The sequence below is a fragment of the Streptomyces sp. NPDC023481 genome (assembly GCF_055560195.1).
Map to the genome: position 1 here is coordinate 1 of NZ_JBVHJE010000006.1, position 56,920 is coordinate 56,920.

The 56,920-nt window shown below is 73.5% G+C and carries 46 protein-coding genes; 31 read left to right on the forward strand and 15 right to left on the reverse strand.

Features of this window, described 5'->3' with window-relative positions:
• Positions 1 to 260: 260 nt before the first annotated feature.
• Positions 261 to 839, reverse strand: coding sequence for a biotin transporter BioY (locus tag ACZ3ZD_RS14235; RefSeq protein WP_467396523.1), 579 nt, complete (start codon positions 837 to 839; stop codon positions 261 to 263).
• Positions 840 to 1,263: 424 nt separating this feature from the next.
• On the opposite strand from ACZ3ZD_RS14235, the gene ACZ3ZD_RS14240 reads away from it, so the two are divergent.
• The 7 genes from ACZ3ZD_RS14240 to ACZ3ZD_RS14270 all read left to right on the forward strand — a co-directional run bounded on the left by ACZ3ZD_RS14240 (position 1,264) and on the right by ACZ3ZD_RS14270 (position 9,090).
• Entirely contained in the window at positions 1,264 to 2,478 is a 1,215-nt protein-coding gene (locus ACZ3ZD_RS14240) for an ROK family protein (protein WP_467396525.1), read from the forward strand.
• Positions 2,479 to 2,697: 219 nt separating this feature from the next.
• On the forward strand, positions 2,698 to 3,738 hold the full coding sequence (locus ACZ3ZD_RS14245) for an ABC transporter substrate-binding protein (protein WP_467396527.1): 1,041 nt from the start codon (positions 2,698 to 2,700) through the stop codon (positions 3,736 to 3,738).
• Positions 3,735 to 4,589: an ABC transporter permease gene (locus ACZ3ZD_RS14250; RefSeq protein ID WP_467396529.1), complete on the forward strand. Its 855-nt coding sequence runs from the start codon at positions 3,735 to 3,737 to the stop codon at positions 4,587 to 4,589. The genes ACZ3ZD_RS14245 and ACZ3ZD_RS14250 overlap by 4 nt, the downstream gene beginning before the upstream one ends.
• Entirely contained in the window at positions 4,565 to 5,299 is a 735-nt protein-coding gene (locus ACZ3ZD_RS14255) for an ABC transporter ATP-binding protein (protein WP_467396531.1), read from the forward strand. The genes ACZ3ZD_RS14250 and ACZ3ZD_RS14255 overlap by 25 nt, the downstream gene beginning before the upstream one ends.
• Positions 5,296 to 6,681: an LLM class flavin-dependent oxidoreductase gene (locus ACZ3ZD_RS14260; protein WP_467396533.1), complete on the forward strand. Its 1,386-nt coding sequence runs from the start codon at positions 5,296 to 5,298 to the stop codon at positions 6,679 to 6,681. Before ACZ3ZD_RS14255 ends, ACZ3ZD_RS14260 begins: the two co-directional genes overlap by 4 nt.
• An 11-nt stretch (positions 6,682 to 6,692) precedes the next feature.
• Complete coding sequence (locus ACZ3ZD_RS14265; protein ID WP_467396535.1) at positions 6,693 to 7,583, forward strand: TauD/TfdA dioxygenase family protein; 891 nt, start codon at positions 6,693 to 6,695, stop codon at positions 7,581 to 7,583.
• Positions 7,584 to 7,704: 121 nt separating this feature from the next.
• Positions 7,705 to 9,090, forward strand: coding sequence for an amino acid permease (locus ACZ3ZD_RS14270; RefSeq protein WP_467396537.1), 1,386 nt, complete (start codon positions 7,705 to 7,707; stop codon positions 9,088 to 9,090).
• Positions 9,091 to 9,236: 146 nt separating this feature from the next.
• On the opposite strand, the gene ACZ3ZD_RS14275 is transcribed toward ACZ3ZD_RS14270, so the two are convergent.
• Positions 9,237 to 9,851, reverse strand: coding sequence for a histidine phosphatase family protein (locus ACZ3ZD_RS14275; protein WP_467396538.1), 615 nt, complete (start codon positions 9,849 to 9,851; stop codon positions 9,237 to 9,239).
• A gap of 28 nt (positions 9,852 to 9,879) precedes the next feature.
• The gene (locus ACZ3ZD_RS14280) at positions 9,880 to 11,301 is read right to left on the reverse strand and encodes an FGGY-family carbohydrate kinase (protein WP_467396540.1); all 1,422 of its coding nucleotides are present in this window, start codon (positions 11,299 to 11,301) and stop codon (positions 9,880 to 9,882) included.
• Positions 11,302 to 11,422: 121 nt separating this feature from the next.
• Here ACZ3ZD_RS14280 and ACZ3ZD_RS14285 point away from each other — a divergent pair, with 121 nt between their 5' ends.
• Genes ACZ3ZD_RS14285 through ACZ3ZD_RS14295 form a run of 3 tightly spaced genes read left to right on the forward strand, consistent with a single transcriptional unit; the run spans position 11,423 to position 14,778 of the window.
• Positions 11,423 to 12,238 carry a DeoR/GlpR family DNA-binding transcription regulator gene (locus ACZ3ZD_RS14285; RefSeq protein ID WP_467396542.1) on the forward strand — a complete coding sequence of 272 codons (816 nt, stop codon included), beginning with the start codon at positions 11,423 to 11,425 and terminating at the stop codon, positions 12,236 to 12,238.
• Positions 12,235 to 13,260: a 2-hydroxyacid dehydrogenase gene (locus tag ACZ3ZD_RS14290; RefSeq protein ID WP_467396544.1), complete on the forward strand. Its 1,026-nt coding sequence runs from the start codon at positions 12,235 to 12,237 to the stop codon at positions 13,258 to 13,260. The genes ACZ3ZD_RS14285 and ACZ3ZD_RS14290 overlap by 4 nt, the downstream gene beginning before the upstream one ends.
• 18 nt (positions 13,261 to 13,278) lie before the next feature.
• Complete coding sequence (locus ACZ3ZD_RS14295) at positions 13,279 to 14,778, forward strand: FGGY family carbohydrate kinase (RefSeq protein WP_467396546.1); 1,500 nt, start codon at positions 13,279 to 13,281, stop codon at positions 14,776 to 14,778.
• On the opposite strand, the gene ACZ3ZD_RS14300 is transcribed toward ACZ3ZD_RS14295, so the two are convergent.
• Positions 14,727 to 15,365 carry a mycothiol-dependent nitroreductase Rv2466c family protein gene (locus ACZ3ZD_RS14300; protein ID WP_467396548.1) on the reverse strand — a complete coding sequence of 213 codons (639 nt, stop codon included), beginning with the start codon at positions 15,363 to 15,365 and terminating at the stop codon, positions 14,727 to 14,729. The genes ACZ3ZD_RS14295 and ACZ3ZD_RS14300 overlap by 52 nt on opposite strands.
• Positions 15,366 to 15,502: 137 nt before the next feature.
• On the opposite strand from ACZ3ZD_RS14300, the gene pepN (ACZ3ZD_RS14305) reads away from it, so the two are divergent.
• From pepN (ACZ3ZD_RS14305) to ACZ3ZD_RS14315, 3 genes are all read left to right on the forward strand, one after another.
• Complete coding sequence (gene pepN, locus ACZ3ZD_RS14305; protein ID WP_467396550.1) at positions 15,503 to 18,085, forward strand: aminopeptidase N; 2,583 nt, start codon at positions 15,503 to 15,505, stop codon at positions 18,083 to 18,085.
• A 207-nt stretch (positions 18,086 to 18,292) separates the two neighbouring features.
• The gene (locus tag ACZ3ZD_RS14310) at positions 18,293 to 19,342 is read left to right on the forward strand and encodes a hypothetical protein (protein WP_467396552.1); all 1,050 of its coding nucleotides are present in this window, start codon (positions 18,293 to 18,295) and stop codon (positions 19,340 to 19,342) included.
• Positions 19,343 to 19,472: 130 nt separating this feature from the next.
• Complete coding sequence (locus ACZ3ZD_RS14315) at positions 19,473 to 20,285, forward strand: SGNH/GDSL hydrolase family protein (protein ID WP_467396554.1); 813 nt, start codon at positions 19,473 to 19,475, stop codon at positions 20,283 to 20,285.
• 43 nt (positions 20,286 to 20,328) lie between these two features.
• On the opposite strand, the gene ACZ3ZD_RS14320 is transcribed toward ACZ3ZD_RS14315, so the two are convergent.
• The 3 genes from ACZ3ZD_RS14320 to ACZ3ZD_RS14330 form a co-directional block, all read right to left on the reverse strand.
• Positions 20,329 to 21,483 carry a serine hydrolase domain-containing protein gene (locus ACZ3ZD_RS14320; protein ID WP_467396556.1) on the reverse strand — a complete coding sequence of 385 codons (1,155 nt, stop codon included), beginning with the start codon at positions 21,481 to 21,483 and terminating at the stop codon, positions 20,329 to 20,331.
• Between the two features lie 93 nt (positions 21,484 to 21,576).
• Positions 21,577 to 23,328, reverse strand: coding sequence for a TIGR03767 family metallophosphoesterase (locus tag ACZ3ZD_RS14325; RefSeq protein WP_467396558.1), 1,752 nt, complete (start codon positions 23,326 to 23,328; stop codon positions 21,577 to 21,579).
• 200 nt (positions 23,329 to 23,528) lie between these two features.
• Entirely contained in the window at positions 23,529 to 24,011 is a 483-nt protein-coding gene (locus tag ACZ3ZD_RS14330; RefSeq protein WP_467396560.1) for an NUDIX hydrolase, read from the reverse strand.
• Between the two features lie 507 nt (positions 24,012 to 24,518).
• On the opposite strand from ACZ3ZD_RS14330, the gene ACZ3ZD_RS14335 reads away from it, so the two are divergent.
• Positions 24,519 to 25,538 (forward strand): aspartate-semialdehyde dehydrogenase, encoded by a 1,020-nt coding sequence (locus tag ACZ3ZD_RS14335; RefSeq protein WP_467396562.1) that lies wholly within the window; start codon positions 24,519 to 24,521, stop codon positions 25,536 to 25,538.
• 66 nt (positions 25,539 to 25,604) lie between these two features.
• Here the strand turns inward: ACZ3ZD_RS14335 and pepN (ACZ3ZD_RS14340) are convergent, their stop codons facing one another.
• The 3 genes from pepN (ACZ3ZD_RS14340) to ACZ3ZD_RS14350 form a co-directional block, all read right to left on the reverse strand.
• Complete coding sequence (pepN, locus tag ACZ3ZD_RS14340; protein WP_467396564.1) at positions 25,605 to 28,169, reverse strand: aminopeptidase N; 2,565 nt, start codon at positions 28,167 to 28,169, stop codon at positions 25,605 to 25,607.
• A gap of 243 nt (positions 28,170 to 28,412) precedes the next feature.
• A complete protein-coding gene (locus tag ACZ3ZD_RS14345) occupies positions 28,413 to 28,652 on the reverse strand; it encodes a hypothetical protein (protein WP_467396566.1) in 240 nt (79 codons plus the stop codon).
• A gap of 221 nt (positions 28,653 to 28,873) precedes the next feature.
• Positions 28,874 to 29,830, reverse strand: a complete 957-nt coding sequence (locus ACZ3ZD_RS14350; protein ID WP_467396568.1) for an EamA family transporter — start codon at positions 29,828 to 29,830, stop codon at positions 28,874 to 28,876.
• Between the two features lie 137 nt (positions 29,831 to 29,967).
• Between ACZ3ZD_RS14350 and ACZ3ZD_RS14355 the strand changes: the two genes are divergently transcribed.
• Positions 29,968 to 30,471, forward strand: a complete 504-nt coding sequence (locus ACZ3ZD_RS14355; protein ID WP_467396570.1) for a MarR family winged helix-turn-helix transcriptional regulator — start codon at positions 29,968 to 29,970, stop codon at positions 30,469 to 30,471.
• 149 nt (positions 30,472 to 30,620) lie between these two features.
• Here ACZ3ZD_RS14355 and ACZ3ZD_RS14360 read toward each other — a convergent pair whose 3' ends face one another.
• The 4 genes from ACZ3ZD_RS14360 to ACZ3ZD_RS14375 form a co-directional block, all read right to left on the reverse strand.
• Positions 30,621 to 30,902, reverse strand: coding sequence for a hypothetical protein (locus tag ACZ3ZD_RS14360; protein ID WP_467396571.1), 282 nt, complete (start codon positions 30,900 to 30,902; stop codon positions 30,621 to 30,623).
• Positions 30,903 to 30,964: 62 nt separating this feature from the next.
• Positions 30,965 to 33,079 carry a 4-alpha-glucanotransferase gene (gene malQ / locus ACZ3ZD_RS14365; RefSeq protein WP_467396572.1) on the reverse strand — a complete coding sequence of 705 codons (2,115 nt, stop codon included), beginning with the start codon at positions 33,077 to 33,079 and terminating at the stop codon, positions 30,965 to 30,967.
• On the reverse strand, positions 33,080 to 33,304 hold the full coding sequence (locus ACZ3ZD_RS14370; protein ID WP_467397178.1) for a hypothetical protein: 225 nt from the start codon (positions 33,302 to 33,304) through the stop codon (positions 33,080 to 33,082).
• Positions 33,305 to 34,016: 712 nt separating this feature from the next.
• Entirely contained in the window at positions 34,017 to 34,553 is a 537-nt protein-coding gene (locus tag ACZ3ZD_RS14375; protein WP_467396574.1) for an HNH endonuclease, read from the reverse strand.
• A 317-nt stretch (positions 34,554 to 34,870) separates the two neighbouring features.
• Here ACZ3ZD_RS14375 and ACZ3ZD_RS14380 point away from each other — a divergent pair, with 317 nt between their 5' ends.
• From ACZ3ZD_RS14380 to ACZ3ZD_RS14450, 15 genes are all read left to right on the forward strand, one after another.
• The gene (locus ACZ3ZD_RS14380) at positions 34,871 to 35,983 is read left to right on the forward strand and encodes a mechanosensitive ion channel family protein (RefSeq protein ID WP_467396576.1); all 1,113 of its coding nucleotides are present in this window, start codon (positions 34,871 to 34,873) and stop codon (positions 35,981 to 35,983) included.
• A gap of 293 nt (positions 35,984 to 36,276) precedes the next feature.
• The gene (locus tag ACZ3ZD_RS14385) at positions 36,277 to 37,488 is read left to right on the forward strand and encodes an ROK family transcriptional regulator (RefSeq protein ID WP_467396578.1); all 1,212 of its coding nucleotides are present in this window, start codon (positions 36,277 to 36,279) and stop codon (positions 37,486 to 37,488) included.
• A 42-nt stretch (positions 37,489 to 37,530) separates the two neighbouring features.
• Positions 37,531 to 38,874 carry an ABC transporter substrate-binding protein gene (locus tag ACZ3ZD_RS14390; protein WP_467396580.1) on the forward strand — a complete coding sequence of 448 codons (1,344 nt, stop codon included), beginning with the start codon at positions 37,531 to 37,533 and terminating at the stop codon, positions 38,872 to 38,874.
• A complete protein-coding gene (locus ACZ3ZD_RS14395) occupies positions 38,874 to 39,815 on the forward strand; it encodes a carbohydrate ABC transporter permease (RefSeq protein WP_467396582.1) in 942 nt (313 codons plus the stop codon). The genes ACZ3ZD_RS14390 and ACZ3ZD_RS14395 overlap by 1 nt, the downstream gene beginning before the upstream one ends.
• 3 nt (positions 39,816 to 39,818) lie before the next feature.
• Entirely contained in the window at positions 39,819 to 40,652 is an 834-nt protein-coding gene (locus tag ACZ3ZD_RS14400; protein ID WP_467396584.1) for a carbohydrate ABC transporter permease, read from the forward strand.
• Between the two features lie 6 nt (positions 40,653 to 40,658).
• Entirely contained in the window at positions 40,659 to 41,924 is a 1,266-nt protein-coding gene (locus ACZ3ZD_RS14405) for a family 4 glycosyl hydrolase (RefSeq protein ID WP_467396586.1), read from the forward strand.
• Positions 41,915 to 42,901 (forward strand): N-acetylglucosamine kinase, encoded by a 987-nt coding sequence (locus tag ACZ3ZD_RS14410; protein ID WP_467396588.1) that lies wholly within the window; start codon positions 41,915 to 41,917, stop codon positions 42,899 to 42,901. The genes ACZ3ZD_RS14405 and ACZ3ZD_RS14410 overlap by 10 nt, the downstream gene beginning before the upstream one ends.
• Positions 42,902 to 42,973: 72 nt before the next feature.
• Positions 42,974 to 44,428 (forward strand): purine-cytosine permease family protein, encoded by a 1,455-nt coding sequence (locus ACZ3ZD_RS14415; RefSeq protein ID WP_467396589.1) that lies wholly within the window; start codon positions 42,974 to 42,976, stop codon positions 44,426 to 44,428.
• 182 nt (positions 44,429 to 44,610) lie between these two features.
• Positions 44,611 to 46,113 carry a hypothetical protein gene (locus ACZ3ZD_RS14420; RefSeq protein WP_467396591.1) on the forward strand — a complete coding sequence of 501 codons (1,503 nt, stop codon included), beginning with the start codon at positions 44,611 to 44,613 and terminating at the stop codon, positions 46,111 to 46,113.
• A 14-nt stretch (positions 46,114 to 46,127) separates the two neighbouring features.
• Entirely contained in the window at positions 46,128 to 47,159 is a 1,032-nt protein-coding gene (locus ACZ3ZD_RS14425) for a glutamate ABC transporter substrate-binding protein (protein ID WP_467396593.1), read from the forward strand.
• 41 nt (positions 47,160 to 47,200) lie between these two features.
• Positions 47,201 to 48,493: a coiled-coil domain-containing protein gene (locus tag ACZ3ZD_RS14430; RefSeq protein WP_467396595.1), complete on the forward strand. Its 1,293-nt coding sequence runs from the start codon at positions 47,201 to 47,203 to the stop codon at positions 48,491 to 48,493.
• Positions 48,490 to 50,967, forward strand: coding sequence for a serine/threonine-protein kinase (locus ACZ3ZD_RS14435; protein ID WP_467396597.1), 2,478 nt, complete (start codon positions 48,490 to 48,492; stop codon positions 50,965 to 50,967). The genes ACZ3ZD_RS14430 and ACZ3ZD_RS14435 overlap by 4 nt, the downstream gene beginning before the upstream one ends.
• 3 nt (positions 50,968 to 50,970) lie before the next feature.
• The gene (locus tag ACZ3ZD_RS14440; protein ID WP_467396599.1) at positions 50,971 to 52,188 is read left to right on the forward strand and encodes a PP2C family serine/threonine-protein phosphatase; all 1,218 of its coding nucleotides are present in this window, start codon (positions 50,971 to 50,973) and stop codon (positions 52,186 to 52,188) included.
• Between the two features lie 124 nt (positions 52,189 to 52,312).
• A complete protein-coding gene (locus tag ACZ3ZD_RS14445) occupies positions 52,313 to 53,674 on the forward strand; it encodes a vWA domain-containing protein (RefSeq protein ID WP_467396601.1) in 1,362 nt (453 codons plus the stop codon).
• A gap of 34 nt (positions 53,675 to 53,708) precedes the next feature.
• Positions 53,709 to 55,343, forward strand: coding sequence for an FHA domain-containing protein (locus ACZ3ZD_RS14450; protein ID WP_467396603.1), 1,635 nt, complete (start codon positions 53,709 to 53,711; stop codon positions 55,341 to 55,343).
• 7 nt (positions 55,344 to 55,350) lie between these two features.
• Here ACZ3ZD_RS14450 and ACZ3ZD_RS14455 read toward each other — a convergent pair whose 3' ends face one another.
• Complete coding sequence (locus ACZ3ZD_RS14455) at positions 55,351 to 56,328, reverse strand: methyltransferase domain-containing protein (RefSeq protein ID WP_467396605.1); 978 nt, start codon at positions 56,326 to 56,328, stop codon at positions 55,351 to 55,353.
• A 126-nt stretch (positions 56,329 to 56,454) separates the two neighbouring features.
• On the opposite strand from ACZ3ZD_RS14455, the gene ACZ3ZD_RS14460 reads away from it, so the two are divergent.
• The gene (locus ACZ3ZD_RS14460; protein WP_467396607.1) at positions 56,455 to 56,859 is read left to right on the forward strand and encodes a globin; all 405 of its coding nucleotides are present in this window, start codon (positions 56,455 to 56,457) and stop codon (positions 56,857 to 56,859) included.
• The last annotated feature ends 61 nt before the right edge of the window (positions 56,860 to 56,920 follow it).

The window sequence follows — 56,920 nt, forward strand, 5'->3', positions numbered from 1 at the left end:
ACCCAACCCCCCCCCCCCCCCCCCCCCCCCCCCCCCCCCCGGCCGGGGCCCCCCCCCCCCCCCCCCCCCCCCCCCCCACGGCCCTGCCGCGTTGTGGCGGGGGCTCACCGGGGCGCCGGTGTCGCGCGGCCGTGACCGTGCTGCTGCGCCGTCGGCGCACCGGCTACGACAGGCACACCCCCGAACGCCGAAGAGGCCCGCCCGGGTCAGGTCGGTGGGACCTTGGGCCGGGCGGGCCTCTTCGGGGAAGGGCGCGGGGATCAGTGCTTGTCGGCCAGCTTCCATGCCGTGGGCAGGAGGCCCATGGCCAGGGCCGCCTTCAGCGCGTCGCCGATCAGGAACGGGGTGAGGCCGGCGGCGAGGGCCTGGGAGGCGGAGAGGCCGGCGGCGTAGGCGAGGTACGGCACACCGACGGCGTAGATGATCGCCTCGCCGAGCAGCATCGTGCCGGCCATGCGCACCACGGAGCGGTCCGCGCCGCGGCGGGCCAGCGCGCCCACGACGGTGGACGCCAGCAGCATGCCGAGGATGTAGCCGAAGGAGACCGAGACACCGGAGGTGCCGTGGGCGAACCAGGGCACACCGGCGAGCCCGGCGAGCGCGTACACGACGAGCGCGGCGAGGCTCCGGCTCGCGCCCAGCGCGGTGCCGACCAGCAGCGCGGCGAAGGTCTGGCCGGTCACCGGCACCGGGGAGCCCGGGACCGGGACGGCGATCTGGGCGGCCAGACCGGTGAGCGCGGCGCCGCCGAGCACGAGCGCCGCGTCGCGGACGCGGGACGCGGGAAGCAGGTCGGCGAGTACCTCGCGGGGGCGGGCGGTGGCGGCAGCGGTGCTCATGGGTACTCCGCGGGTGACGGGGACATGCTGGGACACGGTGACGCTATCCCAGCCCCCTCGGGCCGATCACCGTCAGCGCTCGACAAAGGGCGGAGCGCGAGCTTGGTGGGCTCCGCACAAAGGGTGCCGGTTACACCGGTACGGCCGTGACCCTGATCACAGAGGCAGGGACGTTCAGGTCACCCCGCCGGACATCGACGGCACTGTGGGATCCCACCAAACGCGTCCGGGTCGTCTGGCCGGATTCGCCGTTCCTGGCCTACCCTTCCAGCCATGGTTGCCCAGGCCCGGAATCTCACGTCGCGTCGCTATGTCGACCTGCGACGCCAGGGCACGGCCACCTGTCGCCGCCCCGGGTAGGGGTGGGCCCCGGCGCGCCTCTGTCCTCCGAGACGTGTCGGCCCCGTTCCCGAGGACGGTCCTCATGCCCCGCACCGCGGCTCCCACCCTGCCCTCCCCCGTTCCCCCGTCCCCCGTTCCGCGCGCCGCCGACAGCGACCGGCGGCGCACCAGCGCCAGTGTCGTGCTGCGCTCCGTGCTGGAGCACGGGCCGGTCGCGCGCAGCACCATCGCCCGGCTGACCGGGCTGTCGCCCGCGTCGGTGACCGAGCACTGCGCCCGGCTCGCCGAGCGGGGCCTGATACGGGAGTCGGCCACGCCCCGCCGGTCGAACGGGGTCGGCCGCCCGCACGTGCCCGTCGACCTGGACGGCACCCGCTTCCTGGTCGCCGGGGTGCACGTGGCCGTGCCGTACACGACGGTGGCGCTGCTGGACCTGCGGGGCCGGGTGGTGGCGCGGCGGGAGCTGGCGCACGAGCGGACCGAGCCCGGCTGGGTGCTGGCGCGGGCGGCCGAGGGGCTCGCGGGGCTGCTGGCCGGGATGCCGGGCCGGCGCCCGCTGGGGGTCGGGGTGGCGGTGGGCGGCTGGGTGGACCGGGAGACGGGCACCGTGGTCGAGCACGAGCTGCTGGGCTGGCGGGAGGTGCCGGTGCGGGAGCTGCTCGGCGCCCGCACCGGCCTCCCGGTCGAGGTGGACGGGCACGCGCGGGCGCTGGTGCACGGGGAGCGGCTGTTCGGGCGGGCCCGGGGCAGCCGGAGCGTGCTGCACCTGTTCGTGGGCAATGTGGTGGACGCCGCCTTCTCCGCCCATGCCGAGGTGCACTACGGGCCCCGGTCCGCGGCCGGCGCGATCGCCCATCTGCCGGTGCCGGGCGGCACCGAGCCGTGCGCGTGCGGCCGTACCGGCTGCCTCCAAGTGGAGCTGAGCGAGCGGACGTTGTGCCGACGGGCGCGGGCGGCGGGGGTGATCGGCTCGGCCAACCCGATGCACGTGGTGGCCGCGGCGGCGGACGGGGACGCGGTGGCCCGGCGGCTGCTGGCGGACCGGGCCCGGATGACCGGGCGGGCGGCGGGGCTGCTGCTGGATGTGCTGAACCCGGAGACGGTCGTGGTCACCGAGGTCGGGGTCATCCACTTCGAGGACTGCCTGGAGGCGCTGCGGGAGGCGGTCGGACCGGAGCGTTCCGCCGCCGTGGTGCCGACGAGTTTCCCGGATTCCGTGCTGGCGGTGGCGGGCGGCTCCGTCGTCCTCGACGCGTTGTTCCGAGACCCGCTGGGCGCGTCACCTGAGGCTATTTAATTCAGAAACTCGGAATGTTGACAGGGGTCACCCATGGCCGGGAACATCCCGGTCATGAGCCCTCTCACCAGCTGTCGCACCCTCTGTTGCTGACATATTGCCGCGCGTGAAGCGCGTGTTTCCCCGCTGTGTGAGCTTCTCTCCTCCCGGCCTGTCCGCACGGAATTCCTCCTGCGTTCCGCCGCCTTTTCCCGCTCTTTTTCCCCTGGGAGTCCTCCCATGCACCGTCGTGCCTTTCTCGCCTCCGCTTTCGGCGCGTCCGCCGCCGTCGCCGGCCTGTCCGGCTGCGCGCAGGGCAACGCCGCCGCCGACACCGGCGCCGCCACCAAGCCGCTCGCCGCCAAGGTCCCGGCCGGCACCGGCCTGAGGATCGCCTCGTACCTCGGCCAGCAGCAGCTGCAGTTCAGGCTGGCGAAGCTGCCCGGGCTGCCGTTCAGAGTCTCCGACTGGGTGAACATCGGGGCGGGCCCGGACGTGATCAACGCGTTCCGCGCCAAGTCCCTCGACCTCGCCAACAACGCGGGCATCCCGCCGATCCAGGCCCACTACCAGGGCTACGACGCGAAGATCGTGGCGATCGACATCACGCGCAGGCCGAACTACCTCTTCGCCACCAGGCCCGGCAGCGACATCCGCGCGGTCGCCGACTTCAAGGGCAGAAAGCTCGCGTTCTCCCAGGGCCAGGCGCAGGGTGTGGTGCTGCTGCGGGCGCTGAAGAAGGCGAACCTGGCCTACGACGAGGTGAAGCTGGTCCCGCTGACCAGCAACCAGTTCTTCACCGCCCTGCAGTCCGGGCAGGTGGACGTGGCCCCGCTCGCCATCAGCCAGGCGCCCGCCTACTTGAAGCAGTACGAATCCAAGGGGGCCCGCGCCGTCCCCACCGACGTCGTGGACCTGCTCAACCTGCTGTGGGCCCCGCAGTCCGTGCTGAACGACCCGGCGAAGGCCGCCGCGATCGCCGCCTACATCCCGCAGTGGGCCAAGGGCCAGGTGTGGCAGTACGAGCACCCGGACGTGTGGAACGAGGAGTTCTACGTCAAGACGCAGAACCTCACCCCCGCACAGGCCCGGGGCATCACCGAGCTGGCCAACAAGCCGCTGTTCCCGCCCCGTTGGGACGAGGCGATCCGGTGGGAGCAGGAGACCGCCGACCTGCTCGCCGAGGGCGGCTTCGTGAAGAGCTTCGACGTCTCCTCGCTCTTCGACCACCGCTTCGAGTCCCTCGCCGCCAAGGCCGTACCCGAGGAGTACCGGAGGTGACCGCCGTGACCACGACCACGACGGCGACGGCCGTGGCGGCGCCGGCCGCCGGGGAACTCCCCCAGGTCCGCAGGCGCCGCCGGCTGTCCCCCGGCCGCCGGCTGCCCGCCGCCCGGCTGGCCGGCCCGCTGACGCTGCTCGCCGCGTGGGCCGCCGCCTCGGCCGCCGGAGCGCTCGACCCGGGCGCGATCCCGGCGCCCTGGACGGTGCTGAGGACGGCCGGCCGGCTGTGGACGGACGGCACGCTGCCCACCGATGCGCTGACCTCGCTCCAGCGGGCCGGGTACGGCTTCGCGATCGGCCTGAGCGCCGGTGTGCTGCTCGCACTCGTCTCCGGTCTGAGCCGGGCCGGGGAGGCGCTGATCGACGGAACCGTGCAGCTCAACCGGGCGATCCCCACACTCGGTCTGATCCCGCTGTTCATCCTCTGGCTGGGCATCGGCGAGACCTTCAAGATCGCCATCATCGCGATCGTCGTCTACATCCCGGTCTACCTGAACACGCACGCGGCGCTGTCCGGCATCGACAGCCGCTTCGTGGAACTCGCCGAGGTGCAGGGCCTGTCGCGGCTCGACTTCGTCCGCCGGATCGTGATCCCCGGCGCGCTGCCCGGATTCTTCGTGGGACTCCGGCTGGGTGTGACCGGATCCTGGGTGGGCCTGGTGGTCCTGGAGCAGATCAACGCCACCAGCGGTCTCGGCTACCTGATGTTCCAGGCGCAGAACTACGGCCAGAGCGACGTCATCCTGGTCGGCCTGCTGATCTACGGCGTCTTCGGCCTGGTCTCCGACAGCGTGGTCCGTCTCATCGAACGGAGGGTGCTGTCATGGCGCCGCACACTCGGCAACTGACCCCGCCCGCCGTACGGTTGCACGGCCTGACCCGGTCGTTCGGGGACCGTACGGTCCTCGACGGCATCGATCTCGAACTGCCCGCCGGACAGTTCACGGCCCTGCTCGGGCACAGCGGCTCCGGCAAGTCGACCCTGCTGCGGGCGGTCGCCGGCCTGGACCACGGGGTGGCCGGCGGTGGGCGGCTGACGGCGCCCGAGCGGGTGTCGGTCGTCTTCCAGGACGCGCGGCTGCTGCCCTGGCGGCGGGTGCTGGACAACGTCCTGCTCGGCCTGGACGGCGAGGACGCCGAGGAACGCGGCCGGGCGGCGCTGCGCGAGGTCGGCCTCGGCGGCCGGGAGCGGGCCTGGCCGGGCGAGCTGTCCGGCGGCGAGGCCCAGCGGGCGGCGCTGGCCCGCTCCCTGGTGCGCGAGCCGGAACTGCTGCTGGCCGACGAGCCGTTCGGCGCACTGGACGCGCTGACCCGGATCCGGATGCACACCCTGCTGCGCGAGCTGTGGCAGCGGCACCGGCCGTCGGTGCTGCTCGTCACCCACGACGTGGACGAGGCGATCGTGCTCGCCGACCGGGTCCTCGTCCTGGACTCCGGCCGTGTCGGCCTCGACCTGACCATCGACCACCCCCACCCGCGCTCCTACCGGGAGCCGGTGCTGGGCGAGTACCGCGAGCGGCTGCTGGCCGCCCTCGGAGTCACGGAGGACCACCGGTGACCGCGAGAAAGCTCCATCTGAACGCGTTCCTGATGAACACCGGCCACCACGAGGCGTCCTGGCGGCTCCCGGAGAGCGACCCGTACGCCCACGTGGAGCTGAGCCACTACGTCCGGCTCGCCCGGATCGCCGAGCGCGGCACCTTCGACTCCCTGTTCCTCGCCGACGGCCCCCAGCTGTGGGGCAATCTCGCGCAGCGGCCGGCCGGCGCGCTGGAGCCGCTCACCCTGCTGACCGCGCTGGCGACGGCCACCGAGCACATCGGTCTGATCGCCACCGCCTCCACCTCCTACAACTCCCCCTACAACCTGGCCCGCAGGTTCGCCTCGCTGGACATCGTCAGCGGCGGCCGGGCCGGCTGGAACATCGTCACCACCGCCGGCGCGGAGGCCGCCCGCAACTTCGGGCTCGCCGGGGAGCCCGCGCACGCGGAGCGGTACGCGCGCGCCGCCGAGTTCCTGGAGGTGTCCCTCAAGCTGTGGGACAGCTGGGAGGACGACGCGATCGTCGCCGACAAGGCGGCCGGCGTGTGGGGCGACGACCGCAAGATCCACCCGCCCCGGCACCAGGGGACGTACTTCCGTGTCGAGGGCGCCCTCAACGTGCCCCGCAGCCCGCAGGGTTACCCGCTGCTGGTGCAGGCCGGCTCCTCGGAGGACGGCAGGGCGTTCGCCGCCCGGTACGCGGAGGCGGTGTTCACCGCCCAGCAGACCCTCGCCGACGCGCAGGGCTTCTACGCCGACCTGAAGTCCCGCACCCGGGCCGCGGGCCGGGACCCCGGGCACCTGAAGGTGCTGCCCGGGATCGTCCCCGTCCTCGGGTCCACGCAGGCCGAGGCGCGGGCCGCCGAGCGGCTGCTGGAGGACCACATCGTGTACGAGCACGGGGTGGGCCGGCTGGAGAGCCTGCTCCAGCTGCCGCCCGGGACCCTGGAGCTGGACGGAAAGCTCCCCGCCGACCTGCCGCCCGAGTCCGCCGTCGAGGGCGCCAAGAGCCGGTACACGCTGGTCGTGGAGCTGGCCCGGCGCGAGCGGCTCACCGTGCGGCAGCTGATCGGCCGGCTCGGCGGCGGGCGCGGGCACCTCACCGTCGCCGGGACGCCCGAGCAGGTCGCCGGCCTGATGGAGACCTGGTTCACGCAGGGCGCCGCCGACGGCTTCAACGTCATGCCGGCCGTGCTGCCCTCCGGTCTGGAGGCGTTCGTCGAACACGTCGTACCGCTGCTGCGGGCCCGCGGTCTGCTGCGCACCGGGTACGGGCCGCGGACGACCCTGCGCGAGCGCTACGGCCTGCCCCGTCCCGCCAACCGGTACCTGACCCCCGGCCCCGCTCCCGCCCATGCCCCCGGCCTCAACCCCGGCTCCACCCCCGCCCTCGTCTGAGAGGAATCCCCATGTCCATCGAGATCACCAAGGTCACCGCACGCATCGGCGCCCGGGTGTCCGGCGTCGACATCTCCCGGCCGCTCGCGGCGGAGGAGGTCACCGCGATCCGGGAGGCGCTGAACGTCCACAAGGCGCTCGTCTTCGACGACGTCCGCCTGGACGACGCCGGCCAGCAGGCCTTCGCCCGCCACCTCGGCGACCTGACCACGGCCCACCCGACGGTCGGCGCGGTCGACGGCGCCCCGAACGTGCTGCCGGTCGACAGCGAGCGGGGCCGCGCCAACCACTGGCACACCGACGTCACCTTCGTCCTCAATCCGCCGCAGGCCAGCACCCTGCGTTCGCTGACCGTCCCGCCGTACGGCGGCGAGACGCTGATCGCCAACGCGGCGGCCGCCTACCGCGACCTGCCCGAGCCGCTGCGCCGCCTGGCCGACACCCTGTGGGCCGAGCACACCAACGACTACGACTACGCCGTACCGGACGAGGAGATCGACGAGGAGAAGGCCGCCCAGCGCGCCCGGTTCACCTCGATCACGTACCGCACCGCGCACCCGGTGGTCCGGGTGCACCCGCTGACCGGGGAGCGCGGGCTGTTCGTCGGCGGGTTCGCGCAGCGGATCACCGGCCTGTCGGTCGGCGAGTCCCGCAAGATCCTCGACCTGCTCCAGGCGTACGTGACCCGGCCGGAGAACGTGCTGCGCCACCGCTGGTCGGAGAACCAGCTGGTGCTCTTCGACAACCGCATCACCCAGCACTACGCCATCGACAACTACGACGGTCTGCCGCGCCGCCTGCACCGGGTGACCGTCGCCGGTGACATCCCGGTCGGCGTCGAGGGCAAGGAGAGCTACTCCATCGAAGGTGACGCCTCCCACTACACACCGGTGGCCGCGTAGCCGTATATTCACCGTCCGTACGTTCGGTGTCCGGATAGTGGGCGTCCCCTTCGCGTGAGCGGACGGGCCGCCCACACTGGCGGGGTTTTTTCCCGCCCATCGCCCTGGGAGAGCCGCGCCCATGCCCAGCAGCACGACCAAGGAGACGCCTCCGCAGCAGCACGCGGACGGATCCCTCTCCCACGGCCTCAAGCAGCGCCACCTGTCCATGATCGCCCTCGGCGGTGTGATCGGCGCGGGCCTGTTCGTCGGCTCCGGTGCCGGCATCGCCGCCGCGGGCCCGTCCATCGTGATCGCCTACGCGGTCTCCGGCGTCCTGGTGATGCTGGTGATGCGGATGCTCGGCGAGATGTCGGCCGCGTACCCGTCGTCGGGTTCCTTCTCGGCGCACGCCGAGCGGGCGATGGGCCCCTGGGCGGGCTTCACCGCCGGCTGGTCGTTCTGGGTGCTGCTGTGCACGGCCGTCGGTCTCGAGGGCATCGGCGCCGCGAACATCGTCCAGAGCTGGCTGCCCGGCACCCCGCAGTGGATGTGGGTGGCCCTGTTCATGGTGGTGTTCCTCGGGGCGAACCTGGCCGCCGTGAAGAACTTCGGCGAGTTCGAGTTCTGGTTCGCGGCCCTGAAGGTCGGCGCGATCGGCCTGTTCCTGATCCTGGGCGTCCTGGCGATCGCCGGGGTGCTGCCGGGCACGGACGCGCCCGGCACCTCCCACCTCTCCGACTTCCTCCCGCACGGCAGCGAGGGCCTGCTCATCGGCCTGCTGGCGTCCGTCTTCGCGTACGGCGGACTGGAGACGGTCACGATCGCGGCGGCCGAGTCGGAGGACCCGGTGCGGGGCGTGGCGAGCGCCGTGCGCACGGCGATGTGGCGGATCGCCCTGTTCTACATCGGCTCCATGGCGGTCGTCGTCACCCTGATCCCGTGGGACTCCAAGGAGGTCGTCGAGAAGGGCCCGTACGTCGCCACGCTCGACCACCTCGGCATCCCCGGCGCCGGCCAGCTGATGAACGTCGTCGTGCTGGTCGCCCTGCTCTCGGCGATGAACGCCAACATCTACGGCTCCTCGCGCATCGCCTACTCGCTGGTCGAGCGCGGGCAGGGCCCGAAGGTGCTGTCGCGGCTGTTCGGCGGGGTCCCGCGGATCGCGGTGCTCGTCTCCTGCGTCCTCGGGTTCGTGTGCGTCCTGCTCAGCTACTGGAGCCCGAACGGCGCCTTCAAGTGGCTGCTGAACATGATCGGCGCGGTCATCCTGGTCGTCTGGATCTTCATCGCGGTCTCCCAGCTGCTGCTGCGCCGCCGCATCGAGCGCGAGACCCCGGACAAGCTGGTCGTGCGCATGTGGGGGTTCCCGTGGCTGACCTGGATCGCGCTGGCCGGCATGGTCGCCATCTTCGTCCTGATGGCCCGCGAGCCGGACACCCGGGTGCAGCTGTACTCGACGGGCGGGATGACGCTGGCCCTGGCGGCCGTCGGATACACCTGGCAGCGGATGCGCGCCCGGCGCTGACCGTCGCCGGCCGGCGCAGTACGGCGAAGGCCCCCACGTGTGACACGTGGGGGCCTTCGTGGTGCTCCGGCCTCCCGCCGCCGTGAAGGGTGAGAAGACGATCACGAGGGACAGGCCGCTTATTGCGACTGAGTCGCAATTGCAGCTTAACAGCAGGAAGGTGTGTTGAGGGAGAGCAGCGCGGCCTGCTCGCCGTCGAGGCGCAGCTCGGTCAGCGCCGCGTTGCGCAGCCGCGGCAGGACCCGGCGGTACTCGGACAGCGGGATGTGCAGCAGGGAGCACAGCACCAGGCGGAGCAGGGTGTTGTGGGCGACGACCAGGACCCGCTCGCCGGGGTGGGCGGCGGCGATCCGGCGCAGGGCCGCGGTGCCGCGCGCCGCCGCCGCGCGGGGGTCCTCGGCGCCGGGGAACGGGTGCGCCACCGGGTCGGCGCGGAACGCCTCCGCCGCGGCCGGCTCCCGCGCCGCGAACTCCGCGAGGGTACGGCCCTCCAGCACCCCGAAGTCGCACTCCCGCAGGCCGGGCTCCCGGCGCGGCTCCAGTCCGAGAAACCGGCAGGCCGGCTCGGCGGTGGCGACCGCCCGGGACAGGGGCGAGGTCCACACCGCGTCCACCGGATGCCCGGCGACCCACCGCCCGAGCGCCTCGGCCTGCTCACGACCGGTGTCCGTCAGGGCCACATCGCTCACACCGGCGTACCGGTTCCCGGCATGCCACACACTCTGCCCGTGCCGGGCGAGAAGGAGGGTGGTGGAAGTCATGGAGAGCAGTATCCCGGGCGCCCCCGTCTCACAGCCGCGCCCGCGCGTGTGCCGCCACCGGGTGCGGTAGCCAGCCCCGGGTTTCGAGTTCCTCCAGCAGGCGGGCGTAGGGCTCGGTGAAGCGGGGGGTGCGGGCGGGGCGGGGGTCGATCGTGGTGCCGGGGCGCAGCATGGTGTCGGTCACCGCGGTGAGCGTGGGTGCCGCGCCGGTGCCGTACGCGGCCAGGGCCGCCATGCCCAGTGCCGGTTCGGTGCGGGCCGGGACGTGCAGGGGGCGGCCCAGGATGTCGGCGCGCAGCCGGGTCCAGTACGCGCTGCGGGCGCCGCCGCCGGTGACGGTGAGGGTGCCGTCGAGGGGGGCGCCCAGGTGGTGGAGGTAGTCCAGGCAGAGGCGTTCGGTGAAGGCCACGCCCTGGAGGAGGGCAGCCCACAGGTCGGCGTCCGACTCGGGGTCGCCGAGCAGCAGGGAGGTGGCGCGCGGGGCGAGGAAGGGGAAGCGTTCGCCGGGCGAGACGAGCGGATAGGCGATGGCGTTGGAGGGTTCGTAGGCGGCGGCGCGGGCGTCCAGCACGGCCGGGTCGGCGCCGGGGAAGCGCGCCGTGAGCACGCCGGCGCCCACGCTGGAGGCGCCGCCCGGCAGCCAGGTGCCGTCGGGCGCGCGGTGGTGGTAGACCACGCCGGCCGGGTCGGACACCGGCTCGGCCGCCGCCCCCTTGAGGACCAGGGTCGTCCCCAGCACCGAGTTCCAGGCGCCCTCGCGCAGCGCGCCGGCGGCGATCTGGGCGGCGCAGCCGTCGGTCATGCCCGCGATGACGGGCGTGCCGGCCGGGATCCCGGTGGCGTCGGCGGCGGCCGGGCAGACCTCGCCGAGCCGGGTGCCGGGCCGTACCACCTCGGGCAGGGCGCCCGCGGGCAGCCCGGTGAGGTCGGGCCAGGCCTCGCGGCGCAGGTCGTAGGCCGTCTTCAGGGCGTGGCTGGAGTCGCTGGGCACCGGGTGGCCGACCAGCCGGGCGGTGATCACGTCCGGCTGGTGGGCGATCCGGCCCGGGCCGTGCGCGTCGACCAGCCAGCGCGCCTTGGGCAGCGCCCAGGTGTCCTGCACCGCGAGTCCGGCGGCGCGCAGCCGGCCCGCCTCGGCGGCGGCCCGCCCGTCGTCGTACATCAGGGCGGGGCTCACCGGACGGCCCGCGTCGTCGGTGAGCAGGACGGTCCCGGACGTGCCGCACACCGCGGCCCCGGCCACCCGGACCCGCGCCCCGGCGAGCGCCGCCCGGCAGGCCGCGCCCACCGCCGCCCACCACTCCCCCGGGTCCTGCTCGTGCCGCACCCCCTCCCGGCGGCCCCGGGTGAGCGGCGCCGCACCGCTGCCGGGCACCCCGCCGTCTGCCGTCACCAGCAGCGCCCGCACCCCCTGGGTGCCGAGGTCGATCCCGAGCCATGCCTCATCCATCCGAACCTCCGCTCGTCGCGACCGGTCCTGTGAACTTCCCACTCCTCTTTGAGATTTCCCGCTGATTTCCCCGTGCACAAGGGATTGACGGCGTTTCACCGCCGTAACACCCTCGGTGGTGATGAGCGGCACCGGTGCACAGCAGGGGCCCGCGGCCCGGCAGGCCGCCCTGGCCGAACTCGTCCTGTCCGAGGGCTCGGTGAGCGCGGCGGAGCTGGCCGGACGGTTCGGGGTGAGCCTGATGACCATCCACCGGGACCTGGACGAACTCGAACGGCAGGGCGTCGTACGGAAGTTCCGCGGCGGGGTGACCGCGCAGCCGTCCGGGGTGTTCGAGTCGAACGTGCGGTACCGGCTGAGGACCATGCGCCCGCAGAAGGCCGCGCTCGCCCAGCGGGCGGTGCGGTGGATCGAGCCCGGCATGGCCGTCCTGCTGGACGACTCCACCTCCGCCCTGGAGATCGCCCGGCTGCTGCGGCTCGGCGGGATCACCCCGCTCACCGTCGTCACCAACTTCCTGGAGGCGATCAACCTCCTCGCCGGCCGGCAGGGCATCCGTCTGGTGGCGCTCGGCGGCGACTACGACCCGCTGCACTCCTCCTTCCTCGGGGTGTCCTGCGTGGAGGCCGTCGGCCAACTCCGCGTCGACATCGGCTTCCTGTCCACGTCGGGCGTGCACGCCGGCCACGCCTACCACCAGGAGCAGCACATCGTGTCGGTGAAGCGGGCGATGCTCGACATCGCCGCCCGCAACGTCCTGCTCGCCGACCACACCAAGCTGGGCCGGGTCGCCCTGCACCGGGTGGCCCCGCTGTCCCGCTTCGAGCTGCTGCTGGTGGACGACGGGGCCCCGCCGCGGGCGCTGCGCGACCTGGACGAGCACGAGGTGCGCTACGAGGTGTGCGCCACCGACCCCGAGACGGGAGACCCCGGATGACGTCCAGTGCTGTGCGTGTGGTGGCCGCCGGCGACCACTTCGTGCTGCCGTCCCTGATCACGGCCGCGCTCGCGGAGGAGACCGACTGCGCGGTGCGGGAGCTGACCCTGGGCTGGCCGCTGGAGCCGTTCGGGCCGGTGGGCGAGGTGAGCGAGGCCAGTGACGCCGAGGACGAGCTGATCGCGGCCCTCGACGGTGCGCAGGTGCTGGTCACCCAGATGGGACCGGTCACCGAACGCGTCCTCGCCGCCCGCCCCGGGCTGCGGCTGGTCGTCGTCTGCCGGGGCGGCCCGGTCAACGTCAACCTGGAGGCGGCGAGGCGGCACGGCGTGCGGGTGTGCTTCGCGCCGGGCCGGAACGCCGCCGCCACCGCCGAGTTCACCGTCGGCCTCATGCTCGCCGCCCTGCGGCGCGTCCCCCAGGCCCACGACCTCCTCGCCCGGCAGGGCAGCTGGGCCGGCGCCGCGTACTACACCTACGGCGACAGTGGCCTGGAGCTGGAGGACCTGCCCGTCGGGCTCGTCGGTTACGGCGCGGTCGGCAGCCGGGTCGCCCGGGTGCTGTGCGCGTTCGGGGCGCGGGTGATGGTGTACGACCCGTACGTGCGCGGCGAGGTGCACGGGCTGCGCCTCGCCGCGCTGGACGACCTGCTGCGCCGCTCCGCCGTCATCACCCTGCACGCCCGGCTCACCGCGGAGACCCGGGGGCTGCTCGGCGCCCGGGAGCTGGCGCTGCTGCCGCCGGGCGCGGTGGTGGTCAACGCGGCCCGGGGTCCTCTGCTGGACGAGGACGCGCTGTGCGACGCGCTGGCCGAGGGACGGCTGTCGGCGGCGGCGCTGGACACCTTCGCCCGGGAACCGCTGCCGCCGGAGTCCCGGCTGCGCGCGCTGTCCGACCGGGTGGTGCTCACCCCGCACCTGGGCGGGGCCAGCCGCGCGGTGGCGGAGAAGGCCGCCCGGATCGCCGCCGCCGAGGTGGGCCGCTGGATGCGCGGGGAGCCGCTCGCGCACTGTCTGACCTGATGCCCCGGGAGGCTTGGCATGTTCGTCGGGATCGATGTGGGGACGTCCGTGGTGAAGGCCGCGGCCTTCGACCGGGACGGGCGCGAACTGGCCGTCGAGGCCCGGCCGGTGGGCCTGGAGCTGCGCGGCGGGGCCGTCGAGCAGGACATGGAGGAGGTCTACGGCGCCCTCGTCGCCGTGCTCGGCGCGCTCACCGCGCGGGTGCCGGCGCCGGTGGAGCTGGCCGGGCTGACCGGGCAGGGCGACGGGGTGTGGCTGGTGGACGCGGCCGGACGGCCGGTGCGGCCGGCGCTGTCCTGGATGGACGGCCGGGCGCACGAGCTGGTGGACCGCTGGCTGGCGGACGGCACCTTCGAGGCCGTCTTCCGGCGCACCGGCAGCGCGATGTTCCCGGGCTGTCCGGGGCCGCTGCTGGCGTGGCTGGACCGGTACGAGCCGGCCGCCCTGGACGCCGCCGCGGCGGCCGTCTACTGCAAGGACATGGTGTTCCAGCGGCTGACCGGCGCGGCCCGGGCGGTGACGGACGTGTCGGACGCGTCGATGCCGTTCCTGGACCCGCGCTCACGGTCCTACGACGACGAGGTGGTGGACCTCCTCGGGCTCACCCACCGGCGCGGGCTGCTCCCGGAGATCGGCGATCCGGTCGCGACCGGCGAGGCGGCCGGTGAGGGGCTGCCCGCCGGGACCCCGCTGGCGAACGGCCCGTACGACCTGCCCGCCTGCGCGCTCGGCGCCGGGGTCACCGCGCCCGGCGACGGACTGCTGATCGTCGGCACGTGCCTGGCGAGCCTGGTCGCCACCACGGAGGCGGACCTGGGCGGTGAGCCGGCGGGGCTGTACATCTCCACCGACCGGCCGGGCCACTGGCTGCGCGCGATGCCCGCGATGGTCGGCACGGCGGCGCTGGACTGGGTGCTGCGCACGACGGGCGCCCGGTACGAGGACCTGGAGGACTTACTGCTCGCGTCCCCGCCGGGGGCGTCGGGGACGCGGGTGCTGCCGTACTTCGCGCCGTCCGGTGAGCGGGCGCCCTTCGTGGAGCCCGGGCTGCGGGCCGAGCTGGTCGGGGTCAGCCTGGAGACGCGCCCCGCCGACCTGGTCCGGGCCACCTGCGAGGGCATCGGCTACGCGGCCCGGCACTGTCTGGAGGCGGCGGGCCTGACCGGTTCGCTCGCGGTGTGCGGCGGCGGCACCCGCAGCGCCGCCTGGACGGGGCTGCTCGCCGATGTGCTGGGCCGGCCGCTGCGGCTGGCGGAGGGCGAGGTCGGCGCGCGGGGCGCGGTGCTCGCGGCCGCCGCCCGGCACGGCGTCGCCCTGGACACCGCCGCCTGGACGCAGCCGACCCGGGTGATCGAGCCGGATCCGGACCGGGCGGCGTCCTACGCGAACGGCTACGAGGAGCACCTGGAGCTGCTGGCCGCGGCACGGGAACGGACCCGGCGCCGAACCGGGCCCGTCGGCGGGACCTACAGGTTGCTGAAGTCGGGGCCCTTGGTGCGGGACCGCTTGATCTCGTAGAAGCCCGGCACCGAGGCCACGGCGAGGGTGCCGTCCCACAGGCGGGCCGCCTCCTCGCCCTTCGGGGCGGGGGTGACGACGGGGCCGAAGAAGGCGATCTCCTCGCCGTCGGGGCCGGGCACCGCGATGACGGGGGTGCCGACGTCCTGGCCGACCTTCTCGATGCCGTCCTTGTGGGAGGCGCGCAGCTCCGCCTCGTACGGCGTGGAGTCCCAGTGGTCCATGAGGGACTCGGGCAGGCCCACGTCGGCCAGCGCGGCGGCCACGGCCGCCTTCTCCGGACCCTCGCCCTGGTTGTGGATACGGGTGCCGAGCGCCGTGTAGAGGTCGCCGAGCACCGCTTCGCCGTGCTCCTGCCGGGCCGCGATGACGACGCGGACCGGGCCCCAGGCCTTGGTCGCGAGCATCTCGCGGTACTCCTCGGGCAGCTCGTCGAGCTTGTTCTCGTTGAGCACGGCGAGGCTCATCACATGCCAGCGGACCTCGATGTCGCGGACCTTCTCCACCTCCAGCACCCAGCGGGAGGTCATCCAGGCCCAGGGGCACAGCGGGTCGAACCAGAAGTCGACCGGGGTCTTGTCCGACATGTCTCTCCTCGTCAAGGACTCTTTCCCGTCGAAACGCCGCCGCCGGCCCCGGCATTCCCCGTCCGCCCCGTCAGGCGCGCATGACAGGATCGGTCCTGTTCAGCCGCCATCCGCGCGATCACGAGGGAGTACCGTCCGTGCCCGGTGAGAATCTGTCCCGCGACGAGGCCCGGGAGCGGGCCGCCCTGCTGTCCGTCGACGGCTACGAGGTGTCCCTGGACCTGCGGTCCGCCGTCGGTGACCCGGGCGGTGAGCCGCGCACGTTCCGCTCGGTGACCACCGTCCGCTTCCGCTGCAACGAGCCGGGCGCGTCCAGCTTCGCCGATCTGGTCGCGCCGGCGGTGACGTCCGTCTCGCTCAACGGCCGGGACCTGGACCCGGGCGAGGTGTTCGACGGCTCCCGGATCGCGCTGGAGGACCTGGCCGCGGAGAACGAGCTGGTGGTGGACGCCCGGTGCGCGTACTCGCGCACGGGTGAGGGCCTGCACCGCTTCGTCGACCCGGAGGACGGCGAGGTGTACCTGTACACGCAGTACGAGCCGGCCGACGCCCGCCGGGTCTTCGCGAACTTCGAGCAGCCGGACCTGAAGGCGCCGTACCGCTTCGAGGTGCGGGCGCCCGAGGGGTGGACGGTGTGGAGCAACGGCGCCGGTGAACGGGCCGACGGGGTCTGGCGGTTCGCGGAGACCAAGCCGATCTCGACGTACATCACGTGCGTGGTGGCGGGGCCGTACCACTATGTGACGGACAGCTACGAGCGGGTCTTCGAGGACGGCACGAAGCTGGAGATCCCGCTCGGCGCGATGTGCCGCAAGGGCCTCGCGCCGCACTTCGACGCCGACGACGTGTTCCTGGTGACCAAGCAGGGCCTGGACTTCTTCCACGACCACTTCGACCACCCGTACCCGTTCGGCAAGTACGACCAGGCGTTCGTGCCGGAGTACAACCTGGGCGCGATGGAGAACCCGGGCCTGGTGACCTTCCGCGAGGAGTACGTCTTCCGCGGGAAGGTGACGCAGGCGTCGTACGAGGCACGGGCCAACGTCATCCTGCACGAGATGGCGCACATGTGGTTCGGCGACCTGGTCACCATGGAGTGGTGGGACGACCTGTGGCTGAAGGAGTCCTTCGCGGACTTCATGGGCACGTTCGCCAACGTCGGCGCGACCCGTTTCAAGGACGCGTGGACCACCTTCGCCAACCGCCGCAAGGCCTGGGCGTACCGCGCGGACCAGCTGCCGTCCACGCATCCGATCACGGCGGACATCCGTGACCTGGAGGACGCCAAGCTGAACTTCGACGGCATCACCTACGCCAAGGGCGCCTCGGTGCTCAAGCAGCTGGTGGCGTACGTCGGCCAGGACGCCTTCCTGGAGGGCGCCCGGCGTTACTTCAAGCGCCACGCGTACGGCAACACGCGCCTGGGCGACCTGCTGTCGGTGCTGGCCGAGACCAGCGGCCGGGACATGACGGCGTGGTCGCGGTCCTGGCTGCAGACGGCCGGGGTGAACACGCTGACCCCGCAGGTGCTGCTGGACACCACGGGCGGCCGGATCGCGGAGCTGGCGATCCTCCAGGAGGCCCCCGAGTCGCACCCCCGGCTGCGTCCGCACCGGATCGCGGTGGGCCTGTACCGCCGTACGCCCGAGGGGACGCTCCAGCGGTACGCGCGCGTGGAGACGGACCTGCACGAGCCGCGTACGGTCGTGGCGGAACTGGCGGGCGCCGAGGCTCCGGAGCTGGTGCTGGTCAACGACGACGACCTGACCTACTGCAAGGTCCGGTTCGACGAGACCTCGCTGGCGACGCTGCGCTCCGGCCTGGGCGGGCTGACGGATCCGCTGGCGCGCGCCCTGTGCTGGTCGGCGCTGTGGAACCTGACCCGGGACGGGCTGCTGCCGGCGCGGGACTTCATCGGTCTGGTGCTGCGCTTCGCGGGCCGCGAGTCGGACATCGGTGTGCTGCAGATGCTGCACGCCTGGGCGAACACGGCGCTGACGCACTACGCGGCGCCACCGTGGCGGCGGACCGGCGCCGGGCTGCTGGCCGAGGGGGCGCTGCGGGAGCTGCGGGCGGCCGGGCCGGGCAGCGAACACCAGCTGGCCTGGGCGCGGTTCTTCGCGGCGGTGGCCTCCGCCGAGCCGGACCTGAAACTGCTGGCGGACCTGCTGGACGGCACCACCGGGATCGAGGGCCTGGAGGTGGACCAGGAGCTGCGCTGGGCGTTCCTGGAGCCGCTGGCCGCGCACGGGGTGGCGGACGAGGCGATGCTGGCGGCGGAGCTGGCCCGGGACGACACGGCGTCGGGCAAGCGGCACCAGGTGCGCTGCCTGGCGGCGCGGCCGTCGGCGGCGGTCAAGGCGCAGGCGTGGGCGCAGGTGGTGGAGTCCGACGCGCTGTCGAACGCGCTGGTGGAGGCGACGATCTCGGGCTTCCAGCAGCCGTCGCAGCGGGAGCTGACCGCGCCGTACGCGCAGCTGTACTTCGCGGCGATCGAGCGGGTGTGGCGGGAGCGGTCGATCCAGATCGGCATGGACGTGGTGCGGGGGCTGTTCCCGGCGTACCAGGACCGGCGGGAGACGCTGGAGGCGACGGACGCGTGGCTCGGGGCGCACGCCGACGCGGCGCCGGCGCTGCGCCGGCTGGTGCTGGAGGCGCGGGACGACCTGGCGCGGGCGCTGCGCGCACAGGAGTGCGACGCGGCGGCCGGCGACCACTGAGCCTTGGCCTGAGCCTGCCCGGCCGGTGACCGTTACGGAATCCGGTCAGGCGCGCCCGTAACCCCTGGTCCGCACCCGATCGGACCAGGGGTTTCCCGTCCCTGCTCGGCATCCGAACACCTGACCTTTAGTCCCGTCTTGTCCGCATTCATCGACAGGCGTGTAACAGCGGTTAAGGGCGGGTCCGGACGCGGGAATCCCGAGGCCATGAACCACAACACCCCGCTCTCCCCCCGCCCGCTGCGCCACCTCTCCGACGTCCACCGCCGCGTCCTGACGGCGGCTCAGCTGCGCGCCCACGGCGTGACCCCGGCCGAGCTGTCCGAGCAGTGCCGGACCGGCGGCCCCTGGCGGGAGCTGCTCCCGCACGTGATCCTGCTGCACCCGGGGCCGCCCACCGACGAGGAACGGCTGCACGGGGCCCTGCTGTACGCGGCCCGCGCGGCCGAGCCGGCCGTCCCCGCCCAGCCGACCGCCGGCAGCCCGCACCGGCCGCTGTACACCGAGGCGGTGCTCACCGGCCTCGCCGCGCTCACCCTGCACGGCTTCTCGTCCACCCCGCCGCTGCCCGCCCTCGACCACGTGGACGTCCTCGTCCCGCGCCTGCGCCGGCTGCGCTCCACCGGCTACGTCCGCGTCGTGCGCACCCCGTCCCTGCCGACCCCGCAGGCCGTGGCGGGCCTGCCGGTGGCGCCGGTGCCCCGGGCGCTGGCGGACGCGGTGGCGGGGCTGACGGACGCGCAGGCGGTACGGCGGCTGCTCACCGAGGCGGTGCGCGGCGGCCACTGCGAACCGGCCGCCGTGGTCCGGGAGCTGACCCTGGCGAAGCTGCTGAGCCGCCCGCACGTGGTCGACGCGGTGGACGCGCTGGTCGCCGAGGGCCGCTCGATCGCCGAGGACCGGCTGTACCGGATGGTCCGCGAGTACGGCCTGCCCGACCCGGTCTGGAACGTCGACCTGCGCCTGCCCGGCGGCCCGCACCTCGGCGGCCTGGACGCCTACTGGCCGGACCAGGCGGTCGCCGTCGAACTCGACACCCGCGCGCCCCGGCCCGGGCACGAGGAGGACGAGGACGCGCTGTGGTCGGAGTACGCCCGCAAGCGCGAGCACCTGGAGCGCCTCGGCATCACGGTCGTGTACGTCACGCCGAGGAAGCTCCGGGAGTCCCTGGAGCAGCAGGCGGCGGTGATCCGCACCGCGCTGATGGCGTCCGGGGACCGCGACCCTGCCGCGTACGTCCTGGTGCTGCCCCGCTGAGCCCGCTCCGCAGGGACCTAGCGGCGGGCCGCCCGCCTGTCCTGTTCTCCTGCTCCGGCCGGGTGAGCGGTCACCGCAACGGAGCAGCAGGAAGGGCGGGGCGCGGGCGGGTCACGGTAGAGGGTGGGTCATGAGACACCCCCGGATAGCGGCAGGCGCGTGCTCCCTCCTCCTCGCGGCCGCCTGCGCGTTCGCCGACCCCGCGACGGCACAGGTGGTACCCCGCACCCTCACCGACGGCGGCTACGTGGCCCTCGGCGACTCCTACTCCTCCGGTGCCGGAGCCGGTGACTACCTGGCCTCCGGCAGGGAGTGCAAGCGCAGCAGCCGGGCCTTCCCCGTGCTGTGGGCCGAGGCCCACGCGCCGGCGTCCTTCACCTTCGCCGCGTGCAACGGCGCCGGCGCCGACGACGTCCTGACCGACCAGCTCGGCCACCTCAGCGCGCGCACCGCACTGGTCACGCTCACCGTCGGCGGCAGCGACTCGGGCTTCGTCTCCGTCATCGCGGGCTGCGCGCTGGGCGGCGCCGACGGGTGCCGGTCCGCCGTCTCCCGCGCCCGCACCACCATCGACGGGTCCCTCGCCGAGCGCCTCGACCGGCTGTACTCGGCCATCCGGGACCGGGCCCCCGCCGCCCGTGTCGTGGTGCTCGGCTACCCGCACCTCTACCACCTGCAGGGCGCCTGCGCGCTGGGCCTCCCGGACGGCGAACGGGCCACCCTGAACGACGCCGTGGACCACCTGAACGCCGTCATCGCCCGGCGCGCCACCGCCCACGGGTTCACCTTCGCCGACGTCACCGCCGCCTTCGCCGGGCACGAGATCTGCTCGTCGCGGCCCTGGCTGCGCGGTGTCGACGTGCTGGCGATCACCGAGTCGTACCACCCGACGGCACCGGGGCAGTCCCTCGGCTATCTGCCGGTCCTCGCCCGGGTGACGTGAGCGCTGCAGCGGCTCGGGCGGACGCGCGGCCACGAAGCCGGGGTCACGGCTGACAGAACTCCTTTCCGATCACGTCCGAGGTCTCCCCGGCCCAGTCCCCGTTGAGGTTGACCGCCAGGGAGTGCCGGCCGTCCGCCGTCGTCGCCGCCTCGGAGACCGAGCCGTGGATCCCGCCGGTGTGCCCCCAGACGTGGACACCGCAGGCCAGCCGGGTGTCCATGAGACCGAGGCCGTAGCGGACGGGGGACCCGGCCCCGGTGGCCACCGTGGTCTTCATCTCCTTGAGCTGGCGCGGCGGGAGCAGTGCGCCGCGGAGCAGGGCCCCGTAGAAGCGGGACACGTCGGCGGAGTCGGAGATCATCTCGCCGGAGGAGGAGGCCAGGGACGGGTTGAGTTCCGTGACGTCGTACACCCGGCCGCCGGGGACCTTGAACGTCGAGTACGCCCTGCTGCTGGGCCGCGGCAGGGTGACCCGGGTGCCGGGCACGGAGGTGGCCGCCAGGTGCAGAGGGGCGATGATCCGGCGGGTGATCTCGGTGCCGTACGACCGTCCCGTCACCTTCTCGATCACCAGGCCGGCGAGCACGTAGTTGATGTTGGAGTACCCCCATGAGGTGCCCGGCGCGAAGTCCGGCTCGTGCCGCATCGCGAGGTCGACCAGGTGCCGCGGGGTGAGGGTGTCGTAGCGGTGCCGGGCGAAGCCGTCCGGGGTGAAGTAGTCGTGGGCGAAGCCGGGGTCGGCGAGGTAGTCGTGGATGCCGCTGGTGTGGTTCAGCAGCTGCCGCAGGGTGATCGCGCGGCCGTCGTGGCCGTGGCCGTGGACCACGCCCGGCAGCCACCGTTCCACGGTGTCGTCCAGGGAGAGCCGACCCTCCGCCTCCAGCTGGAGCAGGACGGTGGCGACGAAGGTCTTGGTCATGCTGGCGATGCGGTAGCGGTCGGCGGCCGAGCGCGGCCGGCCGATGCGGACGTCGCCCACACCGGCCGTGGCGGACCAGGTGCCGTGGCCGTCCCGCGCGGTGACGGTCGCGCCGGGCGCCCCGGCCGCGACGGCCGCCTCGACGGCCTCGCGGGTCGCGGTGTGTCCGCGGGTGGCGGTGTGTCCGTGGGACGCGGGTCCGGCCGCGGCGGCCGGGCCCACGAGGGCTGCCGAGAGGAGCAGGGCGGTGGTGCCCACCAGAGCCGTGCGTACGCGCATGTCTTCCCCAACCTGTGCTGTGTGGTGCGGTCGGGGGAAGGACCGAGGAGCGTGCCGCGAAGGTTGCCCGGCTGTAGGCCGGTTGGGTGATGTTCAGCCTTTCTTCAACACCAGCTCGGTGTTCCGGTCCGCCGCGCCGCCGGCGAGGGTCTTGTTGGCACCCGGGGCGTTGTAGGACAGCTCGCGGTACAGGGCGGCGAGCCCGGTCTGGGAGAGGTCGGCGTAGTCGGTGCGGTGCGGGGCCGCGGACTCGATCAGCGTGGTGAACACCGAGACCGTGCCGTCCTTGTTGTCGACCAGCTCGATGACCCGGGCGAGCTGGGGGTAGTCGACGTGCGAGGCGGTGGAGATCTCCCAGAAGGAGCGGCCGCCGGACGCCTTGTGCGGGGTGATGACGTTCTTGTGGATGTGGCCGTTCACCCAGGCCAGCACGTTGGCGTGGGCGGACAGCACGGAGATCAGCTCGGCGCCGTCGTGCCGCTTCTCCCCCGGCCGGGCCGGGTCGGGCCGGGTGTTGGTCATGGTCTTGCTGGTGTGGTGGCTGAAGACGACGGCGTAGGAGTCCTTGTTGTCCTTCAGCGTCTTGTCGAGCCACTTCAGCTGGGCGGTGCCGACGGAGCCCTCGTAGTGGCCGCCGGCGTCGGTGGTGTCGAGGCTGATGCCGATGACGTCGTCGGAGATGCGGAAGGCGTAGTACTGGGTGCCCGCGTCCAGGTTCGCCGAGGAGTAGCCGTGGCCGGCCGGGCCGTGCCCCTGGTGGGCGGGGTCGAGGTGGGCCTTGAGGTAGTCGGCCTGGGTGTAGGGGGCGCGCTTCTCGTCCGGGGTGACGGAACGGGCCGACCGGGCGTGGGCCTTGAGGAAGTCGCGGTAGCCGGCCGCCTTGGGGTCCTTGGCGTTCTTGATGGCGTCCTGGAGTTTCGTGGCGTCGGCGGCGGAGACGCTCATCAGCTTCCTGCCGCCGATGGCCGCCTCGGCGAGGTAGGGGTCGCCGTGGGAGCCGTAGCAGCCGAGCGGGAGGGCGTCGTGGTTGCCGACGGTGGAGTACCAGGGCAGGCCGAGCCCGGGGCTGCGCACCTCGCGGATCGCGGCGGCCAGGAACGCCTCCAGGTGGGGGAAGCCGAGCGCCTTGTCCTGGTCGCGGACGGCGGAGCCGGGCTGCCAGTACAGCTTCAGCCCGCTGTTCTGCACGCCCTCGTAGTGCCGGGGGTCTCCGGTGTTGGGGGTGATCCGGCCGCCGCTCATCACCTTCATGAACCACTCCAGTTCGGAGTGGGCGTTGTTGTCGGTGTTGTCGCCGGTCGTCATCACGAAGTGCAGCGGGGCGCCGGTGACGGGCGCGCCGCGCAGCGCGTTGACCCGCTCCACGAGGGAGATCGCGCCGGGCACGGTCAGCGCCTCGTGCGGGCGCCAGGCGTGCGCGTCGTGGGAGCGCAGGTACTCCAGGCGCAGCGGATGCTGCACGTCCGTCAGGTGCAGGTCGGTGAACTGCACGAACGCGGCGAGGGCGGTACGGCGGGCGGCCCGGCCGGACCGGGGCGCGGCCAGCTCGTCGCGGACGACCCGCTTCCAGCCGGGGCCGTCACCGAGGCGGCGGTATCCGGAGCCGCCTCGCGGGGCGGCGACGGAGGCGACGGTGGTGCCCTTGGTGTAGGGGGCGAGCGGGGCCGCGGCGGGGGCCTGCCGGGACCGGGCGACCGGTTCCTCGGCGGTGGTGGCGGCCTGGCTGTCGGTGGGGCGCAGGGCGTAGCCGACACCCGCGGAGAGCGAGACGGCTCCGGTGGCGGCGAGAACGGTACGGCGGTTGATCCCCGCGGCGGAGGCGGTGACGATGCGTGTGCGCGGCATGGCGCGGTCTCCCCGAGTGCGAACGCGTCGGCAGTGGTCGCGGGCCGTCGCGGACGCGAACGTCCCGCTCACTGTGGATCGTTGGCAGCGGGGATGGCCTGCGCGTGAACACGGCGGCAACGCGCAGCGCCGATCACCGTACGTGGATCACGGGGTACCGGGCGCGGTCACGGAGTGGATCGCGACCGGCCCGGGACCGGTCATTCCCCGTTCATCTGCCGGGGTAGGGGACGGTCCGCCAGACGCCCGTGCGGCGGGCGTTCGCGCCACAGCCGCAGCCCGGTGTCGACCAGCCGGATCCGGGTCAGCGCGGGTACGGCGTCCAGGTCGTGCCAGGCGGCGAAGTCGGTGGAACCGCCGATCTCGTAGCGGAGTTCACCGCCGGTGATCTCGGCCTCGTAAAGGATCCGCACCCCGTGGTGGTCGGTGCGGCGCGGCGGGCGCCCGCCGGTGAGGACGTGACGGGAGGAGTCGATGCCGAGGAGACCGGTCACCTCGATCCGGTAGCCGGTCTCCTCGCCGACCTCACGGCGGACGGTGTCGTACGGGTCCTCACCGTGTTCCATGCCACCGCCGGGCAGCACCCACTCGGGCGTGCCGTCGGCCGCCGGCGAGCGGGCGAGCAGGAGTTGTCCGTCACGGACGCACACGGCGTAGGCCGCCACCCTCAAGTTCCGTCGCATGAGGGGACGTTAACTCCGGGGCGGCCCGGTGGGCCGCACCGACGACGAGCTGCGTCCCCGCTGCCCGACAACCCCTACCGGCTGGACGTCCGCGGAGGCCCCGCCCGGCCGCGAGTTCCTCGGCCGCGTACAGCTGCTGAACGCCCGGGGCACGGCCCGCGGGGCCGGGCAGCGTGAGACTGGAGAAGGTCACGCCGTAAACGCCGACGCGCACGGGGGGGCGGGCACCTTTGCGGGCGCCGCCCCTCCTGGGGAGGCGTACGTCACACCTTCGTGTGGGCCACGCCCGGACGGGCAGGGTCGGGACAGCACAGCTTCCGGCGCGGACCCGCGGCCGAGGGAATTTCTGCAGCTCAGCGGGGTGCCCGGCGGACATACGGAACCGCCGGTCGGCTGATCGTGTCCCATTCCTCGGGCACACATGACAAAGAATTGGACAGGTGGGCCGGGGTCGGCCGCATGATGGAAAAGCCCCGGTCGGGCAAGAGACACAGTGAGGGAGTCGTTGTGAGGGTCGGAATCGTCGGAGCCACCGGTCAGGTCGGCACGGTCATGCGCAGGATCCTCACCGAGCGGGACTTCCCGGTGACGGAGCTGCGCCTGTTCGCCTCGGCCCGTTCCGCCGGGACCGTGCTGGACGGCGTGACGGTGGAGGACGCGGCGACCGCCGACTACACCGGCCTCGACATCGTGCTGTTCTCCGCGGGCGGCGCGACCTCCCGGGCGCTGGCCGAAAAGGTCGCCTCGCAGGGCGCCGTCGTGATCGACAACTCCTCGGCCTGGCGCAGGGACCCCGAGGTCCCGCTGGTCGTCTCCGAGGTGAACCCGCACGCGATCGCCGACCGTCCCAAGGGGATCATCGCCAACCCGAACTGCACGACCATGGCCGCGATGCCGGTGCTCAAGCCGCTGCACGAGGAGGCCGGCCTGGAGGCCCTGGTCGTGGCCACCTACCAGGCGGTGTCCGGCTCGGGCCTGGCCGGCGTGGCGGAGCTGCACGGCCAGGTGCAGAAGGTGGCCGCCGACGCCGACAAGCTCACCCACGACGGCGCGGCGGTCGACTTCCCCGAGCCGGGTGTCTACAAGCGCCCCATCGCCTTCAACGTGCTGCCCTTCGCCGGCAACCTCGTCGACGACGGTCTGAACGAGACCGACGAGGAGCAGAAGCTGCGCAACGAGTCCCGCAAGATCCTGGAGGTCCCCGACCTCAAGGTCTCCGGCACCTGCGTGCGCGTGCCGGTGTTCTCCGGCCACTCCCTCCAGGTGAACGCCCGCTTCGCCCGCCCGCTCTCCCCGGAGCGCGCCACCGAGCTGCTCGCGAAGGCGCCGGGCGTCGCCCTCTCCGACATCCCGACCCCGCTGCAGGCGGCCGGCCAGGACCCGTCGTACGTGGGCCGCATCCGCCGCGACGAGACCGTGGACAACGGCCTCGCCCTGTTCGTCTCCAACGACAACCTCCGCAAGGGTGCCGCCCTCAACGCGGTACAGATCGCGGAACTGGTGGCGGCGGAACTGTCCGGCAGGTAACCCCACCTCCCACCAGAAGGGGCGCCCGACCTGGAGGTCGGGCGCCCCTGTCGGTGTGCGAGGGGGTTACTCGGCGTCCGCCGTCTGGGCCTTCAGGGCGCGCTCGATGCCCGCGCGGGACTCCGAGACGAGGCGGCGCAGGGCCGGGCTCGGGTCGGCCGAGGACAGCCAGGCGTCCGTCTTGGCCAGGGTCTCCTCGGAGACCTGGACCGCCGGGTACAGGCCGACGGCGATCTGCTGGGCGATCTCGTGCGAACGGGACTCCCAGACGCCCTTGAGGACCTCGAAGTACTGGTCCGTGTACGGCGCGAGCAGCTCCCGCTGGTCGGTCTGCACGAAGCCGCCGATCACGGCCTCCTGCACGGCGTTGGGCAGCTTGTCGGACTCGACGACCGAGGCCCAGGCCTCCGCCTTCGCCTCCGGCGTCGGGCGGGCGGCGCGGGCGGTGGCCGCGTGCCGCTCGCCGGCCGCCGTCCTGTCCCGCTCGTACTCGCCGGCGATCTCCGTCTCGTCGTACCGGCCGACGGCCGCCAGCCGCTGCACGAACGCCCAGCGCAGCTCCGTGTCGACGGCCAGGCCCTCGACGGTCTGGGTGCCGTCGAGCAGGGCCTCCAGCAGGTCCAGCTGCTCCGGCGTGCGCGCGGTCGCCGCGAAGGCCCGCGCCCACGCCAGCTGGTGGTCGCTGCCCGCGTCGGCCGCGCGCAGGTGGGCCAGCGTGGCGTCGGTCCAGCGGGTCAGCAGCGACTCGCGGGTGGCCGGCGCGGCGTACAGGTCGATGGCCAGCTTGACCTGGCGGTGCAGGGACTGCACCACGCCGATGTCGGACTCCTTGCCGATGCCGGACAGCACCAGGGAGAGGTAGTCGCGGGTGGCCAGCTCGGCGTCCCGCGTCATGTCCCAGGCCGACGCCCAGCACAGGGCGCGCGGCAGGGACGCCTCGAAGTCGCCGAGGTGCTCGGTGACGGTCCTCAGGGAGTCCTCGTCCAGGCGTACCTTCGCGTACGACAGGTCGTCGTCGTTGAGCAGGACGACCGCCGGACGGCGCTTGCCCGTCAGCTGCGGTACGGCGGTCAGCTCGCCGTCGACGTCGAGTTCGATCCGGTCGGTGCGCACCAGCTTGCCCGCGTCGGAGAGGTCGTACAGGCCGATCGCGATGCGGTGCGGGCGCAGGGTCGGCTCGCCCTTGGCGCCGGCCGGGAGCGCCGGGGCCTCCTGGCGGACGGCGAAGGAGGTGACGACCCCGTCGGCGTCGGTGGCGATCTCCGGCCGCAGGATGTTGATGCCGGCCGTCTCCAGCCACTTCTTCGACCAGGTCTTCAGGTCGCGGCCGGAGGTCTCCTCCAGGGCGCCCAGCAGGTCGGTCAGGCGCGTGTTGCCGAAGGCGTGCCGCTTGAAGTACGCCTGCACGCCCTTGAAGAACTCGTCCTCGCCGACGTACGCGACGAGCTGCTTCAGCACGCTCGCTCCCTTGGCGTACGTGATGCCGTCGAAGTTGACGAGCACGTCGTCCAGGTCGCGGATGTCCGCCATGATCGGGTGCGTGGACGGCAGCTGGTCCTGCCGGTACGCCCAGGTCTTCATGGAGTTGGCGAACGTGGTCCACGAGTGCGGCCACTTCGAGCCGGGGGCCGCGGCCTGGCACGCGATGGACGTGTACGTGGCGAACGACTCGTTCAGCCACAGGTCGTTCCACCACTCCATGGTGACCAGGTCGCCGAACCACATGTGGGCCAGCTCGTGCAGGATGGTCTCCGCCCGCACCTCGTACGCCGCGTCGGTCACCTTGGACCGGAAGACGTACTGGTCGCGGATGGTGACCGCGCCCGCGTTCTCCATGGCGCCCGCGTTGAACTCGGGCACGAAGAGCTGGTCGTACTTCTCGAACGGGTAGGCGTAGTCGAACTTCTCCTGGAACCAGTCGAAGCCCTGCCGGGTCACGTCGAAGATCGCGTCCGAGTCGAGGAACTCGGCGAGCGAGGGCCGGCAGTAGATGCCGAGCGGCACGGACTGGCCGTCCTTCTCGTACACGCTGTGCACGGAGTGGTACGGGCCGACGATCAGCGCGGTGATGTACGTCGAGATCCGCGGGGTCGGCGCGAAGGCCCAGACGTTGTCCTTCGGCTCCGGGGTCGGCGAGTTGGAGACGACGGTCCAGCCCTCGGGCGCCTTCACGGTGAACCGGAAGGTGGCCTTCAGGTCCGGCTGCTCGAAGGAGGCGAAGACGCGGCGGGCGTCCGGGACCTCGAACTGGGTGTACAGGTAGGCCTGCTCGTCCACCGGGTCGACGAAGCGGTGCAGGCCCTCGCCGGTGTTGGTGTAGGCGCAGTCCGCGACGACCCGCAGGACGTTGGGCCCCTCGAGCAGCCCCGGCAGCGCGATCCGCGAGTCCTTGAAGACCTCGGCGGGGTCCAGCTGGTCGCCGTTGAGAACCACCTCGTGGACCGCCGGGGCCACCAGGTCGATGAAGGACTCGGTACCGCCGCGGGCGACGTCGAAGCGCACCGTGGTCACGGACCGGTAGGTACCGCCCTCCTGCGCGCCGGAGAGGTCGAGATCGATCTCGTACGAGTCAACGGTGAGCAGCTCCGCCCGCTGCTGCGCCTCTTCGCGAGTCAGGTTTGTGCCAGGCACGCGGTCATCTCCTCGTTATGTGTCGGTCGCGCCATCCTTCCATGGGACCGACGGGGAACGCGATGTCCGCATGGCCGCCGTGCCGGACACGGGAGCGTGGGTGCGGGGTGCCCTCCGTTGGGGTTGCGGCGGGGCCGGGCGACGACACACCCGTGCCGGACGGGCGGGAGCCCGTCCGGCACGGGTGTGGGACCGGGAACCGGGGTCGCGGTCAGGTCCGGCGACCGGGGTCGTGGTCGGGGTTCAGGGGACGACGATCACCACGACGCCGCCGCCGTAGCCGGGGACGAAGCCCGTGCCGTAGAAGTTGTTGCGGAAGCCGTAGCCGAAGCAGTTGCCGCCCCAGCCGCAGCCGCGGTTGGTCGTGACCTGGTTCGGGGTGGCCGCCGAGGCCGTACCCGCCGTGCCGATCGCGACGCCGCCGGCCAGGACGAGGCCGGCCGCGGAGACCGCGAAGAGACGCCTCACGCGTTGTGCTTTCATGGGCCTACCTTCCTTCCACGCCCTCGCGGGGTTTTTCGGTACGGGGGCGATGGCCGCGGCCGCGCGGATACGGGCGCGGCGCGGTCGTAGGTGTTGCCGCGGGGGACGAGCAGCGGGCCCGCGCCGCGTCGGCTGTCGGCCCCGGTTCTCGGGGCACTCGCCGCCGGTGGCGGGCACACCTCTGGTCGCGGACCTTTCCCTTCACGCTAGCCGCCCTGCGGTCACTCAGCATCTCGGACGGCGACGGACCGTCGGCGGCGCGCTCCGGGGATCACCGTGCCGGCGCGGGGTGCCGGGCGCGTCCCGGCCGGTCCCGGGCCGCCGAGCTGTCCGGCCAGCGTCGCGCCGAACGCCAGCGCCATGCCCGCCACCTGCACCGGAGTGAGCGCCTGGCCGAGGGCCGCCCAGCCGACGACCGCGGCGGTCAGCGGCGACAGCGGGCCGAGGAAGCCGGCCTGGGTCGCGGTGAGCCGGCCGATGCCGCGGAACCAGAGCCAGTAGGCGACGGCCGTGTTGGCCAGGGCGAGGTACAGGTAGCCGCCGACGGCACGGCCGTCGAGGGCGGGCGGGGCGCCTTCGGCCAGGACGGCGACCGGCGCGATGAGCAGGCCGCCCGCGGTGAGCTGCCAGCCGGTGAGCGCCAGCGGACCGACCCCCTCCGGGCGGCCCCAGCGCTTGGTCAGCACGGTGCCGGCGGCCATGGCGGCGGTGGAGGCGAGGGCGGCGAGGACGCCGACCGGGTCGAGCGCGCCGGTCCCCTTCAGCACGACCAGGCTGACCCCGAACGCGGCCACCAGCCCGGTGAGGACCGTGCGCGGCCGCGGCCGCTGCCCGAGCAGCAGCGCGGAGAGCCCCACGACGAACAGCGGCCCCACCGAGCCGACGACCGCGGCCATCCCGCCGGGCAGCCGGTACGCCGCGACGAACAGCAGCGGGAAGAAGCCGCCGATGTTCAGCGCGCCGAGCACCGCGGCCTTCGCCCACCAGGCGCCGCGCGGCAGCACCCGGGTGAGGGCGAGCAGCAGCAGCCCGGCGGGCAGGGCCCGCATCAGGGCCGTGAACAGGGGGCGGTCCGGCGGCAGGAGCTCGGTGGTGACCGCGTAGGTGGTGCCCCAGGAGACGGGCGCGAGGGCGGTGACGGCTATGACGGCGGGGCGGGTGGGTCGGGCGGTGGCCATGGGAGCCCTTCCGGGGAGCGGAATGCGCGAGGACGTGGTTGTTCTCCGCTAAGTAGCTTACTACTAAGCTAATTATTGGCAAGTGAGTAACCGGTGACTTTCTTGCGGTCTAGCGGAGGCCGGTCGATACTCCTCGCATGCAGCCACAGCAGCCGACGGACCCCGTCGACGTGATCACCGAGCAGTGGGCCCGGGTGCGGCCCGACCTGGACACCCGGGCGATGGAGGTCTTCGGCCGGATCTTCCGGCTCTCCCGGGCGATGGGCGACCGGATGGAGAAGGCCTACAAGCCCTACGGCATCTCCCGCGGCGAGTTCGACGTCCTGGCCACCCTGCGCCGCTCCGGCGAGCCGTACGCCCTCTCGCCCCGGGAGCTGTCGGCCGCCCTCATGCTCACCACCGGGGGCATGACCGGCCGGCTGGACAAGTTGGAGCGCGCCGGGCTGCTGCGCCGCTCCCCCGACCCGCACGACCGGCGCGGTCTGCGGGTGACCCTCACCGAGGAGGGGCTGCGGCTGATCGACGAGGCGGTGGGCGCCGGGCTGGCGCAGGAGAGCGACGCCCTGTCCGCGCTGGACGCGGAAGAGGCCGGCCAACTGGCCGGCCTGCTGCGGAAACTGCTGGCCGGGACGGCCGAGTAGCCGCCGCGGCCGTCACCCCCGCACATCACCCGGCGGCGCCGCCGACCGGGTGGGAAAACGCCGGGGGCGCCGGCCCTCCCCCGGGTACGGCGTGCGCGCGTACCGGCGGGAGGACCGGCGCCCCCGGCGAAACGGACCGGTGGTCCGGGTCAGGCCCTGGCGCCCGCGTCGGACTTGACGTTGATGTTGGACGAGGTGGTGTCCTTCTTGGCCCGCGACTTGTCCAGCATCACGACCAGACCGGCGATCACCAGGAACAGCACCACCGGGGCAAAGACGTACAGGCCCAGCGTCTGGATGACGCTCAGGCCCTTGCCGGGGTCGTCGCCGTCGTCGCGGGTCAGCGCGAGCGCGGGGGACGACATGAGCAGCATCATCAGCGTCGTACCGGCGGCCAGGGCGCCGGCGCGCAGGGCGTTCTTCGTGTCCACGGAACTCAAGTTAGCGAACCGCCGTCGGGGCCGCGCGCCCGGGGTGCCTTACGGGCCCCGCCTCACGGGCTTGCGCTCGCGCCGCCGGGCGGCCGCAGCACCTCCAGCAGCGCCCGCAGCCGCGGCGAGGCCACCAGCTCCTCCAGCGGCACCGGCCGGCCGTCGCCGTCGGCGACCGGCAGCCGCCAGTTCGGGTACTGGTCCCAGGTGCCCGGCAGGTTCTGCGGGCGCCGGTCGCCGATGCCGTCCGGGAGCCAAACGCCGATCAGGCGGGCGGGGGTGCGCAGCAGGAAGCGGTGGACGGCGCGGATCTCCTCCTCCTCGTCGGAGCCGGGCGGCCCGGCGGCCGGGGTGTCCAGCAGGCCGAGGCTGCCGAGCAGGGCGAGCCACTCGGCGGTGTCGGCGGTGGCCTCGGCGCGTTCCTCGGCGGCCGAACGGCTGAGCAGGCCGAGGCGTTCGCGCAGGTCGACGTGGTCACCGGTGAGCCGGGCGGCGGTGGGCGGCAGATCGTGGGTGGTGGCGGTGGCCAGGCAGTCGGCGCGCCAGCGCTCGGGCGGCAGCGGGTGGCCGTCGCCCTCCCAGTCCCGTTCGAACCAGAGCACGGAGGTGCCGAGCACCCCGCGCCGCTGGAGCGCCTCGCGCACGCCGGGCTCGACGGTGCCGAGGTCCTCGCCGATGACGACCGCCCCGGCGCGGGCGGCCTCCAGAGCGAGGACGGCGAGCATGGCCTCGGCGTCGTAGCGGACGTAGGTGCCGGCGGTGGGCGCGCTGCCCTGGGGGACCCACCAGAGCCGGAACAGGCCCATGACGTGGTCGATGCGCAGGGCGCCGGCGTAGCGGAAGAGGGCGCGCAGGAGGTCGCGGTACGGCGCGTACCCGGAGGCGGCGAGCCGGTCGGGGCGCCAGGGCGGCAGGCCCCAGTCCTGGCCGCGGGCGTTGAAGGCGTCCGGTGGCGCGCCGACGGACATGCCGGCGGCGAAGACGTCCTGCTGCGCCCAGGCGTCGGCGCCGGCCGGGTGCACACCGACGGCGAGGTCGTGCACGATCCCGACGGGCATGCCGGCCTCGCGGGCGGCGCGCTGGGCGGCCCGCAGCTGGCCGTCGGTGAGCCAGGCGAGGCGGGCGTGGAACTCCACCCGGTCGGCGAGCTCGGCCCTGGCCCGCGCGGTGGCGGCCGAGCGGGGGTCGCGCAGCCCGTCGGGCCAGTGGTGCCAGTCGGAGCCGTGGAGTTCGGCGAGGGCGTTCCAGGTGGCGTGGTCGTCGAGGGCCTGGCCGTGGGCGGCGCGGAAGGCGTCGTAGGCGGCCTGGCGGCCGGGACCGAGGGGAACGGCGAGGACGAGTTCCAGGGCCTCGCGTTTCAGCTCCCACACGGCGTCGCGGTCGATGAGGGCGCCCTTGTCGAGGACGGTGGCGCGCAGCCGTTCGGCGCGCTGCAGCAGCCCGGTCAGCCGTTCGCGGTCCTCGACGTGCGCGAACTCGGGGATGTCCTCGATCCGCAGGTGGACGGGGTCGGGGAAGCGGCGGGAGGAGGGCCGGTACGGAGAGGGGTCGGTGGGGGCGCCGGGCACGGCCGCGTGCAGCGGGTTGACCTGGACGAATCCGGCGCCGGCGGTGTGTCCGGCCCAGCCGGCCAGCTCGGCGAGGTCGCCGAGGTCGCCCATGCCCCAGGAGCGGCGGGAGAGCAGCGAGTACAGCTGGACGAGGAGGCCGTAGGAGCGGCCGGGCGGGGCGGGCAGCCGGTCCGGGGCGAGAACGAGCCATGCCCCGGCGGTGCGGCCGTCGGGGGCGGTGGCGGTCAGCCGGTGGACGCCGGGCGGCAGGTCCGCGGTGCCCTCCCGGTGCCGGCCGTCCTCGGTCTCGACGTGCAGCAGGGTGCCGGCGGGCAGGGCGGTGAGGGCGGCGGGCGGTTCGGCGCCGGCCCACTGGACCACCGTCGGCGGCAGCAGGCGCTCGCGCAGCTCGCGCTCCCGGGCGGCGAGGGCGGTACGCACGGTGTCCGGCCCGCTCGCGTCGACGCCGAGGGCGGCGAGGGCGGCGGTCACGGCGGCGGCGGGGACCTGGACGGTGTGGTCGGGGCCGGGCCGGTAGGAGGTGGCGACCCCGTGCAGCTCGGCGAGCCGGGCGAGGTCGGTGAGATCGAGGGGCTGGCCGGGGGGCTCGTCGGGGGCCGCGGCCATCTACACTCCCGGCGCGTAGGAGTCCGGGACCGGGTCGGACTCGCTGGTCAGCGGGGTGGTCTCGGCGAGCGGGGGTTCGCTGGTCAGCGGCTCGGCGTCGGGCAGCGGCGGCTCGCTGGTCAGCGGCGCCTGCGCGCACGCGCTCTCCGAGGTGAACGCGTACAGCGGTGCCTCGTCGGTGGCGGCGGACGGCTCCGCCACGGGTTTGGACGGGGCGGGGATCATGACGGCCACGCGGGCCTCCTTGTCGGTGGTGCGGGTCCTGCGGCTGTGGAGGGGTTACGGCAGGCCTACCCAGTGAGCCCGGCGCCACGCCCCGGAAAATCCCCTGCCGGGGGTGATCCGCGCCGGCGAGGTGATCGAGAGAGGGGGGTGCCCCAGTGGGGTCCGGCGCGAGACGGACGCGGCACCGGCCCGTTCACCGGCACGCGGCCCGGCCACGGGCCGTCGCCCGGGGCGGCGACGGCGATGACCGCGGCCCCCTGCTCTGCGCCCGCTCCCGCTCACGGGTTCGCGCCGGCCGGTACGGCCGGCTTCGTGGTGCGGGCGGCCGGGCGGTGCACGCCGGCCGGGACCCCGACCGCCGGGTGCCGACGCCGGCGGTGACCGGGGCGAGCCGGTACGGCGCCTCGGACGGGCTGGACCGTACGGCCGTACGCCCCTGGTGGCCGCGCCGGCCGGCGCAGCGCACGGCGCTGACCGTGCCGGCCGCGCCGCTGGTGGCACCGGCCGCGCTCGGTCACGCCGGGACAGTGTTCCCGGGCGCCCTGCCGAGGCGGCCTCCCGCGTGCGCTGGCGTTATCGCCGTCCACCTGGGCTCCCACGCCGGCCGCGGCCGCGGTGGGGCGGCCCTACACGCGGCACGCCGCGCCCGCCCGGAGGGGCCGCGGGCCTGACCCCGGGCGGCTCACCGGCGTACACGGACCGGCCCGGAGACCTAGGCGGAAATGCCGTCGATCCGGGCCAGGGCGTCATCCGCGCCGTAGGGCTGCAGGTACGGCAACCAGCGCGGGTCCCGATGCCCCGTGCCGATGATCCGCCAGGCCAGCCCGCTCGGCGGAGCCGGTTTGTGCCGCAGCCGCCAGCCCAGCTCCACGAGGTGACGGTCGGCCTTGACATGGTTGCAGCGGCGGCAGGACGCCACCACGTTGTCCCAGCGGTGCTGGCCCCCGCGGCTGCGCGGGATGACGTGGTCGACGCTGGTTGCGACGCCACCGCAGTACATGCACCGGCCCCCGTCGCGCGCGAACAGCGCACGGCGGGTCAGAGGAACAGGCCCCCGGTAGGGGACCCGGACGAATCGCTTGAGCCGGACCACGCTGGGTGCGGGGAGGGTGACGGTCGCGCTGTGCATATAGGCGCCGGATTCCTCCAGGGAGACGGCCTTGTTCTCCAGGACGAGGATGAGCGCGCGGCGGAGCGGTACGACGCCGAGCGGCTCGTACGACGCGTTGAGGACCAGGACATGCGGCACGGGTGCCTCCTTGGGCGTCGGCGGCGCGTGGCTCGCGCCGGGACGATCTGCAGTCAGTCTCCCCTCATGCCTGGTGGAAGCGCCACCATGTCCCGGTAACGGGCTGGGAGTGTTTTCGACCACACCTGATGCATCCCCCGGACCACGGCCGGTTCAAGCCCGCGTGAGCCGTGTCTCTCCTGGGCCCCCGCTGCGCGGAACGAGACGGAACACCCACCCTGCCCCGTTAGTGTGGTGGTCCCGTCCGTCCGGTGACCTTTTCGTGACCTTGACCGCCCCGCCGGTACGGACCGCGCAGCACCTGGGAGGTACCTGCCGTGTCGTCCCTGCCCGCCGCCCTCTTGGCCGCCGGGGCATCCCCGTCCCCGTCCCCGTCGCCCTCGGGCTCCACGGCCCCGACCGTCAAGACGCTCCAGGACGCCCAGGAGAGCGCGACGAACGCGGCGAGCTGGGTCGAGCAGAACTGGTCGACGTGGCTCGCGATGGGGTTGCAGATCCTGCTGATCGTGGTCGTGGCCATCGCGCTGCGCGCGGTGGTGCGGCGGGCGATCAGCAAGCTGATAGACCGGATGGGCCGCACCGCGCAGAGCGGGGACGGCGGCGCGCTGGGCGGGCTGCTGGTCAACGCCGAGCGGCGCCGGCAGCGCTCGGCCGCGATCGGTTCGGTGCTGCGCTCGGTGGCGAGCTTCCTCATCCTGGGCACGGCCGCGCTGATGGTGCTGGGCACCTTCAAGATCAACCTGGCGCCGCTGCTGGCCTCGGCCGGTGTCGCGGGCGTGGCGATCGGTTTCGGCGCGCGGAACCTGGTCACGGACTTCCTGTCCGGCGTGTTCATGATCCTGGAGGACCAGTACGGCGTCGGCGACGTGATCGACGCGGGCGTGGCCACCGGCGAGGTGATCGAGGTCGGGCTGCGCGTCACCAAGCTGCGCGGTGACAGCGGGGAGATCTGGTACGTCCGCAACGGCGAGGTCAAGCGGATCGGCAACCTCTCCCAGGGCTGGGCGACGGCCGGGGTCGACGTGACCGTGAAGGCGAGCGAGGACCTGGACCGGGTCAAGGCCACGCTGGACGAGGTCGCCGAGAAGATGAGCAAGGAAGAGCCCTGGAACGAGCTGCTGTGGGGCCAGGTCGAGGTCCTCGGTCTGGACTCGGTCCTGATCGACTCCATGGTGGTCCGGGTCTCGGCCAGGACCATGCCGGGCAAGTCGGTCACCGTGGAGCGGGAACTGCGCTGGCGGATCAAGCGGGCGTTCGACGCGGCGAGCATCCGCATCGTCGGCGGTGCGACGGCCGTCGAGGACCAGGAGGACACCCCCGACCCCACCGCCACGGTCGCGGCCCCCTCGGTGTACGCCAACGCGGACTCCCCGCAGACGGCGGCGACCACCCCGATAGCTCCCCAGCGCTCGGCTCCGCCGGCGAAGTAGCGGAAAGGGCGGCACTCGGGTCCCGGTGAAGGGAAGGGGCATTCCGGCGCGCGGCGCGCACGGGGTGCCCCTTCGTTCTGCCGGGGTACCCGGCCGCTTCCCGCCCGGGCCCCCTCACCGCGTGGGCGGATCACCTGTTGTCTCTTGACGCCCCGTTCGTCCTGGGCTTACGTTCCTCCCACCCCGATAGGAAAGTTTCCTAACAGTGATCTCCCGGGGGCCGGCGATCAAGACTGGACGTCGTCCCCGGGTCGCTGAAAAGCTGGGCGGCCGGAAAGGCAGGTGTCGACCCCATGGCAGGAACCGCCGGTACGCCGGGCACCCCGCGCGTCCTGCGCGCCATGAACGACCGCGCCGCCCTGGACCTGCTGCTGGAGCACGGCCCGCTGTCGCGCACCCGGATCGGCAAGCTCACCGGCCTGTCCAAGCCGACCGCCTCCCAGCTGCTGGCCCGCCTGGAGGCGGCCGGGCTGGTCCGGCTCACCGGCACCAGCGAGGGCCGGCCGGGCCCCAACGCCCAGCTGTACGCGGTCGACCCGACCGCCGCCTACGCCGCCGGACTGGACGTCACCCCGCACCGCATCCGCGCCGCGGTCGCCGACATCACCGGCCGCACGGTCGGCGAGTACGAGCTGCCCACCCCCGGCAGGCGCCCGGCGCGGTCCGTGGTGCGGCAGGTCACCGACGCCCTCGACGGCGCCGTCAAGACCGCCGGGCTCGCCCGGTCCGACGTGCACCGGCTGGTCATCGGCACCCCCGGCGCCTTCGACCCCAACACCGGGCGGCTGCGCTACGCCTCCCACCTGCCCGGCTGGCACTCCCCCGCGCTGCTGGACGACCTCGCGGCGGCGCTGCCGATGCCGGTCGAGTACGAGAACGACGTCAACCTCGCCGCCATCGCCGAGCAGCGGCTCGGCGCGGCCCGCGGCCACGCGGACTTCGTGCTGCTGTGGAACCAGGAGGGCCTCGGCGCCGCCCTGGTCCTCGGCGGCCGGCTGCACCGCGGCTGGACCGGCGGCGCCGGCGAGGTCGGCTTCCTGCCGGTGCCGGGCACCCCGCTGGTGCGGGGGGTCACCAAGGCCAACAGCGGCGGCTACCAGGAACTGGCCGGCTCCCAGGCCGTACCGGGGCTGGCCCGGGAACTCGGCATCACCGACGTGCCGCCGGGGCCGCCCACCGAGGCCGCCACCGCGCTCGTCGCCCGTGCCGCCGACCACGCGAGCGGCCCCCACCGCGAGCTGCTCCAGGCGTACGCCACCCGGCTGGCCACCGGCCTGGCATCCCTGGTCTCCGTACTCGATCCCGAACTCGTCGTCCTGAGCGGCTCCGCCCTGACGGCCGGCGGCGAGGTGCTGCGCGGCCTCGTCCAGGCCGAGCTGGCGGAGCTGGCCGCCGCCCGGCCCCGGCTGGTCGTCGGCGACGTCCGTGAACACCCCGTGCTGCGCGGCGCGCTGGAGTCCGCGCTCGCCACCACCCGCGACGAGGTCTTCGACACCTCGCGCTGAGCGTCACCGCTTTCCCGCACCCACACCCTGGGAGGCCTCGCCATGCCCACAGCCCTACCCGAAGTCGCCCGAAAAGCGGCTTTCGCCGTGACCGTGTCCGCCGTACTCCTCACCGCCGCGTGTACCGGCCGGTCCGGCTCGGGCGCCACCGACGACCCGTCGAAGGACACGACGATCACCTTCTGGCACGCCTGGAGCGCGCCCAACGAGGTGAAGGCCGTCAGATCGCTGGTCGCCGGCTTCGAGCACGCCCACCCCCACATCCACGTGGACGTCGTCGGCAACATGACCGACGACAAGATCAACCAGGCGCTGCGGGCCGGCGGCGACAAGGCCCCGGACGTGATCTCCTCGTTCACCACCAACAACGTGGGCAGGTTCTGCTCCTCGGGCGCCCTGGTGGACCTGAACCCGTTCTTCGCCGCGTCCGGGATCGACCCGGAGAAGACGTTCCCGAAGCCGATGAACGAGTACACGCAGTTCGACGGCAAGCGCTGCACGGCGCCGCTGCTCGGGGACGCGTACGGGCTCTACTACAACAAGACGGCGTTCGAGAAGGCGGGCATCGCGCGCCCGCCGAGGACCTGGTCCGAATTCACCGCCGACGCAGAGAAACTGACGATCCGTCAGGGTGACGGGTACCGGCAGCTCGGGTTCATGCCGGACTACCACGGCTGGGAGTCCACCACCGAGCACTACCTCGGCCAGTTCTCGCCGACGTACTTCGACAGGAGCGGCAGGTCGAACCTCGCCGAGGACCCCGCCTTCGCGAAGGGTTTCACCCTCCAGCGGAAGCTCGTCGACGAACTCGGCGGATTCCGGCGGCTGGAGAGGTTCCGCGCCACCCTCGGCGACGAGTGGGGACCCCGGCACCCCTTCCACACCGGCCAGGTCGCCATGCAGCTCGACGGCGAGTGGCGGCTCGGCATGGTCGAGGCCGCCAAGCCGGACTTCGAGGTCGGGGTGGCCCCGCTGCCCGTACCCGACGACCAGGCCGGCCAGTACGGCAAGGGCTACGTCACCGGCACCGTCACGGGCATCGCCGCCACCAGCCACCGGCAGAACGCGGCCTGGGAACTGGTGAAGTACATGACCACGAACACGGACGCGGTGGTCGGCTTCGCCAACGACATCCACAACGTGCCCTCCACGCTCGCCGCGCTGAAGTCCCCGAAGCTGAGGTACGACCCCCGGTTCAGAACCTTCCTGGACATAGCGGCGAACCCGCACTCCACCACGACACCCGCCTCCGTCAACGGCGGTGTGTACCTGGTGACGATCCAGCAGTTCGGCTACGACTACGAGAGCGGCAAGGTGACCGATCTGCGGGCCGGCCTGAGGAAGACGGCCGCGCAGATCGACACGGACATCGCGCAGGCCCGGTGATGAGCGCCGTCACCCTCGCGTCGAAACGCCGGCGCTCGGCCTTGCGGACGCTCGCCTTCATGGCGCCGTGGCTCATCGGCTTCGCGGTCTTCTTCGCCTATCCGCTGCTCTCCACGGCCTACTTCTCCGTCATGCACTACGACGGGTTCCGGCCGCCGCGGTGGAGCGGCGGGAAGAACTGGACGTACGTCTTCGCGCACTACCCGCTGTTCTGGCCCGCCCTGCGCAACACCCTGTGGCTGGTCGTGGTGATGGTGAGCCTCCGGGTGGTCTTCGGGCTCGGCGTCGGCCTGCTCATCACGAAGATCAAGACGGCGGCGGGCGTCTTCCGCACCCTGTTCTACCTGCCCTACCTGGCCCCGCCGGTCGCGGCGACCATGGCCTTCGCGTTCCTGCTGAACCCCGGTACCGGCCCGGTGAACTCGATCCTGGAGAAGGCCGGGCTGCCGGCGCCGGGCTGGTTCGGCGACCCCGCCTGGTCCAAGCCGGCGCTGACCCTGCTGGCCCTGTGGGGCATCGGCGACCTGATGGTCGTCTTCATGGCCGCGCTGCTCGACGTGCCGGCCGAGCAGTACGAGGCGGCGGAGCTGGACGGCGCCTCGGCGTGGCAGCGGTTTCGGTACGTGACCCTGCCGGCCATCTCCCCGATCGTGATGTTCGCCGTCGTCACCGGGGTGATCCAGGCCATGCAGTACTACACCCAGCCGCTGATCGCCGGGAAGGTCGCCTCCGGCGTCATCCAGGGCGCCGGCACCCAGTTCGAGCCCGGCTACCCGGACAAGTCCACGCTCACCCTCCCCCAGCTCGTCTACAACCTCGGCTTCCAGCGCTTCGACTACGGCTCGGCGTGCGTGGTCGCGCTGGTGCTGTTCGCCCTGTCGATGGCGTTCACCGCGCTGCTGATGCGGCGCCGGGGCGGTCTGATCCAGGCAGGTGACTGACGTATGAACCGCCGCAAGGCGCGACTCGAATGGGTGGCGGTGCACTCCCTGGGGGTGGCGGCCGCGCTGTTCTTCACGCTCCCCTTCGTGTTCGTGTTCCTGACCTCGCTGATGAGCGACAGCCAGGCCCTCAGCCGGGACCTCGTCCCGCACACCTGGGAGTGGGGCAACTACCGCGCGGTCTTCGACACGCCCGGCTTCCTCACCTGGTGGAAGAACACGCTGCTGTACGCCGGTCTCGGCACCCTGCTGACCGTGGTGTCCTCGGTCCCGGTGGCGTACGCGCTCGCCAAGTTCCGCTTCCGGGGCCGCGATCTGTCGCTCATGCTGGTGATCTCGATGATGATGCTGCCCCCGCAGGTCGTCGTCATCCCGATGTACCTCTTCTGGGCGAAACAGCTGGACCTGTCCGGCACGCTGTGGCCGCTGATCGTCCCGATGGCGTTCGGGGACGCGTTCTCCGTCTTCCTGCTGCGCCAGTTCCTGACCACGATCCCCGACGAGTACCTGGACGCGGCCCGGGTCGACGGCTGCGGTGACCTGCGGACCCTGCTGCGGGTCGTGCTGCCGATGGCGAAGCCGGGCATCGCCGCCGTGGCCCTCTTCCAGTTCTTCTACGCCTGGAACGACTACTTCGGCCCGCAGATCTACGCGTCCGAGAACCCCGGCGCCTGGACCCTCTCCTACGGCCTGGAGTCCTTCAAGGGCGCCCACCACACCGACTGGAACCTCACCATGGCCGCGACCGTGCTGGTCATGGCGCCCGTGATCCTCGTGTTCTTCTTCGCCCAGAAGGCGTTCGTGGAAGGCGTCACGCTCACCGGAGTGAAGGGTTAACCACACATGAAACTCACCGTGGTCGGCGGCGGCTCGACCTACACCCCCGAACTCGTCGACGGCTTCGCACGCCTCCGGGACACCCTGCCCGTCGAGGAACTCGTCCTGGTCGACCCGGCCGCCGACCGCCTGGCGCCGGTCGGCGGCCTGGCCCGGCGGATCTTCGCCAAGCAGGGCCACCCGGGCCGGATCGTCACCACCTCCGACCTGGACGCAGGTGTCGACGGCGCCGACGCCGTCCTGCTCCAGCTGCGCGTCGGCGGCCAGGCGGCCCGGGAACAGGACGAGACCTGGCCGCTGGAGTGCGGCTGCATCGGCCAGGAGACCACCGGCGCCGGCGGCCTGGCCAAGGCGCTGCGCACGGTCCCGGTGGTCCTGGACATCGCCGAGCGGGTCCGCCGTACCAACCCGCGCGCGTGGATCATCGACTTCACCAACCCGGTCGGCATCGTCACCCGCGCCCTGCTCCAGTCCGGGCACCGGGCGGTCGGCCTGTGCAACGTGGCGATCGGCTTCCAGCGGAAGTTCGCCGCCCTCCTGGGCACGCGTCCGGCGCATGTGCACCTGGGCCATGTGGGCCTGAACCACCTCACCTGGGAAACAGGTGTGCGCCTGGGGGGTCCGGAGGGCGAGGACGTCCTGCCGAAGCTCCTGACGGAACACGGCGAGGCGATCGCCGACGACGTCCGCCTCCCCCGCCCCCTGCTGGACCGCCTCGGCGCGGTCCCGTCCTACTACCTGCGCTACTACTACGCGCACGACGAGGTCGTCCGGGAGCTGCGCACCAAGCCCTCCCGGGCGTCCCAGGTGGCCGCCATGGAGCGGGAGCTGCTGGCGATGTACGAGGACCCCGCCCTGGACGAGAAGCCGGCCCTGCTCGCCCGGCGCGGCGGCGCCTACTACTCGGAGGCGGCCGTGGACCTGGCGGCGGCCCTGCTGGGCGGCGGGGGCAGCCCCTACCAGGTGGTGAACACGCTCAACCGGGGCACGCTGCCGTTCCTGCCCGACGACGCCGTGATCGAGGCGCAGGCGGCGGTCGGCCCGGCCGGCCCGGTCCCGTTGCCGGTCCCGCCCCTGGACCCGCTGTTGCGGGGCCTGGTCGCGGACGTGACCGGGTACGAGGAGCTGGCCCTGGAGGCGGCCCTGCGCGGCGGCCGGGACCGCGTCTTCCGGGCGCTGCTCGCCCACCCGCTGATCGGCCAGTACGCCTACGCCGAGACCCTCACCGACCGGCTGGTCGCACACAACCGGGAGCACCTGGCGTGGGCCTGACCGCACCCGACCCGCTGACGGTCCTCGCGATCGACGCGGGCAACAGCAAGACCGACGTGGCCGTGGTCACCGCCGCGGGCGAGGTGCTGGCCACGGCCCGCGGCGGCGGTTTCCGGCCGCCCGCGGTGGGCGTGGCCGCGGCGGTGGACGCGCTGGCGGAACCGGTGGCCCGGGCGTTCGCGGCCGCCGGGGTCAGCGGGGTGAGCCATGTCTCGGCCTGTCTGGCCAACGCCGATCTGCCGGTGGAGGAGGAGCGGTTGGCGGCCGCGCTGCACGCGCGCGCGTGGGGGGCGTCGGTGGAGGTGCGCAACGACACCTTCGCGATCCTGCGCGCGGGCGTCGACGAGCCGCGCGGGGTGGCGGTGGTGTGCGGCGCGGGCATCAACTGCGTGGGCATGCGCCCCGACGGCCGTACCGCCCGCTTCCCGGCCATCGGCCGGATCTCCGGGGACTGGGGGGGCGGCTGGGGCCTGGCGGAGGAGGCGCTGTGGCACGCGGCCCGCGCGGAGGACGGCCGCGGCGGGCCGACCTCGCTGGCCCGCACCCTGCCCGCGCACTTCGGTCTGCCGAGCATGTACGCCCTCATCGAGGCCCTGCACCTGGGGCGCGTCGACCATCACCGCCGGCACGAGCTGACCCCGGTGCTGTTCGCCACGGCGGCGGACGGCGATCCGGTGGCCCGCGCGCTCCTCACCCGGCTCGCGGAGGAGGTCACGGTGCTGGCCACGGTCGCCCTGACCCGCCTGGAGCTGCTGGACGAGCAGACCCCGGTGCTGCTCGGCGGCAGCGTCCTCACCGCGGGCCACGCCCAGCTGGACGACGCCGTCCGCGAGCTGCTGGCCGCGCGCGCCCCGAAGGCCGACGTCCGCGTGGTCACGGCGCGCCCGGTGCTCGGCGCGGCCCTGCTGGGCCTGGACCGGCTGGCGGCGGGGGCCGAGGCGCGGGAGCGGGTGCGGGGCCACTGGGAGGCGGGCTGATCCGGAGTCGTCGTACGGGCGGAGCGGGGCAACAATGTGACCAGAGAGGCGGACCCGACCTCGGGAGGCGTCATGAGCACATCAGCGGAGCCGAGAGTGTCCGGTCTCGAGGTCCGGTCCATCGACTACGTCCCGCTGGACGAGCGGCACGGCAAGCTCTGGCACCTGGGCCCGCTGTGGTTCATGTCCAACGCGCAGATCGCCACCCTGGCGGTCGGGCTGGTCAGCATCACCCAGGGCGGCAACCTGATCTGGTCGCTGCTGGCCATCGTCTCCGGCACGGTGATCGGCACCTTCTTCATGGCCTTCCACTCCGCCCAGGGCCCCCAGCTCGGGCTGCCGCAGATGATCCAGTCGCGGCCCCAGTTCGGCTACGTCGGGGCGCTGCTGGTGTGGCTGTTCGCGTATGTGCAGTACGCCGGGTTCAACGTCTTCAACAGCATCCTCGCCGCCGACTCCCTGCACGCCACGCTGCACGGCGGCGTCAAACCGTGGGTCGTCGTGGTGACCGTCGTCGCGCTCGTCATCGCGCTGGTGGGCTACGACATCATCCACAAGGCGGAGCGGATCCTGACGTACACCTTCCTGGTGATCTTCGGGATCTTCACCGTGGGCGTCCTGGTCACCCTGCACTACCCGGCGGGCTCCTTCGACCTCGGCGGCTTCAAGTGGACGCCGTTCCTCGCGCAGTTCGGCGTGGTCGCCGGCTACCAGATCAGCTGGGCCATCTACGTCTCCGACTACTCCCGCTACCTGCCCCCGGACGTGACCGTCCGCAAGACGTTCTACTGGACCTACTTCGGCTCCGCGCTCGGCGGCATCTGGCTGATGGTCCTCGGCACCCTGCTGGCGGCCTGGGCGGGCCCGAAGACCTTCCAGACGATCCCGGCGATCAACTCCGCGGGCGACAAGGTGTTCACCGGGTTCGGCGCCGTCGTGCTGCTGTTCTCCGCCCTCGGCCTGGTCTCGGTGACCGCGCTGAACATGTACGGCGGATCACTGACGCTCATCAGCGCCATCGACTCCTTCAAACGGGTCCGGCCGACGCTCGGCGTACGGCTGCTCACCCTCGGCCTGACCGCCGCGCTCTCGCTGGTCGGCGCGCTGGCCGCGACCGCGAACTTCCTGGCGAACTTCGAGGACTTCCTGCTCCTGGTGCTCTACCTGTTCATCCCGTGGACCGCGGTGAACCTCATGGACTACTACGTGGTGCGCCGCGGGCACTACGCCATTGCCGAGATCTTCAACCCGCACGGCATCTACGGCCGCTGGGGCCTGCACGGCATCATCGCCTACCTCGCCGGCTTCGCCGCCATGGTGCCGTTCTTCTCCGTCGGCACCCTGTACGTCGGCCCCGCCGCGAAGGCGCTGGGCGGCGCCGACATCTCCCTCTTCATCGGCCTGCCCGTCTCCGCCCTGCTGTACTGGGCGCTGACCCGCTCGCTCGACATCGAGGCGGAGACCCGGCTGGCGACCGCGGAGGCGGCGGCCCTGGAACAGGCGGCCCACGACCACCGGGAGCCGTGAGCACGGCCGTTCGGGGAACCGATCCGCCGGCGCGGGCGTGTACCGGGACAGGGGGGTGGCGCGTCCGCGGGCGCGCGCCCCACGGCACACTGCGTTCCGATCGGGATCGAGTGAAGTCCGGTGCGCGATGTCAGTGCGGGCGGTGATACTGGGCGGCGAAGGATGACCATGGGGGAGGTCGTGTGACACACCCGCCGAAGAGCAGTACGGCGCCACCGCCGGCCGGGCCCGCCGGTGCGGCCGGTGTCCCCGGCGTTCCCGGTGTGACCGGTGTCCCCGGCGTTCCCGGCATCCCCGGAGTGGCCGCCGTCCCCGCCCAGCCCGGGCCGCCCGGGCTCCCCGCGGGTGCGGGTGCGGGGGTGCCGCCCGCGCGCCGGACCGCCTTCGCCGAGGGCGTCGAGCGGCTGCGGGCCGCCGCGACGACCGAGCCGGGGCGGCTGCGGATCATCGGCGCCGTCCTGGCGCTGCTGGTCGTCGCGTTCGGCGCGGTCACCGCCTGGCAGACCAGCGCACGCTCGGCCGCCGCCGACGACGTGCTGCACCGCAGCCAGCCGCTCAGTTCCGGCGCGGCCGCGATCTACCGGTCGCTGGCCGACGCCAACACGGCCGCCTCCAGCGGGTTCCTGGCGGGCGGCCAGGAGAGCCCGGCGTCCCGGGAGCGGTACGAGAAGGACATCCGCACCGCCGCCGGCGGCCTCGTCACCGCCGCCGCCAACGCCGAGCCCGGCTCGGCCTCCGAGGCGACCATCGCCGACCTGAACCGGCTGCTGCCCGAGTACAAGGGCCTGATCGAGCGGGCCAGGACGTACAACCGGCAGGGCTACCCGGTCGGCGGCGCCTATCTGCGGTACGCCAACGAGAAGATGCAGAAGCAGATGCTCCCGGCGGCCGAGGAGCTCTACACCACGGAGAACCGGCGGCTGGACGCCGACTACGCGGACGCGACGCCGTACCCGTGGGCGGCGATCGCGCTCGGGCTGCTCGCCCTGGCCGCGCTCGGCTGGGCCCAGCACCGGATGTACCGGCGCACCAACCGGGTCCTCAACCACGGCCTGGTCGCCGCCTCCGCCGCGACCACCGTCGCCCTGCTGTGGCTGGCCGTCGGCCACGCGGTCGCCCGCTCGGGCCTCGACGGCTCCTACGCGCACGGGATCCGCTCGCTGCACGTGCTGCACGACGCCCGGATCGCCTCCCTGAAGGCACGCGGGAACGAGAACCTGAGTTTGGTGGCGCGCGGCGCGGAGACGATCACGGTGGACGGAAGGCCGTACGACGCCTACTACTACGACTTCGACAAGGACATCGCCGTGCTCGGCAAGGGCCTGACCGAGGCGGCGCGGCTCGCCGACGACCAGGGGGGCACGGCACCGGTGAAGGCCGCCGAGGGCAACATGGTGGTGTGGAAGCAGCGGCACGCCGCCGCCCGCGCCGAGGACGAGAACGGCAACTACCAGCAGGCGCTGGACAAGGTGATCGGCGCGAAGGGCGCGACCGCCGAGTGCTTCGACAGCGTCGACCGCAGTCTCGCCCGGGCCATCGACCACGAGCAGGCCGAGTTCCGGCAGGCCGCCTCGGGCGGGCGGGACGCCATGACCGGGCTGCCGGTGGGCGCCGCCGTCCTCGCGGTACTGGCCGCGGCCGGCTCCCTGGCCGGCATCGGCCGCAGACTTTCGGAGTACCGGTGACGAGGGGCGGGACGATGGACGGGAGCCGTGCACGGGCCTCCCTGCGGGGCTGGGGCGGGGTCGCCACCATGGCGGTGCTGTGCGCGCTGGCGCTGGCGTTCGTCCTGCTGCTGCCGTGCACCCAGCGGGCGCCGGCCGAGCCGGCCCGGGCCGGGCAGCGGCCCGCCACCGCCGTCCAGGCCCGCGCCGACGGGTGCGTGGACGCCGAGGCGCACCAGCAGACGCTCGCCCCGTCCGGCGCGGACGGCCCGACGATCGACGCCATCAAGGCCCGCACGGGCGCCAAGCGCAAACTGGTCGTCGGCGTCGACCAGAACAGCTACCGGTGGGGCTACCGCAACCCGAACACCGAGGGCGCCCGGCTGGAGGGCTTCGACATCGACCTCGTCCACCGCATCGCCGCCGACATCCTCGGCGACCCGGACGCGGTGCAGTTCAAGGCGATACCGACCAGCCAGCGCATCCCGGCGATCGAGGACGGGCGGGTCGACATGGTCGTGCGCACCATGACGATCACCTGTGACCGGCTGCGCCAGGTCGCGTTCTCCGCGCCCTACTTCAAGACCGGCCAGCAGGTCCTCGCGCCCAAGTCGTCCCCGATCACGGGCTACGACGGCTCGCTGGCGCACAGGAAGGTGTGCACGGCGGCCGGTTCGACCGCGTACGCCAAGCTGGCCGCGGACCGCAAGGACGGCCGGCTGCCCGCCACCACCGACATCTCCACCACCGTCCCGAACCAGCTCGACTGCCTGGTCCGGCTGCAACTCGGCGAGGTGGACGCGGTGGTGACCGACGGCGCGCTCGCCGCGAGCCAGGCCGCCCAGGACCCGACCGTCGAACTCAAGGGCAAGGCGTTCACGACCGAGTACTACGGAGTGGCGATGAAGAAGGACGCGGACGATCTGGTACGCCGGGTCAACCGTGTTCTGGTGGACTACCGCGCGCAGGGCTGGCAGACCTCGTACGACGACTGGCTGTCGGCGACACTGGGCAAGGACGCGTCCGCGTCGAAACCGCCCGCACCGCGCTACCTGCGCGGCAGTTGAGCCGTACCCGACCGGAACACACAGCGAGCGAGAGGTGATCGATGGGCGTCACGGACCCCGCCGGGCCGGTGATGGACCGGGACGAGGTGGACCGTGCGCTGGCGCGGCTCGGCCAGGAACACGAGGCGATCGAGACCTCGCTGCTGGCCCTGCAGGACCACGCGGGCCGCAGGCTCCTGGAGGGCGCGGAACTGACCGGCGTCACCAAGGAGCGCTGGCAGGCCACGGAGGCCCGGATCACCCTGCTGTGGGCGTACTTCGACGCCTACACGGCCGCGCTGCGCGGCGCCCGGGAGATCCGCGCCCGGCGCCGCTGGTCCAGCCGGGAGGACCTGGCGGAGCTGACCGGGCTGCTGCGCGGCGAGTGCGTGACCGTCCCCGGCGGCGGGAACGGCCGGCTGAGCGAGACCTTCTCGCTGTCCGCGCTGGTGGACCGGATGAACGAGCTGTACGCGACGAGCCTGGACCTGATCGTCGCCGCCGACGCGGTCTGGTCGGCGCTGCCCGCGCGGATCGATTTACTCGCCGCGGAACTCCAGCGCACCCGGGGCCTCGCGCACTCGGTCGGGGTGCGCCCCGGCGAGCACCCGGCCGGCGACGACCTGGAGCGGATCACCCGCACCCTGACCCGGCTGCGCGAGGACGTCGTCAGCGACCCGCTCGCCTTCTGGGTGCCCGCCGAGGGCAGTTCGGCGCCCGGCGGCGGACGTCCGGACACGGCGGTGTACGACCGTGAGGCGCGCGCTCTGGAGGACGTACGCCGGGAGATCGACGCCGTGCTGACGGTGCGCCAGGACGCGGAGGCGCGGCTGATCCGGCTGCGGGACGTGCTCTCGCGCGCGGACCGCACCCTCGCCGAGGCCCGTACCGCCCGCGGAGAGGTGCTCGCGAAGATCGCCGCGACGGAGGTGCCGGTGGTGAGCGGGCCGCCGACCGTGCTGCAGGAGCAGCTGGCGACCGCGGCCGAGTACCGCAGGCAGGCCCAGTGGCACCGGCTCTCCCCGCTGCTGGAGTCGCTGGAGGAGAAGGCCGAGGACGAACTGCTGCGCGCCCGCGAGTCGTTGACGGCGGTCACCGCGCCGCTCGCGGTCCGCGCCGAGCTGCGCGGCCGGCTGGACGCCTACAAGGCGAAGGTGGCCCGGCACGGTCTGGCGGAGGACCCGCTGCTCGTCGAGCGGTACGACGCGGCCCGCCGCATGCTGTGGAGCGCGCCCTGCGACCTGCGCGTGGCCGAACAGGCCGTGCTGCGCTACCAGCGGGCGGCGGCCGAACTGCTCGGCGGCGCGAGCGCGCCGGAGGACAACCAGGGGGAGCACAGGGGGGACGGATCATGAGTCAGCCGGGGCAGACCTGCCAGCGGCCGGGCTGCGAGGGGTCGTACGAGGACGTCGGCGGCGGCGAGCTGTACTGCGACACGTGCGGTCTCGCGCCCGTGGTGTCGGTCAAGGGCCCTCCGTCCGGGCAGGGCATGGTCGGTTCGCCGCCCACCGGGGTGACCCGGGCGGCGTCCGACAGCGGCAGTTCGCGCAGCTCCCGGACGTCCTCGCAGTCGTCGAGGTCGCGCCGCTCGGTATCCGGGCGGCTGTCCCGCTCGCTGTCGGGGAGGTCCACGGGCCGCTCGGTGTCGGTGCGCAGCTCCGGCTCCTCCTCCGGCGCCTCCTCGCGCGGGCGGCTGGGCGCCGGGCTGGTCTCCGTGCCGCAGGTGCCGCGGCCCGACCCGCACGCGATGGTGCTGGACAACCCGGAGGTGCCCGAGCGGAAGCGGTTCTGCTCCCGGTCGGACTGCGGGGCGCCGGTCGGCCGGGCCCGCGGGGAGCGGCCGGGCCGCACCGAGGGGTTCTGCACCAAGTGCGGGCACCCGTACTCCTTCGTGCCCAAGCTGAAGGCCGGGGACATCGTGCACGGCCAGTACGAGGTGGTGGGCTGTCTCGCGCACGGCGGGCTCGGCTGGGTGTACCTCGCCGTGGACCGGGCCGTCTCCGACCGCTGGGTGGTGCTCAAGGGCCTGCTGGACACCGGCGACCAGGACGCGATGGCCGCGGCGATCTCCGAGCGGCGCTTCCTCGCCGAGATCGAGCACGCCAACATCGTGCGGATCTACAACTTCGTGGAGCACCTGGACCAGCGCACCGGCTCCCTCGACGGCTACATCGTCATGGAGTACGTCGGCGGCAAGTCCCTGAAGGAGATCGCCAACGCCCGCCGGGCGCCCGACGGGCGGCGCGATCCGCTGCCGGTGGAGCAGGCCTGCGCCTACGGCATCGAGGCGCTGGAGGCGCTCGGCCACCTGCACAGCCGGAACCTGCTGTACTGCGACTTCAAGGTCGACAACGCCATCCAGACCGAGGACCAGCTCAAGCTGATCGACATGGGCGCGGTCCGCCGGATGGACGACGAGGAGTCGGCGATCTACGGCACGGTCGGCTACCAGGCGCCCGAGGTCGCCGAGGCCGGCCCGTCGGTCGCCAGCGACCTGTACACGGTGGGCCGTACGCTCGCCGTGCTGGCCTTCGACTTCCAGGGCTACACGAACGTCTACGCGGACTGTCTGCCCGACCCCGACAGCATCGAGGTCTTCCGCCGGTACGAGTCCTTCTACCGGCTGCTGGTCCGCGCCACCGACCCCGACCCGGCCCGCCGTTTCGCCTCCGCGCAGGAGATGGCCGAGCAGCTGACGGGCGTCCTGCGGGAGGTCGTCGCCCTCCAGACCGGGCGGCCCCGGCCCGCGCTGTCGACGCTGTTCGGGCCGGAGCTGAAGGTCACCGACACCGAGCTGTTCCCGCGGCCGGCCGGTGACGTGTCCCGGCTGGGCGCGCGGCCGGTGCGCAAGGCCGGGACCCCCGCCGCCGCCCTTCCCGCGCCGGCCCTCGTCGAGCCCGTCGCCACGCCGGCCGCCGCGCTCGCCCTGCCGGTGCCGCTGGTCGACCCGGCCGACCCGAACGCCGGTTTCCTGGCGGGGCTCATCGCCTCGGGGCCGGCCGAGCTGATGACCGCGCTGGCCGCCGCGCCCGCGCGGACCGTGGAGACCCGGCTCCGGCAGATCCGCGCCCGGCTGGAGAGCGGCGACCACCGGGGCGCGGCGACGAGCCTCGCCGAGCTGGACGGGGAACGCCCGGACGACTGGCGGGTGGTGTGGTACCGGGGCGTGGCCGCCCTGGTCACCGGCGACTTCGAGGACGCGGCGCTCGCCTTCGACGCGATCTACGACGCCTTCCCGGGCGAGGCCGCGCCGAAGCTGGCGCTCGGCCTGTGCGCGGAGGTGCTGGGCCAGCTGGACAACGCGGCCGAGTACTACCGCCTGGTGTGGACGACCGATCCGAGCTTCGTCAGCGCCGCGTTCGGGCTGGCCCGGGTGCAGCTCGCGGCCGGGGACCGCGGCGCGGCCGTGCGGACCCTGGAGTCGGTGCCGGAGTCCTCCATCCACTACACGGCCGCCCGGGTCGCCGCCGTCCGGGCCCGGATCGCCCGGCGCACGGCGGACCCGGGTGACGTACCGTTCCTGGACGACCTGACGGCCGCCGCCGGTCAGGTCGAGGCACTCCAGGCGTACGGCCTGGACCCGGCGCGGCGCGAGCGGTTGTCGGCGGAAGTGCTCGGCTGCGCGCTGGACTGGATACTCTCCGGGGGTCGGGGCACCGGGCCGGCCGTCGGAGGCCGGGTGCTCCTGGGCAGCGGTCTGGACGAGCGGGGTCTCCGCTTCGGCCTGGAGCGCGCCTATCGCACGCTGGCCCGGCTGGCGACCGGCGGCGAGGAGAGGATCGAGCTGGTGGAACGGGCCAACCGTTACCGCCCCCGGACGTGGGTGTAGTCGATGTCGCAGATGCCCCAGCAGGCCGCACTGCCGAAGTGCCCGAGCTGCGCGGAGCCCGTGGAGCCGGGCGACCTGTTCTGCGGAGCGTGCGGATACGACCTTTCGGTGGTCCCCGCCGCACCGCAGGACCAGGACCGTCAGGACGAGCGGGACGAGCCGGACCGGCGGGACGAGCCGGACCACCCGACGCTCACCACGACCGGCTCCGGGGTGCGGTTCGACGGGCCGGCCGAGCCCGACGAGTACCCGCTGCAGGCGCCGGACCCGAGGCTGGCCGCCGGCGGCGCCGCCCCGGCCGACCCGGCGCAGGTGTGTGTGGCCTGCCGGGCGGGCCGGGTGGACAGCGACGGCTACTGCGAGAACTGCGGGCACGCCCAGCCCCGCGAACGCGACCACGTGGAGCGGGAGTCGGGCCCGGTCGCCGCCGTCAGCGACCGCGGGCTGCGCCACCACCGCAACGAGGACGCCTTCGCCGTCGGCCACACCACGCTGCCCGACGGCACCCCGGCGGTCGTGGCGATCGTCTGCGACGGCGTGTCCTCCGCGACCCGCCCGGACGACGCCTCCCTGGCCGCCTCCCAGGCGGCCGGTGACATCCTGCTGGCCGCGCTGCCCCGCGGCACCCACCCGCAGCAGGCGATGCACGAGGCGATCGTCGCCGCCGCCCAGGCCGTCGACGCGCTCGCCGAGGAGCCCGCCACGGCCCGCGAGCACGCCCCGCACAGCAACGCCCCGGCGTGCACGATCGTCGGCGCGGTGGTCACCTCCGGGCTCCTGGTCGTCGGCTGGGTCGGCGACAGCCGGGCCTACTGGGTGCCCACCGACCGCGGCGCACCGGCCGCCCGGCTGACCGAGGACGACTCCTGGGCGGCGCAGATGGTCGCCGCCGGCCTGATGAGCGAGGCCGAGGCGTACGCCGACGAGCGCGCCCACGCCATCACCGGCTGGCTCGGCGCGGACGCCTACGAACTGGAGCCGCACACCGCCTCGTTCAAGCCGGACCGGCCGGGCACGGTCGTGGTGTGCACCGACGGCCTGTGGAACTACGCGGAAACCGCCGAGGAGATGTCCGAGATCGTCCCGGCCGACGCGGCGACCCGCCCGCTGCACGGCGCCCGGGTGCTGGTCGGGCACGCGCTCGACGGCGGGGGCCACGACAACGTAACAGTGGCGATCCTGCCGTTCCCGGCGCCGCTGCAGGGGGCAGGATCGGCCTGAGGGCCGTAGCCGCCGTATCCGACGGGGGAACGGCACGGGGAAAGCCGGGGCGGACCGGAGGGGACCGGGCCGCTCACAGCCATCGCCCCGCGTGGGCGGGGTGTCGAGGGGGATGCGATCAAGCATGGCCAATTTCGCGAAGCCGAACGCGCCGCGGTTCTCGGTGGAGGTCTACCAGAACGAGCACCTGCCCGAGGGCGGCACCGAGGTCAACGCCATCGTCACGGTGAGCGCGACCGGCGGCGGCACCACAGGCGGCACGGTCTCCGCGCCCGGGCACGCGCCGGGGCAGCGGCCCACCGCCGCGGTGGCGGTCATGGTCGACTGCTCGGGCTCCATGGACTATCCGCCGGCCAAGATGCGGGGAGCCCGGGAGGCCACCGCCGCCGCGATCGACACCCTGCGCGACGGCACCCACTTCGCGGTGATCGGCGGTACGCATGTGGCCACGGAGGTCTATCCGGGCGGCGGGCGGCTCGCGGTCGCCGGCGAGGTCACCCGGGAGCAGGCCAAGCAGGCGCTGCGCCGGCTGAGCGCGGGCGGCGGTACGGCCATCGGCACCTGGCTGCGGCTCGCCGACCGGCTGCTGTCCTCGGCGGACGTCACCATCCGGCACGGCATCCTGCTCACCGACGGCCGCAACGAGCACGAGTCGGCCGAGGACCTGCGGGCCACGCTGGACGCCTGCGCCGGCCGGTTCACCTGTGACGCGAGGGGCGTGGGCACCGACTGGGAAGTGAAAGAAGTCACAGGGATCGCCTCGGCGCTGCTCGGCACCGCCGACATCGTCGCCGACCCGGCGGGCTTGGCCGCCGACTTCACGCGGATGATGGAGACGGCGATGGGCAAGGAGGTCGCCGACGTCGCCCTGCGGGTGTGGACGCCGGTCGGCACGACCATCCGGTTCCTCAAGCAAGTCGCCCCCGCCGTGGAGGACTTGACCGCCCGCCGCACCGAGGCCGGGCCGCGCGCCGGGGACTATCCGACCGGGTCCTGGGGCGACGAGTCCCGCGACTACCACCTGTGCCTGACGGTCCCGCCGGCCGGGCTCGGCCAGGAGATGCTCGCCGCGCGGGTCTCGCTGGTGGTGCCGGGGGCCGGGGACGGCCCGGCGCAGGGTCCCGGCGGGCGGAGTCTCGGCCCGCAGGGGCTCGTACGGGCCGTGTGGACCGACGACTTGGCCGCCTCCACCTCGATGAATCCCCAAGTCGCCCACTACACCGGTCAGGACGAACTGGCGAAAGCCATCCAGAAGGGCCTCGACCTTCGCAAAGCGGGCGATTTCGATGGGGCAACGGCCAAACTGGGTCGGGCCGTTCAGCTCGCGAACGCCTCGGGGAACGCGGATACTGCGAAACTGCTTGCGAAGGTGGTGGACGTGGTCGACGCCGCGACAGGTACTGTGCGGTTGAAGACGAGGGTCGCGGAGGCGGACGAGAAGACTCTGGAGACCCGGTCCACCAAGACTGTTCGTGTGAAGAAGTGATCCTTGGAAGCGTAGGAGAAGGGGAAGCACCGACATGCCGACCTGCCCGAACGGACACCAGTCGGGTTCCGACGACTGGTGCGAGGTCTGCGGTCACCGCATGGCCGGTGCCGTACCCCCGCCCCCTCCGCCGCCACCCCCGGCCGGCGGCTACGGCTTCCCGCCGCCGGCCGGTGCCGGTGGCCGGCCCGGCCCGGCCGCCGCGGCACCCGAGCCGGAGCTGTGCCCGCAGTGCCGCACGCCCCGCGAGGGCGGCGCGCCCTTCTGCGAGGAGTGCCGGTGGAACTTCCTGACCAACACCGCGACGTCCTACACGCCGGCCGCCCCGCGCCAGCCGCAGCCGCAGCCGCGGTTCCAGCCGCCGAGCGCGACGTACGGCAGTGGTGACGGGTACGAGTACCAGGGCTCGCGGCCCTCGCAGGTGAACCGGCCGGCCGAGCCGATCCCGTCCTTCGGCAGCGAGCCGTCGGGCCCGACGCCGTTCGGCGCCGACCGCGCCCCGTCCGGCCCGCCGACCTCCCCCGGCCCGCCCCCCTTCGGCACGACCGGCCAACGCCCGTCGGGCCCCCCACCGAGCTTCGGCGGCGGTCCGTCGGGGTACGGCAGCGGTCCGGGGCAGGGGCAGGGGCAGGGGCCCGGCCAGAGCCAGGGCCAGGGTCCCGGTCAGGGGGGACCGTCCGGATTCGGTGGCGGTCCCGGGCAGGGTCAGGGTCAGGGTCAGGGTGGACCGTCCGGCTTCGGCGGCGGTCCCGGGCAGGGTCGGGGTCCCGGTCAGGGCTCCGGCGGCCCCTCCGGCTTCGGCGGTAATCCCGGCCAGGGCCCAGGTCAGGGGCAGGGTCAGGGGCCCGGCGGCCAGGGCGGGTTCGGTGGCGGTCCGGGGCAGGGTCCCGGCGCCGGTGGGCCCTCCGGGTTCGGCGGCGGCCCCGGTCAGGGCTCCGGCTTCGGCGGCCATCCCGGCCAGGGACAAGGCCAGGGTCGGGATCAGGGCCGAGGTCAGGGTCCAGGCCAGGGCCAGGGCCAGGGCACCGGTCATGGGTTCGGCGAGGCCCCGCACGGGTTCCACCAGGCCGGGGCGTCGGCTCCACCCGCGTTCCCGCGCGAGACCGGCCGTCCCCCGGCGGGCGACGACGACTGGGTGATCTCCCCGCCGTCCTCCCCCGGCCAGGGCGGCGGCTACGGCTACCCGGGGCCCGGCGCCACCCAGTCCCCCTCCGGACCCGGCGGCTTCCCACAGGCACCGCAGGCACCGCAGGCCGCCCGGCCGGCCACCTGGACGGCGACCATAGGCCCGGACCGCGAGTACTTCATGGCGATGATGCAGCGCTCCGGACCCGAGGCCGCCGGCCTCAACCTGCCCGCGTACTCGCCCGAGCAGCAGCGCACGCTCTCCGGCAACCAGGTCACCATCGGCCGCCGCCGGCACTCCACCGGCGACACCCCCGACATCGACCTGTCGGTACCGCCGGAGGACCCGGGCGTCTCGCACCAGCACGCGGTGCTGGTGCAGCAGCCGGACGGCAACTGGGCGGTCGTCGACCAGAACTCGACGAACGGCACCACGGTCAACATGTCGGAGGAGCCGATCCAGCCTTTCGTGCCGGTCCCGCTCCAGGACGGCGACCGGGTGCACGTGGGCGCCTGGACGACGATCACCGTCCGCCGGGGCTGAACCGCGCTCAGGGCAGGGGCCAGACGTACGGCCCCCGCGGCCGGTCCAGCCACGCCCGGGCGTGGCCGCCGGCGACCGTGACGCCGTAGCGTTCGCGGTCCGGCTCGCCCTCGCGCTCCCACAGGGCGTACGCCTCCCGCGGGTCGAGGCGGCCCCGGGTCAGCGCGAGCAGGAAGCGGAACGGTTCCTGCTCGCGGGCCCGGCGCGGCAGCCCGGCCAGGCTGATGCCCTCCGGTTCCGCCCGGCCCTCGCCGCGCAGCGGCACGAAGAAGGCGGCCCCGGGCAGGAAGCGTCCCTCGGCGTGCTCCGCGTCCCGCACGGTCAGCGCGAGCAGGCCGGTGGCGAGCGGGGTGAGGATGCGGGCGCCGGGGCGGCACTGGGCGAGCCAGGCGCGCGGCACCGTGGGCAGTTCGCAGGTGGCGATGATCCGGTCGAAGGGGGCGCGTTCGGGCACTCCACGTGCGCCGTCGCCGGTGACGACGACCGGATGCCGGCCGGCCGCGGCGAGGTGCCGCCGGGCCGACTCGGTGATCTCCGGATCCAGGTCGACGGTGGTGACGAGGTCGTCGGCGCCGAGCCGGTGGGCGAGCAGGGCCGCGTTGTAGCCCGTGCCGGCGCCGATCTCCAGCACCCGGTCGCCGTCCTCCACGTGCAGGGCGACCAGCATCCGGGCCATCAGGGAGGGCTGGCTGCTGGAGGAGACCAGCTCGCCGTCGCGCAGCCGAGTGGCCAGCGGCTCGTCCGCGTAGGCGCCGCGCACCCAGCGTGCCCGGGCCGCGGGGTCGGGGTGCTCACCCCAGCGGCGCTCGTGTCCGCGCGCCCCGGCGACGTGGTAGCACGGCACGAACAGGTGCCGGGGCACCGCCGCGAACGCCTCCCGCCACACCGGGTCGGCGGCCCAGGCGCCGTCGGCGTCGATCTCCCGTACCAGCGCGGCGCGTGCCGCGTCGGCGAGAGCCGCGATCTCCCGGTCGTGCGCGCCCATGCGTCCACAGTAGGGGTGCTCGGGTGGTGGTCGTGAGCGGTCGGCTCCGAGAATTCCGAGGCAGGAGCCTTCACCGGACGTCCTACTCCATGGCTCGGGTCATCCCGTGTCTGAGACGATGGACGGGTGAATGAGATTCGGCGCGGCACGCTTCAGGAGCAGACCTTCTACGAGCAGGTCGGCGGGGAGGACACCTTCCGCCGGCTCGTCCACCGTTTCTACGAGGGAGTCGCCGAGGACCCGGTCCTGCGGCCGATGTACCCGGAGGAGGACCTGGGCCCGGCCGAGGAGCGGCTGGTGCTGTTCCTGATGCAGTACTGGGGCGGCCCGACGACGTACAGCGAGAACCGCGGCCACCCGCGGCTGCGGATGCGGCACGCGCCGTTCACCGTGGACCGGGCGGCGCACGACGCCTGGCTGCGGCACATGCGGACGGCGGTCGACGAGCTGGGCCTGTCCGAGGAGCACGAGCGGACGCTGTGGAACTACCTGACGTACGCCGCCGCGTCGATGGTGAACACCCCTGACTGATCGCCCCCGCTGATCCCCGGCTCCCCCGGGGCCGCCGCCCCCGGTCATCGCGCCTGGAGGA

Excerpts from the sequence above, each read along its gene's own strand:
- ACZ3ZD_RS14235 (WP_467396523.1), bottom strand. The coding sequence starts at position 839 with ATGAGCACCGCTGCCGCCACCGCCCGCCCCCGCGAGGTACTCGCCGAC.
- ACZ3ZD_RS14240 (WP_467396525.1), top strand. The coding sequence starts at position 1,264 with ATGCCCCGCACCGCGGCTCCCACCCTGCCCTCCCCCGTTCCCCCGTCC.
- ACZ3ZD_RS14245 (WP_467396527.1), top strand. The coding sequence starts at position 2,698 with ATGCACCGTCGTGCCTTTCTCGCCTCCGCTTTCGGCGCGTCCGCCGCC.
- ACZ3ZD_RS14255 (WP_467396531.1), top strand. The coding sequence starts at position 4,565 with ATGGCGCCGCACACTCGGCAACTGACCCCGCCCGCCGTACGGTTGCAC.
- ACZ3ZD_RS14265 (WP_467396535.1), top strand. The coding sequence starts at position 6,693 with ATGTCCATCGAGATCACCAAGGTCACCGCACGCATCGGCGCCCGGGTG.
- ACZ3ZD_RS14270 (WP_467396537.1), top strand. The coding sequence starts at position 7,705 with ATGCCCAGCAGCACGACCAAGGAGACGCCTCCGCAGCAGCACGCGGAC.
- ACZ3ZD_RS14275 (WP_467396538.1), bottom strand. The coding sequence starts at position 9,851 with ATGACTTCCACCACCCTCCTTCTCGCCCGGCACGGGCAGAGTGTGTGG.
- ACZ3ZD_RS14280 (WP_467396540.1), bottom strand. The coding sequence starts at position 11,301 with ATGGATGAGGCATGGCTCGGGATCGACCTCGGCACCCAGGGGGTGCGG.
- ACZ3ZD_RS14285 (WP_467396542.1), top strand. The coding sequence starts at position 11,423 with ATGAGCGGCACCGGTGCACAGCAGGGGCCCGCGGCCCGGCAGGCCGCC.
- ACZ3ZD_RS14290 (WP_467396544.1), top strand. The coding sequence starts at position 12,235 with ATGACGTCCAGTGCTGTGCGTGTGGTGGCCGCCGGCGACCACTTCGTG.
- ACZ3ZD_RS14295 (WP_467396546.1), top strand. The coding sequence starts at position 13,279 with ATGTTCGTCGGGATCGATGTGGGGACGTCCGTGGTGAAGGCCGCGGCC.
- ACZ3ZD_RS14300 (WP_467396548.1), bottom strand. The coding sequence starts at position 15,365 with ATGTCGGACAAGACCCCGGTCGACTTCTGGTTCGACCCGCTGTGCCCC.
- ACZ3ZD_RS14310 (WP_467396552.1), top strand. The coding sequence starts at position 18,293 with ATGAACCACAACACCCCGCTCTCCCCCCGCCCGCTGCGCCACCTCTCC.
- ACZ3ZD_RS14315 (WP_467396554.1), top strand. The coding sequence starts at position 19,473 with ATGAGACACCCCCGGATAGCGGCAGGCGCGTGCTCCCTCCTCCTCGCG.
- ACZ3ZD_RS14320 (WP_467396556.1), bottom strand. The coding sequence starts at position 21,483 with ATGCGCGTACGCACGGCTCTGGTGGGCACCACCGCCCTGCTCCTCTCG.
- ACZ3ZD_RS14325 (WP_467396558.1), bottom strand. The coding sequence starts at position 23,328 with ATGCCGCGCACACGCATCGTCACCGCCTCCGCCGCGGGGATCAACCGC.
- ACZ3ZD_RS14330 (WP_467396560.1), bottom strand. The coding sequence starts at position 24,011 with ATGCGACGGAACTTGAGGGTGGCGGCCTACGCCGTGTGCGTCCGTGAC.
- ACZ3ZD_RS14345 (WP_467396566.1), bottom strand. The coding sequence starts at position 28,652 with ATGAAAGCACAACGCGTGAGGCGTCTCTTCGCGGTCTCCGCGGCCGGC.
- ACZ3ZD_RS14350 (WP_467396568.1), bottom strand. The coding sequence starts at position 29,830 with ATGGCCACCGCCCGACCCACCCGCCCCGCCGTCATAGCCGTCACCGCC.
- ACZ3ZD_RS14355 (WP_467396570.1), top strand. The coding sequence starts at position 29,968 with ATGCAGCCACAGCAGCCGACGGACCCCGTCGACGTGATCACCGAGCAG.
- malQ (WP_467396572.1), bottom strand. The coding sequence starts at position 33,079 with ATGGCCGCGGCCCCCGACGAGCCCCCCGGCCAGCCCCTCGATCTCACC.
- ACZ3ZD_RS14370 (WP_467397178.1), bottom strand. The coding sequence starts at position 33,304 with ATGATCCCCGCCCCGTCCAAACCCGTGGCGGAGCCGTCCGCCGCCACC.
- ACZ3ZD_RS14385 (WP_467396578.1), top strand. The coding sequence starts at position 36,277 with ATGGCAGGAACCGCCGGTACGCCGGGCACCCCGCGCGTCCTGCGCGCC.
- ACZ3ZD_RS14390 (WP_467396580.1), top strand. The coding sequence starts at position 37,531 with ATGCCCACAGCCCTACCCGAAGTCGCCCGAAAAGCGGCTTTCGCCGTG.
- ACZ3ZD_RS14395 (WP_467396582.1), top strand. The coding sequence starts at position 38,874 with ATGAGCGCCGTCACCCTCGCGTCGAAACGCCGGCGCTCGGCCTTGCGG.
- ACZ3ZD_RS14400 (WP_467396584.1), top strand. The coding sequence starts at position 39,819 with ATGAACCGCCGCAAGGCGCGACTCGAATGGGTGGCGGTGCACTCCCTG.
- ACZ3ZD_RS14405 (WP_467396586.1), top strand. The coding sequence starts at position 40,659 with ATGAAACTCACCGTGGTCGGCGGCGGCTCGACCTACACCCCCGAACTC.
- ACZ3ZD_RS14415 (WP_467396589.1), top strand. The coding sequence starts at position 42,974 with ATGAGCACATCAGCGGAGCCGAGAGTGTCCGGTCTCGAGGTCCGGTCC.
- ACZ3ZD_RS14425 (WP_467396593.1), top strand. The coding sequence starts at position 46,128 with ATGGACGGGAGCCGTGCACGGGCCTCCCTGCGGGGCTGGGGCGGGGTC.
- ACZ3ZD_RS14430 (WP_467396595.1), top strand. The coding sequence starts at position 47,201 with ATGGGCGTCACGGACCCCGCCGGGCCGGTGATGGACCGGGACGAGGTG.
- ACZ3ZD_RS14435 (WP_467396597.1), top strand. The coding sequence starts at position 48,490 with ATGAGTCAGCCGGGGCAGACCTGCCAGCGGCCGGGCTGCGAGGGGTCG.
- ACZ3ZD_RS14440 (WP_467396599.1), top strand. The coding sequence starts at position 50,971 with ATGTCGCAGATGCCCCAGCAGGCCGCACTGCCGAAGTGCCCGAGCTGC.
- ACZ3ZD_RS14445 (WP_467396601.1), top strand. The coding sequence starts at position 52,313 with ATGGCCAATTTCGCGAAGCCGAACGCGCCGCGGTTCTCGGTGGAGGTC.
- ACZ3ZD_RS14450 (WP_467396603.1), top strand. The coding sequence starts at position 53,709 with ATGCCGACCTGCCCGAACGGACACCAGTCGGGTTCCGACGACTGGTGC.
- ACZ3ZD_RS14455 (WP_467396605.1), bottom strand. The coding sequence starts at position 56,328 with ATGGGCGCGCACGACCGGGAGATCGCGGCTCTCGCCGACGCGGCACGC.